We start from the raw sequence: 57,671 nt of genomic DNA, 5'->3' as shown, positions 1-57,671 counted from the left end.
TGATTGGTCCAGTCCGGCGCTGGGGGCAGCGCAACGACCACCCAGGCCATCATTGCCATGAAGATCGTCGCGCCAAACCCCGCCCAGATGACGCGGCGCGCACGGGCATAGCCATACACCTCGGTCAGAACATCGCCGATGACGTAGCTTACAGGAAAGAAGAGGATACCGGCACCGAACGGCCAATAACCGACGCCGGGCAGCCAGATCTGCGCCACTTTGCCCGCGCCAAGGACATTGGACAGCAGCAGCAAGGCGACAAAGGCCGCCATCACGAAATCGTAATAGCGTAGGTTCTTGCCGTGCAGCGCAGATGCCGTCACGCGATGCGGCGTTGCCTCGTCCATGGAAAGATCATGGCAACGGTTTCGCGTCCCGGCAATCCACGCTAACGCAGGCCGCGTGCGCGCCCGTAGCTCAGTTGGATAGAGCACGAGCCTTCTAAGCTTGGGGCCACTGGTTCGAATCCAGTCGGGCGCGCCATTGATTTCGCTGAGCGTTTCGTGGTTTCTGTCCTGAAACATGCGGGGACAAATCCGCTCTAGCAAGCACATAGCAATCACTTGTTGCGATCTGCGGGCGGGTCGGGCACTCTCATTATGCTCGCCGGCATGAAGGCCGCAGCCCCTCCCCCACATCGAAGCGCGGCCAAGCTCAGGTGACCCGGTATGGCTGACAGCTCCAACGTCTTCCCGCTCGTCTTGTCCGTTCGTGAGGACGGCTCGATCAATTCGGCGATGGCTGGCTTTGAGGACAGCATCCGGATCGGCGCCGTCCGCGCCGGCGGTCACCTCGACGCGTTCGGGCAGAAGTATCGACGCCTCCGCGACGACATGGCGAAGACAACCGCCGACCCACTCGGGATCTCGTCCCAGCTCCGTAGCCTGTCGAGCAGCCCGTTTCAGCTCGTGATCAATCAACAGCTCGCCGCATCGAACGCGCTGGCAGCTCAGCAGGCCCGTCTGGCGCAGTCGAATGGATTGGTGGCGACCAGTGCAGGCGCACAGCGCGCCGCCTACGTCCAGCTCGGCCAGCAGCTGCAGGACTCGATTATCCAGGCGCAGATGGGCACTTCCGCCTTCACGATCCTCGCGCAGCAGGGAAGCCAGGCGGCAGTCGGGTTTGTGAACTTCGGCGGGAAGGTCGGTGCTGCCGCTCAGATCCTAGCTGGTTGGCAGGGTGCAGTGCTCCTCGCGGGCATCGCACTGGCAGGCAATCTCGTTCCCGCCTTGCTGCGAAGCGGCGCCGCCTCTGACGAAGCAAAGAAGGCGCTCGAAAAGCACCGCCAAGCGATGCTCGACCTCGCGCAGGCTCAGGACGACGCGCTGCGCACGGCCGAACGCAAGCAGGCGGTCGATACCGCCAATCTGCAGAACGAGTACAATCAGGCGGTCGCGGTCCGGAACACCACCCAGACGTTGCTGGAGAAGGCGCAGGCTCTCGCCCGGCTCAATGCGGAGATGGCTCGGTCACCGCCTGGCAGTTCGGACGAGGCGATCGAGAAGGATCGTCAGCTCGGCAGCGCGGAAAGCAGGATCACCGAGCTCAACATGCTGCTCGCCAAGAATCAGTCTGAAGTTGATCGGCTGAAGCGCGGGTTTGAAAGCGGCTATTCCCGCCTCGTGACCATGAAGGTTGAGGCGCGCTCGACGCCGGCCGGCGCGGTCCAGTCCGACTTCGAACGGGAGCTCTCGAGAACGAGGCGCGACCCGGCCTATCGCGGCACAGCGAACTCCGACAAGCTGGCTGCAAAGGTCCAAGAGCTGATCGCCGCGCGTGACCGCGAGCTGAAGGCAGTGAATGACGCTGAGGCGGCGCAACGCAAGCTCACCAGCAAGGTCTCGACCACCGCCAGCGATCTGCCCACCGCCACCCAGATCAGCAACGCGCTGCGCGAGGCGTTCCCGGGCGTGCGCATCACCAGCACCACCCGAACCCGCGCCGAGAACGCTGCGGTGAAGGGCGCGAAGAACTCGCATCACCTCGCCGGTCTAGCCGTCGACTTCGTGCCGCCCGCCGGCGTGTCTAAGGCTGACGTCCGTAAGGCGCTGGAAACGCGTGGCCTGTCGATTTCCGAGCTGCTGGGGCCGGGCGACAAAGGTCATGCTGATCACTTCCACGTCGCAGTGACCAAGGGCGCAGCTGCACTGCAGGACTTCACGGTCGCACAGCGCGATGCCGCGCAGGCGCAGCGCGAACTCGACCAGACCTTGGAGAGCATCACGGCGCGGTTCGACCCGGCGCGCGCCGCCGCCACCGACTATGCCAATGCGCTGGACCAGATCGCCACCTTGCAGGCGAAAGGTCAGATTACGCCGGGCACCGGCTTTGATCTCCAGATGAAGGTGATCCGCGCACAGCAGGCCGATCAGGCGGCGGCGTTCGATCAGGCGTTCCGCACCACCTTCGGCGACGGCATCGGTGAGGCGATCAACGAGTGGCAGCAGGGCATCACCGCCGGCGCCGTCGCCGCGAGCGAGGAGCTGACTGGCGGTGTGCGCGGCGCGGTGAACGAGCTGCGGTTCGCAGCTAGTGGCATTGCAGACCTGCTCGGCATTCAGGTGAATGGGCCAGCCCGTCGCCTACTGCAGAATGGTGGCATCGAGGGACAGGCTGGTGACATCGCGGAAGCCGTGTCGAAGGCAATACGCACGACCGGCGTCAAGTTTGACGACAATGCTCAGGCGAAGCTAGCCAGCGTGATCGCCGGTGCCGGATACGGCCAGGTCGGCAGCCAGATCTACAGCGGCCTTTCCGGTCGTGCCGGCAATGGCACCCTAGGCGCCGTCAGCGGTATCCTCGGCAACGAAGGTGGCATGGCTCTCCGCAGCACCATCGCCACCGCCGTTGGCGGTACGCTTGGCAAGACGCTGGGAAGCGCCGCGGGCCCGCTTGGTGCGATCGCCGCGGGCATCCTCGGCAACGTGGTGGGTGGCCTGTTCCGCACCGTGAAGTACGGCACCGCCTCGGTGAGCCAGAACGGTGCATCGATCGCCGGCAATAGCTCAAGCGCGCGCGGCGCGGCCGGAAACCTTGGTGACTCCGTCGCGCAGGGCGTGCAGCGCATCGTCGATCAGTTCGGCGGCACGATGGGCAATTACAACGTCAGCATCGGGCAGTTCGACGGCAAGTATCGGGTCAGCACCACCGGGTTCAAGGGCTCTCTGGATAGCAAGAAGGCCAAGGGTCAGGGCCTCGTCGACTTCGGCACCGACGGCGCCGAGGCTGCTATTCGCTTCGCAATCGCCGACGCCATAAAGGATGGAGCGGTTCAGGGCTTGCGTGCCGGTACCCAGCGCCTGATCCAGCTCGGCAACGACGTTGAGGTGCAGTTGCAGAAGGCGCTTCAATTCGAAAGCGTGTTTACCCAGCTGCGCCAACTGAAGGACCCGATCGGAGCCGCCGCGGAGGCGATCGAGAAGGAATTCGCCAACCTGCGCAAGATCTTCGACGAGGCCGGCGCCACATCGGAGGAGCGCGCGCAGCTCGAGGAGCTGTACGCCATCAAGCGCACAGAGGCGATCAAGCAGGCACAGGAGAGCGCGATCAGTCAGCTCAAAGATCTGCTCGACGATCTCAAGCAGGGCGACAATGGCCTGTCGCTGCGCTCGCGCGAGACGAACATCCTTCAGACCTTCAGCCCGCTCATGGAAGCGATCCAGCGCGGTGAGAAGGTGAACCAAGAGGATTTCACTAGCGGCGCCCGCACGTACCTCGACGTGCAGCGTCAGCTTTATGGTTCGACCAACCCGTACTTCGAGGCCCTGGCCAAGATCACCGCGCTGACCAGCCAGGCAATCGCCAACAGCGGCGCTGGCGCAAATGTCGCATCGCTTCTCAATGGCAACACGCAGCAGGCGGCATTAGCGGCAGCTGGTGCGTCGGGTGGATCGATGCCTGCAAGCAGCGTGGACGTGACCGGGATGGTGACTGCCGTGCGGAGTCAAACGGATGTGCTGGTCGATGCACTGGCGGCCAACACCGCGGGAACCAACGCTCGTCTCGACCTGATCGCCAAGCAGCTTGCGCAGCAGGGTTCGCCGATGGTGCTCCAGCTCGCCGGCGGTGGTGGGCTCGCGCAGGTGAACGCGCTGCGGAATGCGTGAGCGGGATGCTGGCCCGCACCGCTGAAACTCATTTCCGTAACTCATGTTCGCACCCGCTTTTAGCGTTACGTCACATCGTTCGGTGCACCTGCAGATAGCGCCTGAACCCCGAGGTGTGTCATGCGCGATCACTATGCATCGGCAGCGGGCGTTAACACCGCTGGTAAACGAGCAGCCTGCGCGCAGCCTGTAGGCGAAGATCAACAGCAGCTTGGCCGCTGCCTCCTGCGCTTGATCATTCACGGCCAGGTCGCCGCTCCCGTGAGTAGATGTCGACCGCTGACCCCAGATCGGGGCTGCTATCAGCGATAAGCACGTGTAAGTTAGACGGCCATGGGAAAGAACCTTTTCGCCCAGTTGCTAGCTGTTCGTCGAGTCGACTGCATCTTGACGCTAGATCAGCATGAGGGGCCGCAGTATCGCGAGTGCCGTTGGGGGAGCGGTAAATGGGTGATTTAGGATTCGAAACCTTCAACGCGCGCGATCTGCGAGAGCGTCTCACCGGAGGCGTCCGAAAATCCGGCCGCGAAGTGGTGTTCCTAGTTGGCTCAGCGTTAACCGCACCGTCCGTCGCAGGCGCTCCGGGAGTGCCTGGAGTCGGCGGAGTTATAGATCTCATTAAACGCGAGTTCGATGAGGATCAGCAGGTAGAGCTGCGGGCAGAGTGCGCAGCGGCAGAGAATCCATACCAGGCAGCTTTCCAGTTCCTCCTGCGCCGTCGCGGCCAGCAGGAGGTCAATGGCGTGATCCGACAGGCGGTCGCGCATGCGCGCGTCATCCCAGCGGACGGCCCGGCCACGCCTTACGAGATCGGCGCTTCAACACCAGAGGAAGTCTGTCGCTTATTCGATGCGGACGTGACCGGATGGCATCTCGCACCCGGTGTCGATGCGCTTGGACATCTTGCCGCTGGCTGGCCCGATCGTTTCGGCCGAACTGTGCTGACCACCAACTTCGACCCTCTGGTGTCGGTGGCGGTGGCGCGGGCAGGCGGACGCACTTTCCGTACCATGCTGCACAGGGACGGCGACATCGGGCAGTCGACTGGCGAGGCGACGCAGGTCGTTCATCTGCACGGATACTGGCACGGCGCCGACACGCTTCACACGCCGCGGCAGCTCGGCCAAGCACGGCCGCAGCTAAAAGCATCGTTAGCTAAGCTCCTGCGTGACAAGACTGTTGTCGTCGTCGCCTATGGCGGCTGGGATGACGTTTTCACGAAGGCTCTAGTCGACGTCGTGGTGGAGGACAGCTCCTACCCCGAGGTCGTCTGGACAGTTCGTGACCAGGCTGCCACCCTTCGTCCTGCGCTGGTCGACCTCCTCGCGCCCGGGATCGATCGGGGTCGTGTTGGTTTCTACGGCGGCGTTGATTGCCATTCATTTCTGCCAGCACTCGCCGACGAGTGGCGTCTTTCCGGCACCGGATCTATCGCGATTCCCGCTGCTTTGGCTTCGATCAGCAAAGAACCGACTGCGGTGTCGGCGTCAGAGCAGGTACCGAAGCCAGCGTCTCCGCCGATTATTCCTGGCGATCTGGACCAGGAGACCGATGGCCTGCCGCCAAGCGAGAGCGCGCGCGCGTTGCCGTCCGCGACCGACGTTACGAGAGCTCGTTCACGTCGGCTCGCCGCCGCGTCTGGGCAGGAAGATCGACCGCCTGAAATCGACGTATATGTCGGAAGGACCGGCAACCTCGCGACGCTGACAAACGCCCGCTTCCGTGTCGCATATGTCACCGGCATTGGTGGACAGGGCAAGTCCGCTCTAGCTGGCGCCTTCTTCCGCAGCGCGGAGGTGGCCAAGCGTTTCGAGCACGCGCTTTGGCGAGACTGCAAGGAGCAGAGCTTCAGGTTCGAGGATCACATAGTTTCCATCCTCGAGGCGCTGGGCGGCGACGACGGCGTTCTCCCAGCCGACCTCGCGCGCCAGTCGCCGCAGGCGCTCGCGCGATTGTTTGCGAAGTTGACCGTTGACCTGCAATTGCTGATAGTCTTCGACAACGTCGATCACTACGTTGATCTAGAGCGTGGTCTGTTGCTCGGTGCAGCGGGTGACTTCGTGTCGACGTTGCTAGAAAATACTAGTTCCGCCGTCCTACTCTTCACGTGCCGCCCTAACATCGTGACCGATGACGCCCGCGTTCTCAGCCACCGGGTTGAAGGCCTTAAAGAGGACGAGGCGGTTGAGCTCTTCCAGCGCCGCGGGGCGGCTGCCAACCGCGACGACGTCCTGAGAGCCCGTGTGATGACCGGTGGTCACGCACTCTGGCTCGATCTAGTCGCCGCACAGATTGCGCGGCGACCGGGATCCGATCGCGTCCGCGAACTGCTCGACGATATCGCGTCAGATGGAGGACACATCCCTGAGGCGACTTTGAAATCAATTTGGTCCCAGCTCGTCGATCGCGAGCAGATCGTTTTGCAGGTGCTCGCTGAGACAGTGCGGCCTACAACTGCGATCCAGATCGCCGATTACCTCGGCGCCCGTCTTCGCTTCAACCGAGTTTCTAAAGCGGTTTCGCAACTTCGCTCGCTGAACCTGATAGTTGTAAAGCGGCAGGAGGAAACAGAAGCGTACGAGCTACACCCACTTATTCGAACGTTCGTAAGACGCACTCATAGAAAGGCGGAGCGTTTATGGTACATCGATGCCATCCTCGCGGTCTACAACGCGATGTTCGATCTGCAGCGGCCCACTCTGTCACCGCGTACGTCCGCCAAAACAGTCAGGCAGTGGCTGGAAGGCGCCGAGCTCCACGTCAACGCTGATCGGCCAGATGCAGCGCTCGAATCTTTAGCCGAGATCAACACCGCGGCAATGAACGAAGCGCCGGTGGAGTTCGCTCGGGTCGCCGGCTTGGTCTTTGATCGGGATGATTTAGCAAAGGTGGCCGCGCTGCCGCATTTCGACAGCGTATTCCCCGACTATGTGCGGACACTCGCGATCCTCAATGCAACCGACGAGGCGTTCGATGCGCTGGAACGGTATGAGAGGACGCTGTCGGGCAAGGAGGCGCGCTACATCAACCTGTGCGATATGCGCTGTCATCTTCACTGGTGGAATCGGAACTACGACGCAGCGATCAAGTGGGGCTCCGAGGGCGTTGCACTGAAGAAGGCCAGTGGCGTCGATACGGTTTTTGACTCCGCACACAACCTGGCGCTGGCTCAGAGGGACGCTGGGATGGTAGATCCGGCGCTGCGATACTTCCTAGCGGGTCGCTCGCTCGAGGACGTCACGGAACCAGGCACAATTGATGAAGATGGCTCCGAGTCCTTCTATGGCAACATCGGTCGTTGTCTGCACTTCATGGGTCAGGTTGATCCCGCATTGGCCTGCTACCGAAAGTCTGCATCACTCGCTCAGGAAAGCCGGAACGCTTACGGGGTGGAGAACCAAGCGTTCATACGCGAGTGGATTGGCGAGCTGCTGGAAGCGAAAGGCGAATTTGGCGACGCGTCCGCGTTCCTCATCGCAGCGACGGCCAAATGGTCGCGCATTTCGCCGGATCGTGCAGATATGGTGGCGGCGCATGCCGAACGCCTCGCGCTGACAAATACGGCGGGGCAGCACATCCCGGATGAGCAGACGGCCGAACAGCGGGTCGTGCGGTGGATAGCGGCGGATCTTAATCGATGACTTCTTCGGAAGGCGGCACCGATTAGCCGACAGGCCCATACAGTCGATTGCAGGGCCACTGGCCCGTCACGAAACCAAGGGTGTGCGTGAGCCTGGAACTACGAAGAGGCGCTGTGTCGATGCCAAGCGCCTACGCCCGGGTATACTTGTGACGGGTCCTAGGTGGCGGGATCGAGATGGTAAGCGGCCAGCAACCGCATTTTTTGCCTGTGGATGGCCCCAAAAGGTTAGCGTTAGTCACTCGATCACCAGATCCGCGGCAGAACCGGCCAGATTGGCTAGGAGCAGGCAAGAAATGCGAAAACGGCGGCAGCCATCGGCAGCAGAGACTGGAGCCGCGTCGCCGACGTCGCGCGGTGCGCTGGACGGGCATGCCAGTCCTGGTGCTGTCGGGCGCCGCTCTGATCGGGGCGGTGTTCGGCGTTGCGCCTGCCCTGCTGCCTTCTCGCGCTGCCGCGGCCGGCGGGTATGCCGAGCCGCTTCCCGGTTGCACCGTCACTGATGGTGACAAGATCAGATGCGGTGACGAGCGTATCAGGCTGCTCGCGATCGACGCACCGGAGATGCCGGGTCATTGCCGCCGCGATAGAATTTGCGCGCCCGGTGACCCATATGCGTCGACCGCCAGCCTCGGCGATGCGCTGCGCGGGCCGCTAACGATCGATCGCGTCGGCGAGGACCATTACGGGCGAACCCTGGCGCGCGTGGCTGGCGCGAAGGGTGATCTGAGCTGCTGGCAGCTCGAGCATGGCGAAGCGCTCTACAAGGCCAACTGGGAAAATGGGCTGCGGGTCGCTCGCACATGCCCAGGCTCGATGATTCGCTGAACCGACGCCTATAAATGGGCGGAGATTGTACTGCTGGACGCAATGAAGGTTAGGATCGAATACAGCTCGAAGCGGCGCTGGCGGTCTCAGGTGTGATCAACGAGAAGCTTAAGGATAATTCTATTTCATTAGAGATATGTCGTACCCGATTGGTTTTACGATGGCCTGTTAGTCGCGCGCCTGGAAGGCAATAGGATCGTACAATTGCTCCAGCCGTGTTCGGTTAAGAGAGGCAGGCATATACTTGAGAAGCCTGAACTGGTTTATTAGCTCCTCCAGATCAGCCGACCTTGGCGTGAAGGAATTATGGGCTAGTGCGAGGAGTTCGCTATTAGTTAGTTGAGATCGTAGAAGACGCGAATAATTCTCCTTTTCGCGATTGGAAATCACATTGTCGTGTCTTAGCCTGTTCAGAATGGTGTATACCATGCGAAAATACGGTGCGAAGGTCCGCTCTACATTTGTTGCCATCAGCTCATCAAAGATTGCCGCCAGCTGCGATCGGTTGACAACCTTTTTGCCTTGGGATGTCTCGGCTATATTCAAGTTCATCTCTCGCAAGAAACCCGACAAAGCGTCGAGGCCATGCTTCTCCTGGGACCTTTTAGCTTTAAGCTCAGGGTTCTTGGCTCGTCTGATATAAGCCTGGGAATGTGTGAACCTGAGTTCGCTTCTAAGTTCCCTTAGCAGCCTCAGGAGTTCAAAGAACGTCGCTTCGAATCTCTGTCTATGAGCGTCGTCTGCTTGGCTTCGAAGAGCCTTCTGCTGCTCAGCCAATGCAGACTGTTGAAGCATCAGCGTGCGAACTACGAATACCGCACCCGCCAACGAAACCAAACCATTGAAAGCGCCGAACGTGTCGCCCCAAGCGCCGGCGGATCCGACGCCGCCAATTTCATCTCCGACAAAGAAGCGAGCTATTTCGAGGCTGTAGTCTGCATACATACCCCAGCCGAAGAACATGACGACCAAAAGGACAGCCCAAAAGCGAGCATTCACCAGGATCCTCCCCACCCCGTTTGGAACAAGTCCCTGTTATATATGAAATAGAACCTGTCGAGAGTGCTTCATCATGGAGGAATAAGTCGCGCCCGGTGGTTTGGTTGATAACAGGCCAGCCAGAACGGTAAAACCGCGAACGCAGATGCGCGCGTCTGACTAGTACTCGTGCCTTCTAACCCTCGAAGTGAACGGCCGGCGCAGGCCTAAGCACGGCGCGCGGGTCGACCGGGCTGAGCGAGTCCTGCCAGGCTCTCGCGCAGCTCGATCGCAGCGCTGGTCGCAAGCATAATCCGCACGTCATCGCCATCGCCTGTCACGAAGGACAAGGAGACAACGTCGCCGCGCGCGTCGGCAGTGACGCCACGGAAGCGGCAGCGGTGAGTGCGTCGAAACATCATTGATCCTCGTAGGTTCGGGCCGCCGACGCCTGAAAGGACGTGCCGGCGGGCCCGGTCACCACGCGCTCTCGCCAGCGGCGGCCGAAGCCCCGCCGCCGGCGCGCGAGGCGCCCAATCCCGGTTATTGTGCGCGTTCGCGTGCGGCAGCTGCTCGCTCCGCTTCGGCCCTCTCTGCTGCTCGATCGGCGGCTGAGATCCGACCGGCGGCGGCGTTGATCAGCGCATAGTCGGGTACCGGCGCCTGGATACCAATCACCGTCGGCACGGCGACGTTCGCCAGCGCAAACAGCTCCCCGAACTCCTCGAGCGCTCCAGTGATCGCCGGCGGCGCCTCTACGGTGCCCAGCTGATGTCGCAGCGCCGATGCGGCCTCGTTAATGTGCTCAGGCGCGCGACGCTGCGCCAGCGCCTTTGCGGTGCGGAGCAGCGCGAACGATTGGCGGAACTCGTCGACCAGGCGCACCGCCACCTCGTTCGCCAGAACGTCGAGTGGCTTCATCGCAGCGGCGATGGCGGCCCGGGCGTCCTCACGCCCTTGCCGCTCCGCGCTGCCCAACGCTTCCCTCGCAGACGACGCGCCGCCGAGTGCGGTCATCAGCTTCCGGTATTCGCGCAGCAGCTCTGCACCAGTCGGACGCTTATCCAGCTCGCCGCGCAGCAGGGCATGGAACGCGCTCGACCCGCTTCGTTCATCGTATCGCTCGGCGCCGACGCGCTCGATCTCGTTCACCACCGGCCGAAGCTCGTCGCCCCGGGCGCGGGCGTCGGTCTCGGTCCGATCAATGTGCTGCCGTTGACGCTCGATATCCGCGGAGGCACGGCGGCATGCGTCGAGGTCGATTGCGGAGAGGTTTGCACGCACCTGGTCGAGCGCGGCGGTGAGTTCGTGTTCGATGATCATGGCTTCCTCAGCGGCTGGTGATCGGGGTGGTGAGAATGCGCGCCGAAGCGCGGAGCTGACCATCGCGCGCCACCGCGGTCAGCGCGTTGCGCCGGATCCTGGCGGCGTCAGCGCGACGGGCGAGCGCAGCAGCGTTGGCGTCACGCACCGGCGAGCCTTTCCGAGCGCGCAGTAAGCGACGCGATCGAGCCGTCGATCGGTTCACCAATCAGGAACCGCGCAAAGGCCCGCGTGACTGCGATCTGGTCCTCGCCTTCCGGATCAACGCCGGCGATCGTGGCGGCGAGCGTAAACCGCTTAAGCAGCGACGTTTCCGCCTCCATCTCGAACGCCAGGGCTGCCGCGAGCGCCAGCAACGGTGGCTCCCATGCCTCGATAATCTCGAGCATGCGATCGCGGGTGGTCTCATAGGCGCGTTGCCCAGCCTGTAGCGCGCGCACCACCCGCAGGTTCGGCTCGGCGGCGGTGACGTCGATCAGCACCGGACCACCGGAGGCTTGGTCGAAGCGTTTAACTGTCGCCTCAACCGAGTCCGCCAGCGCGTCGGTGACCGGACCAGCGGCGGCGATGCGGGCGAGCTGCCGGGTGGTGCTGGCGATCAGGTCGCGGTGCGCCTGAGCGGCGACCAGCTCAGCGTCGGTTACCGAGAAGATGATCGCGAGCGCAACGAGGTCGGGGCGGTCGGCGTCGATCACAGCGGCTTCCCACCAGCGCGCAGCAGTGCCGCCAGCATCGGGTTCGCTGCGTCTGCCCCGCTCTCTGCCGACATGCCGTTGTCGAGCGGCTGGGTGCCGAGGAGCTCTACGATCTCGCGGGCCGACATGCTGGCGTGGATCATCGCCGCCGCCTGGCGTTCACGCCCCCTGCTCGCCTCCGACGCGAATACCGCTTTGGTGCGAGCGTGCGCCCGTTGCGCGAGCCCGGCGGCGCTGACAGCCGGCTTTAGGGCCGCTGCGCGTGCGATTGCCGGCGACTTGCCGACGGCGGCTGCGGGCAGATCCCGGCCCAGCCTTAGATGGGCGAACCGCCGACCGATCGTCTTCGGACCTGCGCCGGTCTGGCTCGCCACGAATTCACCTGGTTCTATGCCAGTCTTGGCGAACAGGTGCTTGGTGATGCGGTGAAGTGAAGGGGCTGGCATGGTCAATGCTCCGTCGGCTGGGGCGAGAGGATGCTGGAGGTTGCGCCAACGGCCGCGAAATGGCGCTGAGCGGCGGCAATGCGGCTCGTCACCACCTTTCCCATCGCTTCGCCGAAGGCGCGGCGGGAGCGTGGCATTACGAGTTCGGCGGACGGGGCCATCAACGAGGCGATGACGTTGACGAGGGCGTCGACCGTTGCCGCGGTGTCGATGATGGCTCGCTGGCCTTCAGCATTGACGAGGGTGGCCGCATCAACAATCGCAGCGCCGACTGCTGCCTGGATCTGGTCACGGCGCGCGTCGTCGATCATGCCGCGTCTCCGTCAACGCTAGGCCTAGGCATGTCGTCTGCCCGCGAGGCGTGCGCGAGTTGCGCTATCGGGTTCTCGAAGAAATTGAGGCTCTGCGGCGTCGTCCGCGCATAGTGCAGCGCCTCGCTGATCGCCGCGAGAATGTCGTCGAGGCGGTGACCCTGCGACAGCCATCGCGCCACGATCGCCTCGTTCTTCCCCTGTTCGTGCCTGCTCTGGTTGCGGATTCCAGCCGTTTGGCAGATCTCAGCTGCCAAGTTTGCCAACGCCCGCCTCGCATGCGCGCCCGCGCGCGCGTCGTCCGCGTCAGCGTCGTCTATCTGTTCAGTTCCGTTATGTTTAGTTCTGTCTCTGTTATTAGGCATTACGGCCGTTACGGTCTGCGTTACGCGCGTAACGTTCGCAACGTTACGAACCGCGTCACGGTCTTGCTTGCTAATCGCGCCGCTCCAGTCCGGATCGTGCTCGCGCAGCAGTTCTGACAGGACCGCCTTGCTAGCCTTGGCCGGCGGCTTGATCCCGAGTTCACGCAGGCGCGCAGACATTCGCTGCTGCTCCTCACGCCATCTCGCCTGACGCTCAGCCGCTGCAGATCGCTCGGTTTCGGAAGCATTTCGGCTTGCCCAAGCTGTCAGCGCTAAGTCGGCGACGAAAGGATGATAGTACCGATCATCGCTGCAAAGCACGAAGCCGCGAAGCGCCCCGCGCCTGTGCTTCTTCCACGTTTTCAGATCGCGACCGAGCCCGATCAGGCGCATCAGCACCGCATCGTTGTTCGGCAGACTAGCCGCGGGGATTTGGTGCCAAGCCGCCGAGCACAGCAGCACATTGTACCAGCAAGCCTCTGGTTCTTCCTCAGCGGCCATGTCGCTGTCGCGCAGCTTAGCGACGTGGAGCGGCATGTATGGGAAGCTCTGGACGTTGCAGTCCGGCGTCGTCAGCGGCGCGGGCAGATCAGCGCTCATGCTCGGGCACCTGTGGATCTCGAAGAATGGTTCAGCGGCGCCAGATTGTGACGATCGAGAAGGATGCGAAGCCAGCGCTCCTGGCGATCGCTGAGCGGCTTGGTGTCAAAGGCGATCTGGCCGCAGAAGCTGCCCTCCTTCGCAGTGAGGTCGGCATAGATGATCAGGTCGAGCGCGGCCGATCGAACGGCAGCCGGGTCGTGATCCATCAGGAGCGCTCCTCTACGAGCAGGCCCTGCGCGGCGGCGATCGCGTCCGCGTGCGCCCTTGCCTCCCCGATCGTGTCGAATTCAGCGCAGTCCGAGGCGCGAGGCGCGATGACGTCGAACCTGCAGCCGAAGGCCTCTGGCTGGATCAGCACGCTGGTCACGCGCATGGTGCGCGGCGCCGGCCTGCTGGGCGGGTCGTGGCGGAGGCGTGCGGTCATGGGCGCGGCTCGCTTGTCGAACCCGCCTTGCGGCTCTCGAGCCAGGCGCGAACGTCAGCCGGATCGTAGAGGATCCGCTTGCCGATCTTGCAAAATCGCGGCCCACCGATGCCGGTGTATCTCCAATTCGCGAGCGTCTGTTCCGACAAGCCACCGAGCGTAGCCGCCAGCGCGCTTGGCGTTAGCAACGCCTCCAAGGACGGCTGTGGTGCTGGTGCCCTTCCCATAGTCCGGCTCAGGCCGCCGGCGACGCGAACGCGCGGTCCAGCTCGCTCTTTCTGAAATAGAGGCGGCGACCTTTCCGAACCACCGGCACCCGTCCCTTATCCGCCAGAGTGTAGATCTCCCGAACGGAAAGCCCGGTGTAGCGGGCGGCATCCTTAGCGCCGCTGATCATGTCATCCGCCAGGGTCATGCTAGCGCTCCTATGTAGTACGCTTCATACTTCTTCTCCCTAGACTCGGTTGTGACCGTGTGCAAGCGGGTATGAAGTCCGCAACATACGAGTCTGAAGCTTGCCCTTTCCGCTGATCCTTTCCCAGGTGGTCGATCTTTTCGCAGGCCTACTTTCGGTGCCGGCAGAGAAGCGAGGGACATTACTTGGGCGCTTTCAGCACCTTAGCCGCCTTGGCTTCCCGTCTGATGTGAACACGGGAAGAGGAAAGCGAGCCGAGTACGGGGCCTTCCAAGTCGTCGAGCTACTGCTCGCTTTTGAACTGATGCAGTTGGGGATCCCGTCTGAAAGGGCAGCCGAGTTGGTGCGAGGAGCACAGTTCATCGGCTTCCCTATGATTCGGGGAACAAGAGACGTTGATGATCCAGTAATGGCTATCGTCAGGCCGGATATACTGTCCCGTTCCTTCGGATCGGGATCGCACTTAACTCGATCAATCAGCTTCAGCGTCCGAAGCGCCGCATTCGCGTTGTTCAAAGATCTCAATGAAGAGGCAATACGGTTTGCATTCATCAACGTGACACGCTTGTTGGTCGACGCGGGCACGTTTTTCGATCGAAGCGGCGTGATGAGCGCGGAGGAGTTTCATGACGCTCTGATTGAGGCCGGCATGGCTCGTTCGGCGGTCTCCCACGATAGCGAACAGGATCTCTTAGAGGCGATCTGGCCCGGCGAAGACTGACTCCAGCGGCATCAAGCCCCGCCCGTATCAAACGAGCGGGGACCATCTCTCAAGCCGCGGCGCGCACCCTTTCTATCGTGGCATCGAATCGATCGGACAGATCGCTCAACGTATCAGCGATGCAGCCCAGCGCCGTCGCGACGTCCGGTGGCGCGTCGTTGTGGCTGGCAACGAGCTTGGCGATCGTCGCCAAGCCACTGAAGCGATAGCCGAGAGCGTCGAGCTCATCCTGGTCAGCGGCGCTCAGCATTGGCCGCCCTCCCAATTCAGCGGCGCGGGCACGATCGCGCCGCCCACCAGCTCCTGGTTGAAGTGCAGTTCGTCGTCGTCGTGCTCGCGGAAGGCGAGGTCACCGTCCATTGCCCAAGGTTGGTAAATTCGCTCGGGCCAGGTGAGCCGTTCCTCATCGGAGTTGTCGGCTTCGCGATCATGTCCGTCTTCGGCGTCCTCGTAGAACTGCCCTTCGACCATCGACATCGATAGCGGCGCGTATTCCGGCCAGGACTGGTCACCTTCCCCGGTGCCGTCCGGTTCGGCTGTGCCGTCATCCTCGAGATCAAGGTCGCCTTCGAGACGATCAAGGTGCGTCAGAAGCATATCGAGGTCGCGGTCCAGGCGCTCAATCTGGTCGATGAGGATCTGGACTGCTGCGCCAATCTCTTTGGGGTCGCCGCGCGCGAGCAGCAATGCGGGGAGCAGCAACGGCGCCGGGTGGCGCATCGTCATCATGTTCATGGTTTCGTTCTCACTGGATCGGCTTTCTACGGCCGTTCCGGGTGACGGACCCGGAGCCGGGGGGTAGAAACCTGCCAGTGAGACAGGCCGGCAGCTTTTACGCTTTCGCGCTGGACATGGCGTACCGCCCCCGGCCATAAGGCCTGAGTCGGAGCCATGCCGCCAAGCATGCTCGCAAGGGGAGCCTCGCCAAAGGTTCCCACTCAGCATCGCTCCCCCGCCAAGGGGATCGACGCCTATCACTGGTCCGGGTTTCTACGCCCACGGATCAAGATGCACCGAACACGAAATCAGCGCAAGCGCCCTCCGCCAAGAGGGTGGCTTCCGCGCGTGCGCAGATCGCACTTCCACCGCCGCCACCACCATGCCATCCTCGGCACAGGCGGAGGCGACCCGGCAATTGATAGGAGTGGCTGAGATGACGCACGTACTTAGCGCGCGCGAGCGGAAGCTCCTTCAGCACTTGGAGCTTGATGATGAGGTTTACCAGATCCGGGGCAAGCTCCCTGTTGGTACGGGCGAAATAACTCTCGATCGACTGACCAAGTTGGGGCTACTTGAAACCGGGCCCGGCCGCTTCGGTGAAATCGGCTGGCGACTGACAGAAGATGGCTGGCGGTGCATGTACGGCAAGCCGAAGAGCGAGTTAGGGGCGGAGGGTGCGCCTCATCATCCCCTGAAGGTTTGGAGCTGGCCGCCCACGTTGACCGCGCCGCGGGTGCCGGCTCGCTCCGGTCCTCGGCTAAAGACGGTCACTCCGCGTCTGTCCGAGTTGGCGCCTCGCCTGTCGCCACTTCGCAAGCGCTGACTGCTTGTCAGGCCGTGCCCTCCGCCAGGAGGGTGGCTGTCCCACGTGCCGGCGGCGGCATCGGCGTAGGTGCACGAGGGCTAGTCGCCCTGCCCTAAAGGATCATCGCCCCGCCGCCCGAGACTGGCGCGTCGGGACCGTGCACGCTCCAATGAACAATGGCCCGAACAGCGATCGAACTGCACCGTCATATCACCCGCGCGATCGAGAATGGTCGTGGGGTCCGGCTTGAGCGTCACGATCTCGACTTCCTAGTCGCATCAGGAGCGATCGAGCATCTCTCGAGGTATGTCGACGAGCGACTCCGCGAAACCGCAGCTGCGCGGGCAGCGGAACGTGTCGCCCTTGCTCAGACGCCCGCATTAATCGACGAGGTGGAAACTTCTCGCCAGAGAGCTCGTCGAGTCGTCTCGCGAGATGCTTCCGATCCGCAGGTGTTAGCGCGGCGAGCGCAACGCGTCTTCGGCACGCGGCAGGAAAAGTAAGCGGTCTTGAACTCCGGCCGTGCCAAGCATCCCGGAGGCTCGAAGTCATTCGGCGGCTGATACTGATGCGCTTGGCGTAGACCGCAAGTAGTCCTCCGCCGAGGGCACGCTTTCGCGCGTCTGACGCGTGTGCCATGAACGACAGGATTACCGAGCATGACGACACGCTGGCGCCGGCGAAACGCTGGTTTCAGGCGGTCGCACTTGGTGCGGCGGTGATGGCGTTCTGCCTTCAGCCCCTCTTACCGCTGGTCGATGGCCGCGAATTCTTTTCGAACGCTGTCCTGCTGGCGGCAGGGCTAACCCGCGCTGCGACTTGGATGGGCAACGAGCAAGCGTGGCGCGATCCTCTGGGCGCTTACAACGGGAATCACGATCTCGTGGGCCACTTACGGCATGTTCACGACGTTCAACGAGCCCGCGAAGCTGCGCGGATCAATGATGTCCGCTGCCTCGCCATTCAGCGCGACATGCTGAGCGCACACCCCCGCATTGCCGCCGGCCCGGACAAGTTCCAGGCGCTGGGCTGCCGGCCGCAGGGCACCGACACGCGCATCTTCGTGCCGCCAACCGATCGGGAGCGCGCCGCGGGCAAGGCGCTGCCGCAAGGTGGCTATCCACCGCCGCGGTGATACGAGCGCCGGATGACCGCTCTCGATCGCATCGAACGCCTGCCGGACTGGCCAGCGCGTATGACCGCGCCCGTCGCTGCCGCGTATATGGGCATTGGCCACGCTACCTTCCTTGTCCGGTTCAAGCACATGGGCGTCAAAGAGGAAACGAACATGCTGTGGGCGCGTGCGCAACTCGATCGGTTCATAGCTCATCATTTTGGTCTGCCAACGCTCAACGCGCCGGCGACTCCGTCATTTCAAGACGAATACGCGATCTGGAAGGCCGGACGGGCGGCTAAGAACAAGAGCTGACGCTTAGTGCGCCACGACGAGGCTCACTGATTGATCGCGAGCGCGCATCGGGCAAGGTGCCGCAGTTGAATGGTCATCCGCCGCCCGGATGATTATCGCGGCTAGTCATCTACGTGAGGCGATGCTCAAGTGCAGGCATGACCGACCAAGCGTAGCCGGCAAGCCTCTAGCAAAGAGCCGCTATATGCCGAGCGATAAATTAACCAGACGCTTCGTATCACCGCTTGACCTTGACCTTACAGGGTTGCGCGTCAATGAACTCAAGGGTGGCTAATCGCGGGGATTCGACCGCAGTGGTGAAGCGATGAGCAGAGCGGACCTTGTGATCCAGCTGGCAGAGGCCGGCGCACAGAACGACCATGCCAAGCTGGAGCGGACGGTGGCCGCGCTGGTTGCGGAAGCGCGCGCCAAGCAGCATCATACGCTTGCCGACCGACTCTCCAAGGCGCTCGGCGCCGTAGCGCCGCCGTCGCGCCAGGCCCCTCGAGCGGTCGGAGGTACGTTCCTGCCCGACAAAGTCCGCGATCTGGTAATCGAGCGCCCCGCCCGGCGGAGCATCGACGATCTCGTGTTGCCGCCCGAGGTCGAGGCGCAGGTGCGCGATTTGATTGAGGAGCAGCACGAGGCCGATCGCCTGCGTGCGAACTCGCTTGATCCGCGCCACCGCGTCATGCTGGCGGGCCCCCCGGGGAATGGCAAGACCACGCTGGCTGAGGCGATCGCTTTCGCGCTCGCAGTCCCGTTCCTGACGATCCGATATGATGCGGTGATCGACAGCTATCTCGGCGAGACGTCGGCGCGTCTCAAGCGGGTGTTCGAGTTCGCCCGCTCCACGCCCTGCGTTCTGTTTCTCGACGAGTTCGATGCGTTAGGCAAGGAGCGCGGCGACATTCACGAGACCGGCGAAATCAAGCGTGTCGTGTCCTCTCTTCTTCTCCAGATGGACGATCTGCCTTCTTATACGGTGATCGTCTGCGCCTCAAACCACCCCGAACTGCTTGATCGCGCCGTATGGCGTCGGTTCCAGCTGCGCCTTGAGTTGCCCATGCCGACGCGCGCCGACTTCCGGCGCTGGCTCAATCACGTCGGCGCCGACCGCAAGTCGCTCGGCATGGATCCCGCTGCGCTTGCACGCGATCTGGAAGGTGGAAGTTTCGCCGAGGCGGAGGAGTTCCTGCTGGACGTGAAGCGCAAGATCGTCCTGTCTAAGGGGCAGCCGAAAGCGATCGTCGTGCAGCAGATGAAGACTTGGAAGAAGAGATTCGGTCCAAAGACCGGAGTGGCGGAGGGGGATGGCGACCGAGATACTTCCGCTAAGTCGGAATAAGGGCAAGAAGCTAGATCGCATTCCTGGAACCCCGGACCGCCGTCGTCGTCGCGTCGTGCCGGTGGAGACGCAGGTGCGTCGCATCGGGCCAGCCATCGACCGCAGCCTGTCCAACATCCTTGATCGCGATGACATACGGCTTGCGGACGATCCTTCGGCCTTGGCGCCCGAGCGCGCGCTCGTGCTGAAGGTGATCGGGTCCCCAGCCGTGTTCGTCAACGCTGCCGCAAAGATCGGCCTGGAATGGCTGGCCGAGGATGTCACCACGCTACGTGGCGTCCGATCGTACTTCGAGCCGTTGGTAGACGAAGGCGACGACGAAGACGGCGAGGACGAGGATGCAGTCGGAGGCGCCGTCGGTGAGCTGAGCGAGTACGACTTCGACTTCCTGCTTGGCGAGGACGCCGTCCCAGACGACGAGACGGGCGGGGCGCTCTATCTCGGCATGCCGACCAAGGCGACCTTCGAAGCGCTTCGAGATCTCTGGGAAACGTACAAGGCGAACAAGCGGGCGCCGGACGGTCTGGGCGACTGGTGGAAGCTGTTCGGCCTGCTGCACGAACTCAGAGCATGGGGTCCGGAGGACCGGATCGGCGATGCGACGCTGCGCCGGCTGAGCGACGAGCGGGCGCGTCAGCAGAGCGACGACCTGCGGCTGGAATTCGATCTCTGGTACCGCGGCAATGCCACTGATCGTGATCGAGCGGTGATCGAGTTCCACGCTGCAGTGGAGGAGGTCGGGGGCGAGATCCTCGACGAACTGCGTCTCGACGATATCCGCTATCATGCAGCGCTGGTCCATCTGCCGGGTGCGGCTGTGGATTCAATCGTTGCTCGATCGGGGCCGCTCGCACTGGACGACGATATCATGTCGATCCGGCCGCAGAGCGGCTTCCGCTTCAGCATAGACGAACTCGTGTCCGGCGAGACGGAGGATGCTGGCGATGACGACGGTCCTCCTGGGCGAGCGGAGATCGGCGCACTGATCGATGGGTGGCCGGTCGAGAACCACGTGAAGCTGCGCAACAGGCTTGACGTGATCGAGCTCGACGTCGCGGACTCGATGGCGCCGGTAAACCGGCGCTTCCACGGGAGCGCCATGGCGTCGCTGATCCTGCGCGGCGACCTTCACGAGGAGAATGCACCGCTCGATCGCAGGCTGAAGGTGGTACCGGTGCTGATGCCCGACGGCCCGTACGAGACCCCGCCGAAGGACAAGTTGGCACTTGGGGTGATCCATCGCGCCGTGAAGGAACTGAAAGAGGGCACGGGCGGTCAGGATCCGAGTGGCCCCGACGTCGTCATCATCAATCACTCGATCTGCGACGAAGCCGCCGGTTTCGCCGGAACCATGAGCCCGTGGGCGCGGCTGCTGGACTATCTAGCCTGGAAGTATCGGGTTCTTTTCGTCGTCAGCGCGGGCAACATTCCCGAGCCGTTCGAGGTGCCGGGTTATCCGACGGGTGCCGCAATGCGGGCGGCGACGTCAGAGCATCGTCGGACCGAGCTGCTGCGCGCCATCGAGGCGGCGAAGTCGCAGAGGACAATCTTCGCGCCGGCTGAGTCCGTAAATGCGTTAACCGTGGCCGCCGCTCACTGCGACGGGTCGATCCTCACGCTGCCTGGCAGCGTCGCAGATCCCTATGGCGATCGCGCGGTGCCTATCCTCGGCTCCGGTCTGGGGCACGGCTTCAACCGCTCCGTGAAGCCGGACGTCATGCTTCCCGGCGGCCGCCAGATCGCACTAGCGACCGAGGGCTCGATGCTGCGCGTCCATGGCCGCGAGCATGCTGACCGGTATGGCCAGCTAGTCGCAACCCCCGATCCCGCAACGGGTCACCTCGACTTTACGCGGATGTCGTCCGGCACCAGCAACGCGGCGGCGCTTGCGACCCGCATGGGAATGATGATCGGCGATGTTTTGGATGACTCGCCGATCAATGCTGGGGTGCCGTGGTATCGACGCGATACAGCGCCGTGCGTCTTGAAGGCGCTCATTGCACACGGCGCGAGCTGGGGCGATCTCGGGCAAGAGATGACCGACATCCACATTCCGGCCGGCAGCGTGCCGCGTCGGAAGGAAGCGGTGTCGCGCGCGATGGGCTATGGTCCGGTCGACGGCCGTCTCGTCGAAGGCGGCGGGCATCGCGTCACGCTGCTCGCCGAGGACAGAATTCTTAAGGAAAAGCGGCACGAATGGCTTATTCCGCTTCCCGATGATCTGCGATCCAGTACCGAATTCCGCAAGATCGTCGTGACGCTGGCTTGGCTGACCCCCGTGTTACCTAACAGCTCACAGTATCGGGCCATCGGGCTAAACATGGTCGGGTCGAGCGGCAAAACTAATATCTGGGAAGGCGTGAAGCGACATGGCGCCCAGCCCGCGGTCGGTTTCGCCAAACGCGGAACGCTGATCCACGCCGTCTACGAGGGCAACAAAAAGGCCATTCCCTTCGGGCCTGAAGGAGACTTCGTGATCAACGTGCAGGCGACAGGCAAGGCCGCGGGACTGTCGAGGATCGAGGTGCCCTATGCGCTGGTCGTCTCGATCGAAGTGGCCGATTCGATCAACGCCGACATAGCTGCGTCGATCCGGGGACGTTTGGCGCAGCGGGCAAGGGCAGGACGATGATCGAGTTCGACGAACAGCTGAGCCTTGCCTATCGAAGCGACGCCGAACTCGCCGACTATCTTGAGGCGATCGGCGACGAGGAAGGAGCGCGAGAGCTGCGTGCGGCCGGCGCCCGCGGGCAGGGTCTCGCGCGGCTCCTAGGCAAGGTCTATACTCATTCGGCTCACGTCGTGGGTTACATTCCGGAGGGACGGCCGACAGGGGAGCTAGTCCCGATCAAGTCGGCCTTTGAGGCCGAACCGGACCACTCGCTCGTCGGTTCGCAGATCAAGGTGACGCTGGACGCGTTTCAGGTCGCCCAATACCCGGGCTTCGGACAGCATACGGTGCTGTTCGACTTTCAGGGTCGAGATCAGGCTGGCGACGAGGCGCAGGATCTCCAGTTCGCGACCGTGCTCACCATCAACGACAACGATCGAGCTGCCGTGAATGGCGTGCCGATCTTCACGGGGCTCACGGTCCCGCGAGACGGTCTCTCCTTCAAGGCCCGGACGATCCTGATCGCCAACAAGGGCGATCAGACGATCATTGACGTGCTGCAGAGCTCCGCGTTCAAGGATGGGCTTAAGCTCATGGGCCAGGTGCAGCCTGCGCTCCCGCAGCTGGTGAGCCTTGCCGGCGGTATCGCGCAGAATTTGCTCAGGCGCGAATGGAACGAGCAGGTACAGCTGTTCGATCTCGGGCTGGATTTCGGCGCAGGGCAGACCTCGGCCCGTCTTCGTCGCGGGTCTTATGTCGTCGTGCAGGTGCCAGGAGCAAGCATGTGGCGCTGGGGCTCATGGCGCTTCGATCCGCATACAATGAGCGTCGTCGATAGCGACGGTAAGGCAGCCCCGTACAACGTGATCGTATTTGGCATCACGGAGAGCGCTTCAGGCGAAGCCCGATCAGCGATGCGGGCGGAGGGGCAAACTGCACTGGATGCATCAAGGCACGCTTGAACTCATGTTTGGCCGTAGAAGCAGGGGTGTGTGCCTCCGCTCGAGATCTTTGCGGCCATCCTCACCGCGCCGCTAGATTGATCGGCACAACATTGCTGGCCGCTGCCGGCTCAAGCAGTTGCGCCACATGGCGCCCCCACGCCTCGAGCGCCGCCCTCTTCTCGTCCCGCCAGTCATGCCGCTGATACACACCCGCCACGCCCGACTTCGCACCGCTGACGTGATTGAGCACCGCCTCAGTCACCTCAAAGCGCACACCGAGCCTTTGCAGCCCAGTCGCCAACGTTCGCCGCAGATCGTGCACGCGCCACGCTGCGAACGGCGGGGGATCGCCCCCTGCCCCGGCCTCCTCTTTGAGGACGTCATCGATCGCCCTCTCAAGCCGAGCCTTAGCCTTCGAATAGCCCGACACCGACGTCTTCCCGTTCGTCGTGAAAACCAAGCCCTTACGCGGCCACTTCACCTTGCCAGCCGCGCGGGTCACACCCGGCATGCTGTCGAGGATCTCGACGACCGCATCGGTGAGATGGACTAAGTGCGCGACGTCGTTCTTCGCCCGCGCGGCGGGCAGCGTCCACAGAGCGGCATCTCGCTGCAGCTCGCTCCATTCCAGCCCAGCCACCTCTTCGCGCCGCTGGCCGGTGAGTAGCAGGATCTGGAAGTATGGTCCGAACGGATATCCCAACGTGCCAGCCGCCTTCCATATCGTCACCAGCTCGTCGTCGGTCAGAACGCGATCGCGGGATGCAGGCGCGCGCGGCGGCTCATAGCCCTCCATCGGCGAGCGTTCGATATCGCCGCGCGACACCGCCACCCGGAACAGACGCCGCAGTACAGTGAAGGTGTTGCGCCGCGTGCCGGCATTCGTCGCCGGCAACCGATCGAACAGCGCCGATATGTCCGCCTTCTTGATCTTGGGCAGCGGTGTGCTGCCGAGCGCTGGGATCGCATGGAGCCGGAGTGAGCGTTCGGCCAAGCCGTAGGATCGAGCCCACTCCGTTTTCGCGTATCCGGCGAGGAAGCGATCGCGCGCATATGCGTCAAACGCGAGATCGACAGCCTGGCGTCGGCGCTCCTTCTTGTCCGCGGAGGGATCACCCCCCTGCCCCACCAAACGCGCCAGCCGCTCGGCTTCCGCGCGCGCCCGGTCGGCAGTCCAAACGCCATGCTTCCCGATCGTGAACCGCGACGTCTTCGATCCACGGCCGCCGAGCCGATACTGGAACACGTAGATGCGAGAACCGCTCGGCGTGACCTTCACGCCGAAGCCTTTGATCGACCGGTCCCCGGCATCCCAGACGAACACGTCGGACTTACCCGGCTGGATGCTCTCGACTGCTGTTTTCGTGATCCGCGCGCTTGCCATAGCAATCACGCTAGCAAGCACCCAGCAATCACGGCAATGGGAAACAACAGGAACAATAAGGAAACAATGGGAAGGAAAGTGGCGGTTTTCCTCCGTGAACCGTTAACCCGCCTCGGCGCACCCTTTCGCTTCTAAGCTTGGGGCCGCAGGTTCGATTCCTGCCGGGCGCGCCATGTCCCGCGTGTGGCCGCTGGCCACATGATCGCGCCGTGTTTGCTCGAGGGTACAGTTCAACAGGTGCCCGGGACAGGATCCGCTGAAAGTTGAGCAGCGCCGTTTGCCTCCAGATACGAAAGCCAGGAAAATATTTCGCAGATCAGATCGCTGGTCACGCTAAGGTCTCGGCCCAGCTGAGCTATTCTGATCTTTAGGGTTATTTACGTAGTGCATCGATGGAGGGTGCGCGCCTAGATGGCGCCGCCGCCTCGGCAAAGGAGGGCAGCCAGCCGAGGCGGCAACCTGCACCGTCAATAGACGGTCAGGATCGGGAGCAATCGGATGGTGCCGGATTGGCGAACAGACGATGGTCACGGCCCGCGCCGAACGTAGCGTACGGCGCGCTCTGTTCAGCGCAGGTCGCGCACCGGCGCATCGCCGGGGCATCGCGCCAGATAGCGGCGCGCCAACTCCAGATGAGCGGTACGCGCCTCCGTACTGCGCGCCCGGCGTACCATCGCCAATTCGGCGCGCGCACGGAAGATGGCATATTCGACGTCGCTTGGCATCGGATCCTCTGAACTGAACCGATTCTGATCTTAAAGCCGCCCCCCGAAAAGGAATTACGTAGAGTCCCGATCGACGCTCAGCGACCCCGGTGAGACTTGGTCGCCAGCACCGAACGCGCCGGCCGCAGCGCTTCGAACAGACCGAAGATCATCTCCGGCGGCGCGATCTGGGTACCATCAGTCGATAGAGTCGCGGAGCCGGCAGCCACGCCGAACCGCGCAGCCTCCGCCACCGGGCATCCCTGCGACAGCGCCCATGTCACCGCGGCGACCATCGCGTCGCCGGCACCCACCGCGCTGCGCACCTCCACTGCCGGTGCGGCGATACGCTCGGCACCGCCCTCCGTCGCTAACAAGGCGCCGCGGGGGCCGAGCGACACGAGCACCGCATCGGCAAAGCCCGCCTCCACCAGTCCCACCGCCGCCGCGGCCTCTTCTTCCTCGCCGATCAGCTTGCGACCAACCAGCAGTTCCAGTTCGCGCAGATTGGGCTTGATCATATAGGCCCGTCGCGTGCCGCTGGTACGCAGATGCTCCCCCGGCAGGTCCAGGATCAGCCGCGCCGCCACCTTGTCGCACCAGTCGCTCAGCTGCTGGATCAGTTCGGGACCCACCCCGGGTGGCGGGCTGCCGCTGATCACCACAAACTCGGGCGGTGGGCGCACGGCCATGACCCGGTCGACACAGCTCTGCTGTTCTGTCGCGCTCAGCACCGGGCCGGGCATCACGAAGCGATATTCCGCGCCGCTGCGCGCCTCGGTGACGGTCAGGTTTGCGCGAGTGTCGCCCGCGATCGGGATGAACGCGAAAGGGGTCCCGGTGCGCAGCAGCAGATCCTCGAACCGCGCGCGAAACGGACCCCCTGCGGTCACCACCGCCAGCACGTTGCCGCCCAGCGCGTGGATCAGATTGGCGACATTGATCCCGCCACCGCCGGCATAATAAGCGGGTTCGGCACAACGCAGCTTGTCGGTCGGCCGCACCTCGGGCGTGGACGTGCTGACATCAAGCGCGGGGTTGAGCGTGAGCGTGACGACCTTCGCCATCATCGACCGGCAAAGGTCTCTTCCGCCTTTGCGACATGCCGAAGCGTCTTCACGAACGAATCCGGGTTCAGCGAAATCGAATCGATCTTCTCGCTGACTAGGAAGGCGGCGAATTCGGGATGGTCGCTCGGCGCCTGTCCGCAAATACCGACCTTTCGGCCGGCGACGTGCGCGCGCCGGATGAAGTCGCCGATCGTGCGCAGCACCGCGGGATCGCGCTCATCGAACAGCTCCGACAACAGATCCGAATCGCGATCGGCACCCAACATCAGTTGCGTCAGGTCGTTGCTGCCGATCGAGAACCCGTCGAAACGCTGGCTGAATTCCTCCGCCAGCACGACGTTCGATGGCACCTCGCACATCATGTAGATCTGCAGCCCGCGCTCGGATCGCTCCAGCCCATGGCGCGACATTTCCGCCAGCACCGCCTCTGCCTCCGCGATCGTGCGGCAGAACGGCACCATGACGATGATGTTGGTCATCCCCATCACCTCACGCGCCCGGCGCAGCGCGCGGCATTCCAGCGCAAAGCCGTCGCGGTAGCGCGGATGGGCGTAGCGCGAGGCGCCGCGGAAACCGAGCATCGGGTTGGCCTCGACCGGTTCGAACGCCGCGCCGCCCAGCAGGTGGCGATATTCATTGGTCTTGAAATCGCTAAGCCGCACGATCACCGGGCGGGGCATCTGTCCCGCTGCAATCTTGGCTATCCCGCTCGCCAGCGTCTCGACGAAGAAGTCGGCGCCGCTGACATGGCCCGCGATCAACTGATCGATCGCACGCCGCTCCTCGGGATCGCTTACCTGCTCGGGATGCACCAGGGCCATCGGGTGCACCTTGATCAGCGTGGAAACGATGAACTCCATTCGCGCCAGGCCCACGCCCTTGATCGGCAACCGCCACCAGCGGAACGCCTGCGCCGGATCGCCTGAGTTGATCATCAACTCAGTGCGCACAGGGGGCAAGTCGGCGACGGCAATCTCATCGGTGGTGAACGCCAGCGCCCCGGCATAGACCCTTCCCGTGTCGCCTTCGCCGCACGACAGCGTGATCTCGGCTCCATCCTCGATCACCGCAGTGGCATTGCCTGTACCCACCACGGCAGGAACGCCCAGTTCGCGGCTGACGATGGCGGCATGGCTCGTAGTGCCACCGTGATTGGTGATGATGCCGGCCGCTCGCCGCATGATCGGCACCCAGTCGGGATCGGTGTTCTCCGCGATCAGTATCGACCCGTCCCTGAAAGCGCCAATGTCTGTGGGCGAGCGGATGATGCAGGCCTGGCCCGAACAGATCATGTCGCCGACGGCCGCGCCAGTGGTCAGCACCGGGCCGCGCTCCTGCAGGTGCCATGTCCGCATGACCTGACCATGCCGCGCCGACTGCACCGTTTCCGGGCGCGCCTGCACGATAAACAGCTCCTCAGTCTCGCCGTCCTTCGCCCATTCGATGTCCATTGGGCGGCCGTAATGCTCCTCGATCAGCACGGCCCAGCGGGTCAGCTGAAGTACCTCGGCATCCGACAGCACGAAACGGGCGCGTTCGAAGTGCGAGGTTTCCACCGTCTTGGTGCGCGCGCTGCCTCCCTGGTGGAAGATCATCTTCTGCGCCTTGGCGCCCAGCTTGCGCTCGACGATGGGCACCAGATGGGCATCATTGGCCAGCGGCTTGAACACCGTGAAGATGTCGGGGTCGACGCTGCCCTGCACCACCGTTTCGCCCAGTCCCCAGGCCGCGCTGACCACCGCCACCTTGGGGAAGCCGGTTTCGGGATCTAGCGTGAACATCACGCCCGATCCGGCAAGGTCGGACCGCACCATCAACTGGACACCGATCGACAAAGCGATCGACTGGTGATCGAACCCCTTCGCCTCGCGATAACTGATCGCGCGATTGGTGAACAAAGAGGCGTAGCACCGACGGCACGCATCCAGCAGCCCGCGCTCGCCGCGCACGTTCAGGAATGTCTCCTGCTGCCCGGCGAAGCTCGCGTCGGGCAAGTCCTCTGCGGTGGCGCTTGACCGGACGGCGACCGACGGACGGTCGATGCCATGGCGGCGGCCAAGGTCGCGATAAGCGGTCACGATCCCCTCGGCGAGATCCGCTGGCAGCTCGGCCTCAAGGAACTGGAGACGGATCGCCTCCCCCGTCTCCACCAGCGTTGCACGGCCTGCGCGCATCGCCGCGATCGATTCCGCGATCTGGTCACCGATACGGGCAGCCGACAGCACGTGGCGATAGGCGTTAGCGGTGGTGGCGAAACCCTCAGGCACCCGGATGCCACGCCCCTTCAGCGCGTGCAGCATCTCGCCCAGCGAGGCATTCTTGCCGCCGACCAACGGCACGTCGCCGGCGCGCAATTCATCCAGTGAGACGATCAGGCTGGCCTGGCGGCCATCCTGGTCACGGGCTCCGCCCTCGATCATGTCGGTCATGGTCGTACGCTGCCTGACACCGCCGGCGTCCAACATCCGCAATTGTACGTGGCAGATCAGCGCATTTGCGCGAGCAAGTCTGCAACCTTCATCGCGACTACCGTGGCATAGGTATCCGCCACGCCATGCGGCAGGATCAGCCAGCCATCATGGACGATTGCCCCGCAGCTATAGATGACGTTGGGAACATAGCCGTCCCGATTGTCGTCCATCGGCACCAGGATCGGCCGCTCGGTTCGCGCCAGCAGCTTGCTGGGATCATCCTTGTCGAGCAGGCACGCGCCCAGGCTGTAGCTGCGAATCGTACCGACGCCGTGAGTGATGAGCAGCCACCCTTGGTCGAGCTCAATAGGCGGGCCGCACACGCCGATCTGGATGAACTCCCATGGCCAGCGCGGCTTGATGATCACTTGCCCGCTGTTCCAGCGGTACAGATCGTTGGACATGAGCAGCCAGATATTCTCATGATCCTGCCGTCCCAACATCGCGTAATAGCCGCCCACTCGCCGGGGAAACAGCGCCATGCCCTTGGTGCGGGCGTAGCGCCCTTCCAGCGGGACGAGATCGAAGGTGCGGAAATCGGTGGTGCGGAGCAATTCCTGCCGGATCGCGTCCTGCCCCACGCCCGTATAGGTTCCATAATAGGTCACGCTGCCGTCGTCTTCGACGAACCGCGTCAGGCGCAGGTCCTCCAACCCGCGGCGGTGCCCGGGCGCCACGGGAAACAGCACGAACCGCGACAGATCGGGGTCCGGCCCGCATTCAAAACGGATGGCGGGATCATCCTTGGACCCGCCGGGAATGCGGCTCGCATGGGCAGACACCAGCTGCGGCGCCGGGGAATAAAAGGATACCTTCCCGCCCGGTCCGACGATGCCGACCCGGAATACGATCGACGATACATGGCCCTCTCCGACGGCGCGGAGTGTCAGCAGCACGCGGATCGAGCCCGCTGGCAGATCAGTCTGATCGGGGTGGGTGGTGATGCTGGGGTTGAACAGCGCGGCCGCCTCGACGGCATATTCCTCGAGCAGGTAGCCGCCGATCAGCTCGACCTGCTCCTCGCTAAGCTCCGGCGCGGCGCCTGATGGCGAGATGGCTGCGTAGAAGCGGCGCGACAGCAACATGTCGACGTGGCTGTGCCGCTTGCTCAGTTGTCCCTTCAGTGTCTCCAACTCACGCGTGACCAATGCGGGATCGAGCGCGCTCACCCGCTTCACCACCATCATTGTCCGCTGTTGCGGCAGATCGTGGGTCGGGAAGGGGTTGTCCGCGGGTGTGAACGGCCGCAGCACGACGTGCGATGGGTTCGGGCGGAATACCACCTCTGACATGATCCGTCCCCTTCATCGCTCGTCCGGATCGGTGCGCCCTGCCCCTTCCAGCCCGAGATGGTTGAAGAACGTCAGGGCGTCTTGCGACTGACCACCAGCGCGGTCCCGTTCGGATCCACGGTCACCAGGTGATAATTGCCGTCGGTGCATTGCGCGCGCCACTGCGGCCGATTGGGATCGGTGCCGATCAACTCAGCGCTGGTGACCCCCTGGCATGGCAGCCCAGCATCCTGGATCGCGCGGAACAGCACGATGCGCAAATCGCCCTGCGGAAGCGCCAGCACTTCCTTCGCGTAATTGCCGACGTTGATCTGTTCCGCCTCCTCAGTGACGGTGGTTCCCTGGCAGGCGGGTACTACCAGCAGCAGCAGGGGAGCGAGGAACAAGCTTGGCTTCATCGGTCGGTCTTCCTTTGCCAGTTGAATGATCCGGAATGGTGATCAGTGATCGTCACCCTTCCAGTTCACTTCAGATCGCCTGCTTCTTCAACCCATCGCGTCCGCGCCGGTTGCCTCTCCCCGGCTCAGGGGATCAGCGCCATCCGTCCTTCAATCTTGCCCTGCCGTAATCGGTCCAGCACGTCGTTCACCTGATCCAGCGGCGCGCTGGCCACCGTGGGGCGCACCTTGCCTTCGGTGGCAAAGGCCAACGCCTCCGAAAGATCGCGGCGCGTACCCACGATCGAACCGCGCAGTGTGATCCGCTTCAGCACGACATCGAAAATAGGGGTCGGGAAATCGCCAGGTGGCAGGCCGACGAGCGCGACGGTCCCGTGACGGCGCGTACAGGCGATCGCCTGAGCAAAGGCCGGCGGCGATACGGCGGTGACCAGCACGCCATGAGCGCCGCCGCCGGTCGCCGACATCACTTGCTCGATGGCGTCACCCTGTCTGCAATCCACCACCACATCGGCCCCCAGCGCTCGGGCGAGCGCCAGTTTGTCGGCATCCACATCCAGCGCCACGACGTGGAGGCCCATCGCCTTGGCATATTGCACGGCGACATGACCAAGCCCGCCGATGCCTGAAATGGCGACCCACTCACCTGCCCTCGCCTCAGTTTCCTTCAGCCCCTTGTAGGTCGTCACCCCGGCGCACAGGATCGGGGCGATTGACGCGAAGTCCGGCGACGGCGGCAAATGCCCCACGAACTTCGCGTCCGCCAGGCAGTATTCGGCATAGGTTCCGTTCACGCTATACCCGCTGTTGCGCTGCTGCTCGCACAGCGTTTCCCAGCCAGTCTGGCAATATTCGCAGCGACCGCACGCGTCGTACAGCCATGGCACGCCCACTGCATCGCCTTCCTTCACGTCGGGCACATCGGCGCCCACTGCGGACACATAGCCCACGCCCTCATGCCCTGGGATCAGCGGCATGATTGGTTTGACGGGCCAGTCGCCGCCGATCGCGTGAAGATCGGTATGGCAAACGCCCGTCGCCTCGATCTTGACGACAATCTCTCCGCGCCCTGGCGTTGGCACCGGCCGCTCCTCGATCACCAGCGGTGCGCTGAACTGCCGCGCAACCGCCGCCCTCATCGTCGTGGCCATTCACCATCTCCCAGGTGTTACGAAGCTCGCTCGGACGCGTCGGCCGAAAGGCGCCGGTACCGGACAAATTACGGCCGATGATCACCCGCAAGCGGCCAAACGCTCCCGGCATGCGTCGCGCGCCGGCCGACGCCGGTCACCGCTAAGCGGCCGCCTCGCTGCTCGTTCCCTGATCGTTGGAAACCTTCATCAGCGCCTCTTGCAGCCGCTTTTCCTGGTCGGGCGACAGCGACGAGCGAAGCACATGACCCTGAACCTGCGACAGTTCGCTCAGCACCTTCTCCGCCTGAACCTTGCGCACCAGCACGAAGATGGCCGAGCTATCGGGCTTCAACGTATCGGAAAGTTCGCGGATGAAATTGTCGTTGATGCCATAGTCCATCAGTGAGCCCGACAGGGCACCGGCCCCTGCCCCAACCGCTGCGCCGACAGCCATGCCGGCAACCGGGTTCAGGAACAGCAGGCCTACCAGCGTACCCCATAGCGCGCCCGACAATCCGACCGACGCCGCTCCAGTTCCCACCATGTTGTAGCTCTGCTTCAGCCGCACTTTTCCGTCCGGCTGACGAATGGCGACAACGGCGTCCTCCAGATCGATGAGATACTCGCGCTGCATTCGCTGCAACTGGGCTAATACGCGGTCAGCCTCGTGCGGATCGTCAAAGCCGACGACAATCAGATCAGCCACATGAACTCTCCTAGGTGAACGATGGGGGGCAACGAGCGGCAGAAGCCCGCACAGACTCAGCTTCCTGACGAGATCGGGATGCGGCGTTTCTGCTCGCCCGCTTTCGCGTCTTTCGGCAGGGTGATGACGAGTACGCCCTTATCGACACGAGCGGTCACTGCATTGGCGTCTACGTCCTTCGGCAGGTCGATCTTGCGAACGAAGGAGCCATAGCGGCGCTCACTGAGGATGTAGTCGCCGTCCTTGCGCTCCTCCTCATCCCGCTTCTCTCCCGAGATGGTCAGACGCCCATCGGCAACGCTGATGTCGATCTGGTCCTCGGTCATGCCGGGGATCTCCGCGGAGAGCCGGTATTCCTTGTCCTTCTCGGTCATCTCCAAGGCGGGCAGGCTGACCATGCTCTCGAACCCGCCTAGGCTACCCAGGCGAGAGCTGATCGCGCTACGCGTCGGCGCAGAGAAATTCTCAAACAGCCGGTCGATCTCTGTTCGCAGCCAACCCAGGGGCGCCTCGCCGCTCGATCGGGTCTTCGCCGGCAAATCCGCTTGCGTGCTCATCGTTCCGAACTCCAGGCATCGGGATGCGTCCAAGGCGGTGCGGAACAGGTGATCCGTGCGCCCTAAAAAATCACCTGCCCGTGCACCGGTGGCGATGCAGACGCTGCGCCGGCGGCCGGGGGGAGCCGCTTTCACGCACGGGCAGGTGGGCGGCAATGCAACTAGGTCCCGGAAGCAACGACTTCACGTGCAAGGAGGTGATCCGTATCCTGACGTGCCGCGATGATGCTCCGCCGACTTCAGTCTTAATTGCTGCCGTCCGACAGTTAAGGATCAGCGGTTTTCCAGGGTATTGGGAAGAGTACCTAAGCTGCGGCAAGTGCACTCACAAAATGCTTGCTGGAGGGCTGGTTGCAGAGGCGCAGCGGCAGAACGCCTGCGAGCGTCTGACCACCGTGAATCGGCCATTCCGCAGGTGCAGCCCTCCACGACGCGAGTAGCACCACTCAGTTAGCCGTCCTGCAATCTTCGGCTAACTCACCACAGCACTGTGGGTGGATCAGCTACGCGGACCGCCCAGCCCGGCCGCGAAGGCGATACGTAGGGCGTCCGAAAGACTGCGCGCCTTCAACTTGGTCATCACGTTCGCGCGGTGAACCTCGACGGTCCTGACCGATATGCCCAGATCATAGGCGATGGTCTTATTCGGAAAGCCCTCGGCAAGTTCCGCCAGAACCTCTCGCTCGCGCGGCGACAGCGCACCCAGCGCCAGGTCGGCGTTCGCCGCACGCGACAGCGCATCCGCTGACTTCTCCAGCCGTTCGAACGCATGTTCGAGCGCCGCCAACAGAACGTCGCTATCGAACGGTTTTTCGATGAAATCGACCGCCCCGGATTTCATTGCCTTGACGGCTATCGTGATGTCGCCGTGGCCGGTCAGCACGATTACGGGCATGGCGACCCCGCGCTGGATCAGTTGTTGCTGCACGGCCAACCCATCAATGTCCGGCATTCGCACGTCGAGGAGGATGCAGCCATTCTCTGCGTGACGCACTTCCTTCAGGAAGGCGGTCCCGCTCTCCCAGGTGCGCGTTGCGAAGCCGAGGGTCTTGAGCATGAAGCTGGCGGACCGTCGGACCGCTGCTTCATCATCGATGATGTGCACCAAGCGTTTCTCAGTCATTCTGCCAACTCCTGATCGGCCTGAACCATCGTGAAGTGAAATGCCGTGCCCCCGCCGGAGCGCGGCTCCGCCCAGATCTTGCCGCCGCTCGCCTCGACGATGGTACGGCAGATCGACAGACCAAGACCCATTCCGCCCGACTTGGTGCTGTTGAAGGCACGGAAGAGCTTCGCGGCGGCCTCGGGCGCAATGCCTGATCCCGTGTCTGCCACCGTCGCTCGCACGCATCCCTCCTCCTCGACCCGGGTTGAGACGGACAGATGCCGCACCGGCGACTCCGCCATCGCCTCAATCGCGTTGCGGATCAGGTTGATCAAAACCTGTTGGATTTGAATACGGTCAACCAGCACCGGAGTGGCGCTGGGATCGATATCGAACGTCACCCAGACGCCGCGCTCACGCGCACCAATCAGCGCTAGCTGCGACGCCTCCTCAATCAACTGGGGAAGAGCCTCGACGGTAAACTCCATCTCGCCGCGGCTTTCGAAGTCATGCAGGTGGCGCAAAATTTCGCCCGCACGGAGCCCCTCCCGCATCGCATCGGCAAGTGCGTCGTCGATCATGTCGCGATCTTCTTCATTCCCCTCGCGCAGCAAATTGCGTATCCCGCGCATGTAATTGACCACCGCGGTAATCGGCTGGTTCAGCTCGTGCCCCAAGGTGGACGCCATCGTCCCCATCGCACTGCCGCGTGCGGCATGAACCAGGCTGGTGCGCAGTTCCTCCAGCCGTTCCTCGGTACGTCGTTGCTCGGTCAGATCACGGAAGAATGCGGTGAAGATCGGCTTCCCCTCGGTGATCGCCTGGCCGACCGACAGGCGCAGCGGGAACGTGGACCCGTCGCCCCGGCGGCCGAGCAGCGTGCAGCCGACGCCGTCGCTGCTGCTGCGCGTAACGGTGAGATAATGATCGACGCTCGCCGCCCGCCCCTGTGGGCCAGACGAGGCGATCAGACGGTCGAAGCTCGTGCCGACAACCTCACTCTCTGATAGGCCAAACAGACGCTCCGCCGCCGCGCTGAAAGACAGGATGTTTCCCGCCCGGTTCGTGACCACCATGGCATCCGGCACGGTGGCGAGAATGGAACGATAGTGGTTTTCGCTCGCCGCGGCGCGAAACCGTTCGGCACGTTGCTGCGTAATGTCGCGGATCAACTTTCCATAGCCGCGCAGCGTTCCGGAATTGTCGTAGAACGCCTTGATGGTGAAACGGGCGAGGAAGCGCGAGCCGTCCTTGCGGACATGCCAGTCTTCGCCGTTCAACGAACCCTTCGTGGCCGCAGTGCGCAGATGGTGCTCGGGCAGACCCTCGGCTACCGCCATCTGCGTGTAGAAAATCGAACAATGCTTTGCGACTACCTCGGCGCTGCTCCATCCCATTAACCGGCGCGCACCCTCGTTCCACACGGAAACGCGGCCCGCCGCATCATACATGTAGATTGCGTAACCGGTCGCGCCCTCGATCAGCAGGTTGAGTTCACGCGCTGCCTCACGCTCGCGATCGGCGCGGGCCGAATGAAGATACGACAAGGCGACGACCCCGCCGGATGCCACGCCGAACTCAAGCAAGGGCAACAAGCCTTGCGAGCTCGGCAACCATCCCAGCCATGAGGTCAGTCCAGCCGACAGCGCCGCGCAGACGCCCGCCCAAACGGCGCCCGCAAGCATTCCGGTGACGGAGATGGCGAAGAAGAACAGGACGAATGGGGCAACACTCGGCGCGCCTTTGGTAAGCGCATGTTGCGTAACAGCAGCCAGCCCTACCGTCCCTGCGGCAATACCGCAGCCGGCCAGACCGGTACGCAACGAAGCCCCACGTATGGAGTGCATCGGCCCTCCCAGTGCCGCACGGTTTCCCCGCCGTCCGGCAACTACTTAATTAACATAAGTTTTAGCAGAAAAGAACACAATCTCGATTAATGGTTAATAGTGATGATCTACTTGGATCCAAAAACCACTTCCTTCCTCAATACAGCGGCGAATGCCCCCCAACACGGTGGAGGCCGGGGGACGCTCGCGATATAAGCAAAACTCCGGATTGGCGGATTCCATGGGGTCGGTGACACCTTTCACACGAGCACGCCGGGTTGTGCGCGCATGACCCGGCTCAAAGCATCGGCATGCCGACCGTGAAGACCGATGTCGCTGGCAAGTGCGAGCGGGCTGGTGGCGTGTCGAACTGAAGGATGGCCAACCAAGTGCTGAAGGAATGATGATCAGGGGCTCGACCCGCCCGATAGTGTCGCGGTCGCGCTCCGTGCCGATCACGCTCATTTCCCTCGTGTTGGCGAGTTGCTCCTTCGCTCCGGATCACGTTACCCCTGCCCCGCCCGTCGCGCCGCGTTTTCCGGGCGCTAATCCGGATGGCGCGACCATCGCAACGATCGGTTGGCAGGAATTCTTTCGCGATCCCGAACTCCAGCGGCTGATCGGCCTCACGCTGACGAACAATCGGGACATCCGTGTCGCGGCAGCCCGGGTGCTTGAAGCACGTGGAGCCTGGCAGATCCAGGGTGCATCGCTGTATCCGCAGATTGACGGCAACGTGTCAGCATCACGGGGCCGGACGCTGTTCAACCTTCCCGGGAACTCGGCGACACCGATCGACGTGCGTTCGATCGGGGTTCAGGCCAGCGCGGCGTGGGAGATCGATTTCTGGGGCAGGCTGCGCAACCTGCGCGATGCGGCACGCTGGCAGTATCTCGCCTCGGAAGAAGCGCGACGCGGCGTTGCCACCCAACTGATCGCTCAGGTGGCCAACGGATACCTTCTTGAGCGCGAATATGAGGAGCGTGCCGCGCTCGCGCGCGGGACGATCGCGACGCGGGAGGAATCGCTACGGATCGTCCGGCGACGGTATGAAGTGGGCTCGGGCACCAAGCTCGACATGACCCAGGCGCAGGCATTGCTTGGCCAGGCGCGCGCGGCCTTGCAGGCGCTGCAACAGGATCAGGAGGTCAACCGAAACGCGCTGACACTTCTCGTCGGCCAGCCAATAACGCTCAGCCCTGCCGAGCGACGCTTTGCGCAGATCACCACCTACCTTCAGCTCCCCCCCGGCCTTCCCTCGGACCTGCTGATAAACCGGCCAGACATCCTCGCCGCCGAACGGCAGTTGCGCGCAGCGAATGCCAATATTGGAGCGGCGCGCGCCGCGTTCTTCCCGAACATTGCGCTCACGGCAGGCGCGGGGATCGCGAGCACCGACCTGGGGGATCTGTTCAGCGGGCCAACAACGGTCTGGAGCTTTACGCCATCGCTGACGCTGCCGATCTTCAATGCCGGCCGGCTCGCAGCCAATCTTGACGTCGCTGAGGCCAGAAAGGTCCTTGCGGTGGCCGAGTATGAGCGCGCCATTCAGATCGCCTTTCGCGATGTCTCCGATGCGCTCGCCCGGCGACGCCAACTGTCGTTGCAGATAGAAACGACACGCGGCGTGCTCGACGCACTGACTGAGCGCGCACGGCTCGCGACCCTGCGGTTCGACAATGGCCGATCCACGTACCTGGAGGTGCTGGATGCGCAGCGCGACCTCTTCGAAACACAGCAGTTGCTGGTGCAGCTTCGCCGCGCTGAGGTGGCGAGTGGCGTCGCGCTCTATGCCGCCGTCGGGGGCGGGTTTGCGCCGCAGCCCGTGTTCGATTCCACCGCCCCCTCGAACGGGAGGACGCCTGGGCCATGACTGATGTGCACAAAAACCGGTGGCTGTCGCGTGGGTTGATCGCGCTGGGGGTCGTCGGAATCGCGGTCCTCGTGTGGCTGACCCTTCGGCCCTCCGGCATGCCTGCGGGGATCGTCAGCGGGAACGGGCGAATTGAAGCGGTCGAGATCGACATTGCCGCCAAGATGCCCGGACGGATCGCCGACATCACCGTCAACGAAGGTCAGTTCGTCCGCCAGGGGCAGGTCGTCGCGACCATGGATACCGACGCGTTGCAGGCACAATTGGCACAAGCGCGCGCGCAACTGGCCCAGGCCAGCAACGCGATCCAGATCAGCGAGGCACAGGTGCTGCAACGCCAGAGCGACAAGGCCTTCGCTCAAGCAACTGTCCGCCAGCGCGAGGCCGAACTTAACGTGGCGCGCAAGCGGCTGGCGCGATCGTCGACGCTGTCGAAAGAGGGCGCCACCCCGATGCAGGAACGAGATAATGACCAGGCGGCGGTCGAGGGCGCCTCGGCCGCCGTGGCGGCGGCGGAAGCTCAGGTCGCGGCGGTGGATTCCGCAATACGCGCCGCGCGCAGCCAGGTCGTGGGGGCGGGCACCAATGTCGACGCGACGCGCGCCACGATCGACCGGATCATGGCCGACATCAACGACAGCGTCCTTCGCGCGCCCCGCGCAGGCCGCATCCAATATCGCATCGCGCAGCCCGGCGAAGTGGTAGCGGCAGGCGGACGGGTGCTGACGCTGATCGACCCGTCAGATGTGACGATGGTGTTCTTCCTGCCGGAAGCGGTCGCAGGCCGGGTCGCACTTGGCGACGAGGCGCGCATCGTTCTGGACGCCCTGCCCGATCGCTACGTTCCGGCGCGGATCAGCTTTGTCGCAGACGTTGCGCAGTTCACACCTAAATCAGTCGAGACGTCCAGCGAGCGTGAAAAGCTGATGTTCCGGGTGAAGGCGCGGATCGATCCCGATCTGCTCCGGCGGCACCTAACCCTTGTAAAGACGGGCGTCCCGGGCGTCGCTTATGTGCGGATCGATCCCAATGTGCCCTGGCCCGCGAAACTGTCCAATGTTGTGAAGGATTAGGGGTGCTGGCGCCCGGCGCCTCTCCGGCCCCGTCAGCGGCTCTGGAGAAGCACGTTGCGCGCATGTCTGGCGTGACGCTGCGCTATGGCCGCACGATCGCGCTCGACAACCTAAATCTCGCGCTTCCCGCCGGTCAGATGGTGGGCATCATCGGCCCCGACGGGGTGGGAAAGTCCAGCCTGTTTTCCCTCATGGCCGGCGCCCGCGTCATCCAGGAAGGAATTGTCGAGGTGCTCGGCGGCGACATGCGGGATCGCAGTCACCGCGACATTGTGTGTCCGCGGATCGCCTACATGCCGCAAGGGCTGGGCAAGAACCTGTACCCCACGCTTTCGGTTGAGGAGAACCTTCAGTTCTTCGCTCGCCTGTTCGGCCAGGCACCTGACGAAAGGCTGCGGCGGATCCACGATCTGACGCGAGCCACCGGGCTGGAGAACTTCCTGTCGCGTCCCGCGGGAAAGCTCTCGGGCGGGATGAAGCAGAAGCTGGGCCTATGCTGCGCCCTGATCCATGAACCGCGCCTGTTGATCCTGGATGAACCGACGACGGGCGTCGACCCGCTTGCTCGGGCCAAGTTCTGGATCCTGGTCGGTCAGATCCGTGAACAGAATCCCGGCATGAGCGTCGTGGTCGCCACCGCATACATGGATGAGGCGGAACGGTTCGACTGGTTGATCGCGATGGACGACGGCCGCGTGCTCGCAACCGGCACGCCCCAGGAGTTGATGACGCAGACGGCGTCGCCCCGGCTGGACGAAGCGTTCATCGCGCTTCTTCCAGAGGACAAGAAGCGCGATCACACCCCGGTCGTCAAACCGCCGTTGGCCATCGACGAGAAGGATGTCGCGATCGAGGCTCGCGGGCTGACCATGCGTTTCGGCGATTTCGTCGCCGTAGACCATGTCAGCTTCCGCATCGTACGCGGTGAGATCTTCGGCTTTCTCGGCTCCAACGGCTGCGGCAAATCGACCACGATGAAGATGCTCACGGGGCTTCTTCCACCCAGCGAAGGAGAAGCGCAGCTTTTCGGGAAACCGATCGATCCCCGAGACATCAACGTGCGTCGCCGCGTGGGGTACATGAGCCAGGCCTTTTCGCTCTACAGCGAACTGACGGTTCGCCAGAATCTAGAACTCCACGCCCACCTGTTTAACGTGGCGGCAGAGGAGATCCCCGGCCGCGTCGCCGAGATGATGCAGCGTTTCGGGTTGGAGGAAGCGGCACAGGACCTGCCGCCCGCCATGCCGCTGGGTGCGCGGCAGCGATTGTCGTTAGCCGTCGCGATGGTTCATCGGCCCGAGATACTGATCCTCGACGAGCCGACCTCGGGCGTTGATCCGGTGGCGCGCGACACGTTCTGGCGGTTGCTGATCGAGCTATCACGTCGCGACCAGGTCACGATCTTCGTCTCGACCCACTTCATGAATGAAGCCGAGCGCTGCGACCGCATATCGATGATGGACGCGGGCAAGGTGCTGGACAGCGACACCCCCGCGCGATTGATGGAGAAGCGGGGCGCAGCAACGCTGGAAGAAGCCTTCATCTCCTATCTGGTTGAAGCGAGTAGCGACGCCGCGGCGGAAGCACCGATGGAAGCGCTCGCGTCGCCTGATCAGGATGAACGGACGTCGAGGCGGCGAAGCCGGTTTAGCCCGCGGCGAATGTACAGCTATCTGTGGCGCGAAACGCTGGAGCTTCAGCGCGATCCGGTACGCGGCGCGCTCGCGCTGGCCGGGTCGATGATCCTGCTGCTGGTGATCGGGTTCGGAATCAGCCTTGATGTCGACGACATACGCTATGCCGTCCTTGATCGTGACCAGAGCGCGATCAGCCGGGAATACTCGGAGGGCATCGCCAGTTCGAAATACTTCGTCCAACGCGCCCCGATCACGAGCTACGACGACATGGATCGTCGTATGCGTGCCGGGGACATCGCGCTTGCGGTAGAGATCCCGCCTGGGTTTGGCCGCGACCTCCGTCGCGGGCGCCCGCAACCCATCGCTGCCTGGTACGATGGGGCGATGCCACTGCGCGCAGAGACGATCCGCGGCTACGTCCAGGGCCTGCATCAACGCTGGCTGGCGACGGAGATGCGGGAGGCAGGGCTGACTGGGGGGACGCGTGCAGGCGCCAACACGTCCGTCGCGGTGCAGAACCGCTACCGTTACAATCCCGACATACGAAGCCTGCCCGCAATGGTGCCGAGCGTCATCCCGCTCCTGCTGTTGATGCTGCCCGCGATGCTCGCCGCGATGGCGGTAGTGCGGGAGAAGGAAACGGGATCGATCATCAATTTCTATGTGACGCCGGTGACCCGAAGCGAGTTCCTGCTGGGCAAACAGCTTCCTTACGTCGCGCTCGCCATGATCAACTTCACCATCATGGTGCTGATGGCGCGATGGATCTTCGGCGTCCCGATCACCGGCAACATCGCGGCGCTGACGGTCGGCGCCCTCCTGTTTTCCTTTGTCTCGACCGGCATGGGGCTGCTCGCGTCGTCGGTCACCCGCAGTCAGATCGCCGCATTGTTCCTGGCGATGATCGGCACATTGATCCCGACTCTCACCTATGGCGGCATGATCGATCCGGTGACTTCCCTGGAAGGCGGCGGGCGGATCTTTGGCGAAATCTACCCCTCGTCGCACATGATCACGATCACGCGCGGCGTGTTCAACAAGGGTCTGGGCTTCCACGATCTCTGGGCGTCACTGTGGCCGCTGCTGATTACCTGGCCGGTGATCACGATCACATCGATCCTGTTGCTTCACAAGCAGGAGCGCTGACCCAATGCGTGCATTGTCCAGCATCTACCGGCTCGGCATGAAGGAGCTCTGGAGCCTCTGGCGCGATCCGGTGATGCTGGTGCTGATAGTCTTCACCTTCACTGGCGTGGTCTACACCTCAGCGAAGGCAATGCCAGAATCTCTGCATATAGCATCGATAGCGATCGTCGACGAGGATCGCTCACCATTGTCGCAGCGGATCGTCGACGCCTTTTATCCACCTCAGTTCGCGCCGCCGGTGCTGATCGATAGCACCCAGATCGATCCTGGGCTGGACGCGGGTCGCTACACGTTCGTGTTGCGCATACCGGCCAATTTTCAGCGTGATGTCGTGCGGGGACGCGGGCCGGAGCTGCAACTGAACACTGATGCCACGCGGATGACGCAGGCATTCACCGGCAGCAACTACATTCAGCAGATCGCCCTTGGCGAAGTGAACAGCTTCGTCGCACGTCAACAAGGCCAGACATCACTTCCAGTCGATATCGAACTGCGTGCCCGCTATAACCCCACGCTCAATGCGACGTGGTTTGGCGCCTTGGTGCAAGTGATCGATCAGATCACGCTGCTCGCGATCCTCCTGACCGGCGCAGCACTGATCCGCGAGCGCGAACACGGCACGATCGAACACCTGCTCGTCATGCCGGTGACCCCCTTTGAAATCATGGCGAGCAAGGTCTGGTCGATGAGCCTTGTCGTTCTGATCGGATCGTTCCTGTCGATCCAGTTGGTGGTGCGCGGGCTCCTTCATGTTCCGATCACCGGCTCGCTTCCGCTGTTTTTCGCGGGCGCGATCCTGGCCATGTTTGCCACCACATCGATCGGCATCTTCATGGCGACGGTCGCACGCAACATGCCGCAATTCGGCATGCTGGCTGTCCTGGTGCTGATCCCGCTCCAAATGCTGTCCGGCGGGATTACCCCGCGCGAAAGCATGCCGCAAATTGTTCAGAACGTGATGCTGGCAGCGCCGACCACCCACTTCATCAGCCTGGGTCAGGCAATATTGTTCCGCGGCGCCGGGCTTGAGGTGGTTTGGCCACAAATGATTGCGCTCGTCGTTATCGGCGCTTTCTTTTTTGTGGTTGCGCTGCGGCGTTTCCGCGCAGTGATCACTCAAATGGCGTGATATTCTGCCGCCCAAAGACTTCGTATAGAACACCCTACGCATCGTTACGTATACCGTTTCGTTGCGGGAAGGGCCAGTTTCTTCATCCAGGCACTCATAGATGCGCGGGGAAGAGGATGCGGTCGATCCTGCTTTATGCGAACGAGGATAGTGGCACGATCGATCGGGTCGAAGCTGCACTCAATATCGCCGGCGCCTTCAACGCCCACCTTCATTGCTTGCAGATGATCACGCCGGACACGTTCGTTGCGATGGACCCGTTCGGCGGTGTCTATCCGATGTTCGACCTTCTCGAAGACATGCGCGAGCGCGAGGCAAAGAACCGGCAGGAGATCGATGCGCGGCTGCAACGCGCCGACGCGCCGCGCACGTGGATCACAGGCACCCGCTATCCACGGAGTTCGGCGCTGGAGCGAATGGCGCTGGTCGATCTGACCATCGTCAGCATTCCGCAAAAGATCGAACTGGGTGATCGCCCGCCGGCACCAGCGCGGCTGGCTACGCAAAGCAACACGCCGGTGCTGGCGGTCGCGCCCGGCGGCTCCCGTTTCGACTCATATGCCAATGCCATGGTCGCCTGGAACGGCTCAGCCGAAGCAGCCCGGGCGCTTCGCGCTGCGACCCCCCTCCTGGCGCGAGCGCAGGGCGTGACGATCGTCACGCTGCAGGAGGGGAAGGAGCAAGGGCTCGCGCCCACGGACGCGGCCGAATACCTGGGCTATTACGAGATCAAGTCCGAGATCCGCGAGCTTCCTCAGTCCGACCGGATCCCGAGCGAGGTACTAAGCGAGACGGCAGCCGAGCTGAGCGCATCGTACATCGTGATGGGCGCTTACGGCCATGCTCGGCTGCAGGAGCGGATCTTCGGCGGCGTGACCCAGGCGCTTTCCACCAACAGCAATGTCAGCCTGTTCATGGCCCATTGAGGAGCACGTTCATGGCCTCACCATAGCGGCCCACCGCGATTTCATCCGAAAACATAAGAAAGGAGACGTGTCAGTGACCAACACCTTCAGAAAGACCACCGTCGCGGCCGCTCTGGCGATCTCCGTTGGGACGCTCGCAGGATGCGCCACAACGCCCACGCCCTACCAGCCGATGGGCTCTGGCAAGGTGAGCGGCGGCTATTCCGACACGCGGCTTGCTCCTGATCGCTACCGTGTGACGTTCGTCGGCAACGACTATACCTCGCGCAAGACGGTCGACGATTATCTGCTGTACCGCGCGGCGCAACTCACCGTGCAGAACGGGTTCCAGAGCTTCAAGATCCTCACCAACGTGAGCGAAAGCGACGTCGAGACGCAGCTGACGCCGGACCCGCTCTTCACCGGCCCTTATGGCTGGTGGCGTCCCGCCTGGCGCTACTACGGCGGGTTTGGATGGCGCAGCTGGGATCCATGGACGGGTGACCCGTTCTGGGCCGATACGGTCGATGTCAGCACCGTGACCAAATACGAGGCCCAAGCGGATATCCAGATGCAGCGTGGTCCCGCGACCGGCAAGGGCAGCTTCGACGCCAATCAGGTTATCGCGACCCTCGGACCAAGTATCCAGCTTCCCAAGTCGTAGAAGGACAAACGACCCGCGGTCGCGCTATCGGTTTGCTCCTCGACGAGGAACACACTGTGCGGCCGCGGGTCCGCCTTATTGCCGGGCCCGCCTGACCTGGGATGATACCTCCTCCCATCCGGCGCTTTCACCAGCGATCCCCGCCTCCCCGTACGCTCCGCTACGGGCAAGCACTGCGGCGTGGCTGCTGTCCCAGCATCGTGTCAGCCGATCCAGCGCACCCTTTTGCAAAGCATGTGCGCTCTTACCCCCACCCTGTGCACGTTCAGCCAACGTTCCAAAAGTCGCAGCCAACCGGGCGATACGACAGTTGGAGAGTTGTGGATGACTGATGTTACCCGGCGTGCATTGCTGATTGGGGCGGGCATCGCCGTTCCGGGACTGTTTCTCTCAGGGTGCGCCACTACCGCAATGCCCGGCGACATGACCGAGGCGTTGCGGCGCCTGCTCGCGATCTCGAGCGAACGCGCGATGACGCGCCTCGTCGCCGACAATGGTTTCTTCAACGACCCGCAAACTCGGCTGACGATCCCTGGTACGGCAGCAGGCGACCGGTCAGGCGCAATTCTCGGCGCGCTGCTTGGATCAGTACCCGTGCGACGCGAATTGACGCTCGCGATCAACCGCGCAGCCGCAGCAGCGGCGGATCGCGCAGCCCCTTTGATCTTCGACTCCATTCGTTCGCTCACCTTCTCCGATGCGTTGGGAATCGTTCAGGGCGGTCCGACCGCCGCCACGACCTACCTGGAGCGTGCAATTGGCGACCGGATCATCGATGCCATGCTGCCGGAAGTCGGCGGCGCTTTGCGGCAGTTCGATAACCAGTCAGTTCTGGGACCAGTGTTAGGCGCCGCCACGGGGATCAACGTTGCCGCTATCGAACGGACGATCACGACCCAGGCAGCCCAGGCCGTTTGGCGGGCCATCGGCCAGGAAGAAGCAGCTATTCGCCGGAATCCCGGCCGTGCGGGCGATCCGCTCGTGGCGGCCCTGCTGGCAATCGGTTGAGGGACATGGGCGGAGGCGGCTTTGAGCGGTGAGATGTTGGGCGATGTCTCACTGCCGCGCCCGGAGAAAGGCGATCAACCTCCCGGCAGCAGCGGGTGGCGAAGAGCGCCGAGGTGGCGCGACCTAGCACGGTCTACGCCAGCCTTGCCTTTTGCCTACGTTTCTCCGATAGTCTCACATCGGCTTCAAGCATCGACTGCTGAACGCGCCGCTAGTGAGCGCCGCATCGATACGAACTCCCTCGCAGATGCGGCGCTCATGTAGATCGAATCGTTGAATGATCCGCTTGCGTCATGATCCATCCTCAGCAAAAGCAGGAAAACGGACCGGCAAACGCCGGATCCGAGGTTCGCAGCCGGGCGCCTCGTCCCACAATACCTTTGTCCGTCAGGGGCGAGGCGCTTGAGAACGGCAATTATGGCCACCGCGCTTGGCGGGCGGCTCAAAATCGTCCTTCATCACATCGGCGCTTGCGCAGACGAGAAGGTCAGGGCAGGTTCCCCGAATAATAATAACCGGCGTGTCCGGAATAATGGGGACAGGATGATGGAATACGCGAACGTGGTTCTGCTTGGTGTTGCAGGCGTAGGCGCCATCACTGTCATGAGCGGCATGCTGCTACTGGCTCGTCGCCCTCGCTGACTTAGCAGGCATTTCTTTGATGTAGTTATGATCGGGCGTTCGCCCTCACAAGTTGGCCCGCTGGGCGCTGTGAGTGCAAGGTGTTCTATCAGCGCGGCCAGAGTGTGAGCGTTCGTCCGGCAGCAAAGGCCGCGAGCTCCGCTATCCAATGGCTTCAAATCACGGCATCATCCTCCCGTTCCGGTTCCCAAGGATCCGTCCGGCTCCCCAGCAGCGGCATAGGCAAACCCCGCCTGGGCCAGGGTAGCGGCCTCGTCGGCGCTTATCGGTCGCGCAAATAGATACCCTTGGAGATGACTGGCCCCTGCCGCGCGCAGCATGGCGACCTGTCCATCCGTCTCCACACCTTCTGCGATAACGCCCAGCCCCAAGGCGCGGCCAAGATGGATGATGGCGTGGACAATTGCGGCCGACTCCCGTTCGCGTGCCATCCCTTCGATGAAGCTTCGGTCGATCTTCAGGCTGTCGAGCGCGAACTTCCGGATATTGTAGAGGCTGGAGTAGCCAGTGCCAAAGTCGTCCAGCGCGATGCGAAAGCCCATCTGCCGAAGGCGATACATTGTTTCCGCCGCGCGCTCGGCATCGTCGAAGATTGCTGTTTCGGTGATCTCAATCTGAAGCCGGGCCGGGGCGACCCCGGCACGCTGCACCTGTTCCACGACATAGCCGACGAAGTTGTGCCGACGGAACTGACGCGGCGAAAAGTTGACCGACACATACTGGCTTGGCCAGTCGTTCAACACCTCGAGCGATTTCGCGAGCACCCAATCCCCCAACTCGTGGATCAGGTTCGATTCCTCGGCGATCGGGACGAAGGTTGACGGGCTGATCGGGCCGAACTCGGTCGCATGCCACCGTAGCAACGCTTCAAACCCGACGATCTCGAAAGCCTCCGTGGTGACGATCGGCTGGAACAACATGCCCAACTCGCCGCGCGCGATCGCCTGGCTCAGATTGCCTTCGATCCGACGACGCAGGCGAATTCCTTCTTCAAAGCTTTTGTCGAACAGCCGGGCGACGTTACGGCCGCTTCGCTTGGCCTCGTTGAGCGCCAGGTTCGCGCGGCGCATCAAATCCACCGGATCGCGCGAGCCACTATCGCCTGCGGCGACAACGCCCGCGGAGACGGACCCATGCACAGTATCCCCCAGCACGCGAAACGAGACATCGCACGCCGCGACGAGCCGCTCACATGCCATCAGCGCCGCTTCCTCGCCAACGGTCTCGAATAGCAAACCGAATTCGTCGCCCCCTAACCGCGCGACTAGACCGCCGCCTGGCATAGTGGCCTTGAGGATCGCACATACCTCGCGGATCATCTCGTCCCCAGCGAGGTGGCCAAGGGTGTCGTTGATCAACTTGAACCGATCAAGGTCAACCATCGCCACCGCAAACGGGCCAGGCCGTCGCGCGCGTTCCGTCAGGGCATTCTGAAACGCCAGCCGGTTGGGCGCGTCCGTCAGCGCATCATGGCTGGCAACATGAATAGCGCGGCGCTCGTTCGCCTCGAGCTCAGCGGCCTGTTGCTCGAGCAGCGCGACCTGCTGCGCCAGTGTCGCTCGTGCAGCCGCCAGCTCACGATCAACTTCCCACCTTTTGCCCAGTGCAATTGCTGTCTGAACCACCTCGGCGGGCTCGAACGGCTTGGCGAGATAAAACAATTTTTCGGCAGGACCCGCGACTTCGATGATCTCAGCCGGGGACACATCGGAATAGCCGGTGACGATGACGAAATTGATGTCAGGATCAAGCAAGCGAACGAGCCGCGCCGTCTCTTTCCCATTGATACCCGGCGGCATGCGAATGTCGATGAACGCGACTTGATAGGGCCGGTTCTCGTCCAACGCCCGCCTGATCTCCGAAACGGCGTCGACGCCTTGATCAAGAAATGTGCAGTCGAACGTAGGGAGTGAGGCAGATCGAAGCCGCTCCGCATCATGACTAATCGAGAGCGGCGTTGTCCGGGTTTCAATGGAGCGGGTCTCCGCACGTCCTTCTGGATGAAAGCTGAAGCGGTAAGCCTCCTGCACGCCAGGATCATCGTCGACGATCAGGAGGCGTACCCGCGTTGACCCAAGCATGACGCGACCGACCTCCCCACCGCAATTGCGTGACCGCGCGGATTAACGAGCTGTAATCCCATCGTCTTCCCCTCAAACGATCCGTTCTGGAGAAGAAGCTGTAGACGTCGCTCCTGCGACCACTCCGGACAGTCACGCATGTTCGGCACGTCAGCGCAATTCGCAATGTTACGGCCCATCCCGCGACCTGCGCCACGGCTCATCCGCTAGCCAGCGCCTGCTGGCCCAGAACGATGGCGCCCAGCGGGCCAGCATTGTTGCCAAGCGCAGGAGGAACCACGAACCTGTCGACGTCCTCGACATCCGGTAGCGCGACATAGCCCCCGAGTGACTGATGCAGGGCGGCGCGGATTTGCGGAAAGAGGAACTGATTGCCGATCATCACGCCGCCGCCGAGCACGATCCGGCGAGGAACGCCGGTGAGCGTGATCGTGTGCAGCAATTGCGCGAGCGCGTGAGCGACCCCGGTCCACACCGGGTGGTCAGCTGGAACGTCCGCGCCCTTCAAACCTGTTCGTGCCGCAATCGCTGGCCCCGAAACCAACCCCTCCACGCAGGCGCCGTGATAGGGACAGCTGCCCGTCCAATCATCGCCCCCCAACCGTACCGGACGGATATGCCCGAGCTCGCCATGCGTCAGGCCATCCACCGGACGTCCATGCGCCACTAGGCCAACCCCGACGCCGGTGCCAACGGTGACATAGGCAAGGTCTTGGAGTCCCGCAGCCGCGCCCCAGCGGGCCTCACCAAGGGCAGCGCCAACGACGTCCGTATCGAACCCCGTAGGCACGTTGTAACGACGAGCAAGCCGCCGGGCGACGTCTGTGCCCTGCCATCCAGGCTTAGGGGTCGAGGTGATGTGCCCATAATCACCTGCACGTCGATTGATCGAAATGGGGCCAAAGCTGGCGATGCCCAGCGCCGCGAAGCCGCTCCAGCCGTCGATCACCTCTTCGATCGCCGCGAGCGTCTCGTCCGGCTTCCTGGTCGGCAGCTCAACGCGCACAAGGATGTCCTCGGGGCCGGTCGCCAGGATGAGCACGCACTTCGTGCCGCCCAGTTCCACCCCGGCAATCAGCGCCCCATCATCCACGTCAGGTCTCCAGCGCTGCCATGTCGATCCGGCGCAGCATCGCGACGAAGCGGTCCAGTTCGGCGCGTGAGAACCGAGCGAATATCTTGCTTTCGAGTTCCAGCGCCTTGGGCGCGACGTTGCGATAAAGATCCCGCCCGGCATCGGTCAGCGACAGATGATGCGATCGCTTGTCGCCGGGATTGGGCGCGCGTGCCAGCAGCCCCCGCTCGACCAACGCGATCGCGGCGCGGCTGACCGTTACCTTGTCCATGCGTGTTCGTTCACCGATATCCGCCTGGGTAATGGCCTCCACTTCGGCGATCACGGCTACCAGTCGCCACTCGGGAATGGTCAGGCCAAATAGCGACTCATAGGCCTTGGCGATCCGGTCACTCACCAGGTTGGAAGTGATCGAAAGCCGATACGGCAGGAACCGGTCAAGCACGAGCTGGTTGGTCATGCACGACCGGTAGCATTTGACACGGATCGCTCAAGCCGCGATCATAGTCTCAAATGTTACCAAATGAGGATGCTGCCAATGTCTGCCGATAACCCGCTCGGCCTCAACGGCTTCGAATTCGTCGAATTTACCTCGCCCGATCCCGAAGCGATGGCGAAGCAGTTCGAGCAACTCGGCTTCGTGCCGACGCACCGCCACCCGACGAAGAACATCACCCGCTACAAGCAGGGTCGCATCAACCTGATGCTGAACCGCGACGAGGCGGGCCGGGCGAAGCAGTTCCGCAACGAACATGGCGCCTCGGCCAGCGCGATGGCGTTCCGCGTCGCCGATCCGAAGAAGGCGCTGGAATGGGCGCTCGCCAACGGCGGCAAGCCGACCGAGGAAGACGATACCGTTATCATGGGTATCGGCGGCTCGTACCTCTATTTCATCCAGGACGGTATCGACCTGTATGAAAACTGGGCCGAGTTCGACGGCTGGCGCGAGGCGGAGGCGAAGAACAACGTCGGCCTCGATCTGCTCGATCACCTCACCCACAATGTCCGCCGCGGCCAGATGCAGGTGTGGAGCCAGTTCTACCGCACGCTCTTCAACTTCGAGGAGCAGAAGTATTTCGACATCAAGGGCAAGGCGACCGGCCTGTTCAGCCAGGCGATGATCGCGCCGGACAAGGCGATCCGCATCCCGCTGAACGAAAGCCAGGACGACAATTCGCAGATCGAAGAATTCATCCGCGAATATCAGGGCGAAGGCATCCAGCACCTCGCACTGACCACCGACGACATCTACGACACGGTCGAGCGCCTGCGCGCCCGCGGCGTGAAGCTGCAGGACACGATCGAGACCTATTACGAACTGGTCGACAAGCGCGTTCCCGGCCATGGCGAGGATCTCGAGCGGCTCCGCAAGAACCGCATCCTGATCGACGGCTCGGTCGAGAATGATGAAGGCATCCTGCTGCAGATCTTCACCGAGAACATGTTCGGCCCGATCTTCTTCGAGATCATCCAGCGCAAGGGCAACGAAGGCTTCGGCAACGGCAACTTCCAGGCGCTGTTCGAAAGCATCGAGCTCGACCAGATCCGTCGGGGCGTCATTAAGGTCGATGCGTAAGCATCGACCGGATGCGAGCGCGAAGGCGCTCGCCCCCGACCGGCCAGCGCGGCAAAGCCGGCGCACAAGGCGCGGCTTTGCCGCGTCTGACGCGCCGGCGGGCAGAACGCGCTACACAGCCCAGCCGCACCCCGTCACTCCGGCCCTGTGCCAGAGTCCGGCCCTCCGCGAACTCCACAAAAGCAGGACACGCGGCACGCTGGATGCCGGGAAAAGCCCGGCATGACGAAGCGATAAACGGAGAGGCACGAATGCCGACCGAAAACCACTACACTCCAGGCTTCGGCAACCATGTCGCGACCGAAGCAGTGCCGGGCGCCCTCCCTATCGGCCGCAACTCGCCGCAGAAGCCGCCCTTCGGCCTCTATGCCGAGCAGCTCTCCGGCACCGCCTTCACTGCGCCGCGCCACGAGAACCGCCGCTCCTGGCTGTATCGCCTGCGCCCCTCAGCCGAGCATCCGCCGTTCACCCGCTACGAAGGCGCGGCGCGCTTCGCGCCCGGCACCGTCAGGGAACCGCTCGCGCCCAATCGCCTGCGCTGGGATCCGGTCACCGGTGGCACTGGCGTCGACCTCGTCGAGGGCATGACGACGATGCTCGCCAATCGCGATCCCGCCGATCTCGAAGGCGTCGCGATCCACGTCTACGCCGCGGATCGCGACATGGAGAACCGCGTCTTCGTCGATGCCGATGGCGAATTGCTGTTCGTGCCGCAGGAGGGCCGCCTGGCGCTCCTCACCGAGCTCGGCCGAATCGACATTGCCCCCGGCCAGATCGCGCTGGTGCCGCGCGGCGTCCGCTTCCGGGCACTGCTGCCGGATGGGTCTGCACGGGGCTATGCGCTGGAAAATCACGGCGCCATGTTCCGCCTGCCCGATCTCGGCCCGATCGGCGCCAACGGCCTTGCCAACCCGCGCGACTTCGAAACGCCCAATGCGTGGTTCGAGGATCGCGGCGAACCCTGCGAGGTGATCCAGAAATACCTCGGCAGCCTGTGGCGGACCGAGCTCCATCACTCGCCGCTCGATGTGGTCGCGTGGCACGGCAATCTCGCACCGTGGCGCTATGATCTGGCGCACTTCAACACCATCAACACCGTCAGCTTCGATCATCCCGATCCGTCGATCTTCACCGTGCTGACCTCGCCGTCGGACGTGCCGGGCCGCGCCAATGCCGATTTCGTGATCTTCCCACCGCGCTGGATGGTCGCGGAAGACACGTTCCGCCCGCCCTGGTTCCACCGCAACATCATGTCCGAGGCGATGGGCCTGATCACCGGCGCCTATGACGCCAAGGCCGAGGGCTTCCGCCCCGGCGGCCTCTCGCTGCACAATCTGCTGAGCGGCCACGGGCCGGACAAGGCAACGTGGGACGCGGCCTCGAACGCCGATCTGAAGCCGCACAAGATCGGCGGCACGATGGCGTTCATGCTGGAAAGCTGCTGGCCCTATCGCCCCACCAGCTTCGCGCTGCAGCACGCCCAGCCGGATTACGACGCCTGCTGGGCCGATTTCCCGAAGGCGGTTCTTCCATGATCCTTCGCTTGGGCGAAGCGATCGCGGCGGCGGTGGACGCCTTGCTTCCGTTCGTCCCGAGCGCAGTCGAGGGACGTGTCGCAAACGGTGGAGGGGCGAGTTCCGCCTCGTGGAAGCTGGCGGTAACGTGGAACGCCTGAGCGCCACCCCCGCCGGCATCGCGCTCGGCCCGCTCGATCAGATCGCGGACGGCGCCGCGCGCAGCTTCGTCATCGAAATGCGCGCCGGCCGCTTCCACGGTTTCGCGGTTCGGCGCGGCGATCAGGTGTTCGGCTACGTCGATCGCTGCCCGCACATGAGCTTGCCGCTCGCGCAGAAGCTCGACGATTATGTCGCCGCGGATCGCATCGCGTGCAGTTGGCACGGCGCGCTGTTCGATATCGAAAGCGGTGCGTGCCTTGGCGGCCCCTGCCCCGGCACTGCCTTGACGCCATGGCCGCTTCGGGTGGAGGCTGGCGCGATCATCACCGCCTGAAGGAGAGGCCATGGCAACGCGAACTCTACGGCTGGATATCGTCTCCGATATCGTCTGCCCCTGGTGCGTCATCGGCCTCGCCAATCTCGAAACTGCGCTCGCTGCTACTGGCGAGGACGTGCCGGTGGAGATCACCTTCCACCCGTTGCAGCTCAATCCCGGCTTGCCGCCGGAAGGCGAGGCCACCGCCGACAACATGGCGCGCAAGTACGGGATCACGCCAGAACAGGCGCGTAGCCGCGGCGGGGGCGTGAAGGCGGCGGCACAAGAGGCCGGCGTCGTGATGGCAGGCCGCCCGCAGCGGCTTTACGACACGTTCGATGCGCACCGCCTGCTTCATTGGTCGCGCGTTCAGGGGCGCCAGCGCGCCCTGAAACACGCCCTCTTCGGGGCCTATTTCGAACAGGGTCACAATGTGTCCGATCGAGAGGTGCTAGCCGACGCCGCCAAGGCCGCTGGGCTTGATCGGCAGCAGGCCGTGACGATCCTGGCGCGCGGCGACTATTCCGCAGAGGTGCACGATGACGAGATCGAATGGCGATCCGAAGGGATCACGTCAGTCCCGACCATCGTCGTCGATCGTGAGTTTGTCATTAGTGGCGCTCAGCCGCCCGAACGGATCGAACGGGCACTGCGCAAGCTGAGCGCCCGCTAGACGTTAAGCCTCCACCTTTTGCGCTGCCTTCGCGCGGGCAAAGCCGTCGCGCGATTTCAGGCGTTGCCAATAGGCAGCAACTGCGGGCGGGAAGCCGGAGTCGATCTTCAGACTCTTCGCCAGCAAGAGTGCATATCCCACTGAAATGTCGGCCATGGTAAACCGGCCTGCGACAAGATGGTCGCGGTCGACAAGCGCGCGCTCGACATGCCGCAGCCGTGAATGAAACCATTGTGCATAGTCATCCGCCGCTTGCGGCAGGCGGCGTTCGGGCGGCTCCAACATGCGATAGCGCAGCACCAAGGTCTGCGGGAACGTGAGCGTTGCCTCACCGAAATGCAGCCAATTCAACCAGGCGCCGTACTCGGGGGCGTCAGGATCCACGGCGAGGTCCGTCGGACCGTGACGAACCGAGAGATACTGCGCGATGGCGGCTGATTCCGTCATCCGTGTATCGCCATCGATCAGCAAAGGGATGGTGCCAAGCGGATTGGCCTCGAGATACTCTGGCTGTCGGGCACGCGGCGGGAAGGGCATGACGTGCAACTGGTAAGGGAGTTGCATCTCCTCCAGCGCCCACAAGGCACGAAAAGAGCGCGCGTCGGCGCAATGGTACAATTCGATCACTGAGAATCCTCACCTTCTTCCGTCGGTCACCATGTATCGATGTAGCGGCCGGAACGCTTGGCGGGCGCACACGCCAAGCCTCGCAGCAACCACGCGCGGGTGTCCGCCGGGTCGATCACCGCGTCGATCTCCAGATATTGCGCGACGGACACCGCTTTGCCTCGTTCATAGGAGTTGGCGACAAGCTGCTGATATCGCTCGTCTCGTGCTGCTGGATCGGCGATGGCCTCAAGCTCCTTCCGATAACCCAGCCGCACTGCCCCCTCCAGGCCCATTCCGCCGAACTCACCGGTCGGCCAAGCAATCGTGAATGGCCCGGCGTGCAGCGAGCCACCGGCCATACCCTGCGCGCCAAGGCCATAGGCCTTCCGCACGACTACGGTGAATATCGGCACGGACAACGCCGCTCCGACGATGAACATGCGCGACGCGCGCCGGATCGGCGCGGTCTTCTCCGCCTCGGGCCCCACCATGAAGCCCGGCGTGTCGCACAGCGAGACGATCGGCACGCCAAAGGCATCGCACAACTGGAAGAAACGCGCTGCCTTGTCCGCGCCCTCTGCGTCGATGGCACCCGACAGGTAACGGCAATCGTTGGCGATCAACCCCACTGCCCGACCGTCGATCCGGGCCAGTCCGGTGATCATCCCCTTGGCATAACCGCCCCGCAATTCGATGAAGCTGTCGACATCGAACAGCCCGTGGATGACGCGACGGATGTCGAACACGCGCAGGCGGTTCTCCGGCACCACATGCCGGAGCAGCCGTTGATCGGGCGCCTCGCCGCCGGTGATGCGGCCTTGGAAATACGACAGCAGGCGCCGTGCATAATCGGTCGCCTCCGCCTCATCCTCTGCCAGCACGTCGATCGCACCGCTGTTCCAATGAACCCCGACGGGGCCGACTTCCTTGGGCGAAAAGACGCCCAGACCGCCGCCTTCGATCATCGCCGGTCCGCCCACGCCGATGTGGGCGTCCTGCGTCGCAATGGTGATGTCGCAGCTGCCGAACAGCACCGCATTGCCCGCGAAGGCATAGCCCGACGTGATACCGATCCGCGGCGCAACACCGGATAAAGCCGCGAAGCTGCGGAACGTCGGCACGTCCAGACCGGTCGCCCCGACAGAATCGACGTCTCCCGGCCGACCGCCGCCGCCCTCGGTATAGAAGACGATCGGCAGCTTCATATCCGACGCGATGCCAAGCAGCCGGTCGGTCTTGCGATGGTTGTTGTGCCCCTGCGTGCCGGCAAGGACGGTATAGTCATAGGCGAGGCCCATGCACTTGGCCGCTTCTTCGCCATGCTGCGCCGCGTTGACGGTACCAATGCCGCCGATCATCCCGTCGGCCGGCGTGTTGCGCATCAGGTCGTCCAGCGGGCGGCGCCGGCGCTGCGCGGCAATAGTCAGCGCGCCATATTCGATGAAGGTGCCCTGATCGAACAAGTCGGCTATATTCTCGCGCGCTGTCCGCTGCCCGGTCTTGCGCCGACGAGCGACTGACTCGGGCCGGTTCTCATCCAGACCGGGCGCATGTCGCTCCCGCACCTCGGCCAGATCCGGCCGAATCATGTCCGGATCGACGAAGGTGGCCGCATCCGCGCCTTCGTCGCCTCCTTCGACGGCATCCATCGTCAGAAAACCGGCGCCTTCTTCGATCACGCTGTTCAGCGACGCCGCGATGTTCCTGACGACGCCACCGCGAACAGCAACAACGGCGTGCTGCATCTTCAGCGCTTCGATCGTCCCAACCTCTGCGCCTGCGCGGACGGCGTCTCCCACCGCGACGTTGATCGCGACAACGACGCCAGAGAGCGGCGCCGCAATCGCTGTGGAGCCGCCGGTATCCGGGGCACTATCCTCAGCGACCGCAGATTGCGCCGGCATCAGCCCCGCGGCGTTCCGATCTAACCAGCCGGTGTCTATCGCATGACCGGCGACTTCGTCTCGCTCCAACAGGTGGGCGAGCAGCGCAAGGTTGGTTCGGACGCCGTCGACCCGGATCTCCGAAACCGCACGCCTGGCGCGCGCCAGCAGCATCGGCCAGTCCGCTGCGTGAACGATGACCTTGCCGATCATGGGGTCAAAGCGCGGATTGGCGACCATCCCCACCCTCGCCGCACTGTCCACCCGCACCCCTGGCCCACCGGGCAAGGTCAAGGCAGTGATCGTCCCACCAGACGGCCGCGGCGATCCATCAGAACCGAACGTTTCGGCGTTGATCCGCAACTGGATCGCGACACCGCGCGGCTCTGCGGGGCGTGTCGGAAGCGGCTCACCGCCGGCAAGGCTCAGTTGCAGCGCGACGAGATCAAGCCCCAGCACCTCTTCCGTGATCGTATGCTCCACCTGGAGCCTTGGATTGACCTCAAGGAAGGCAAACACGTCAGGATGATCGGACGGCAGCGTGCGATCGACGAGGAACTCGGCGGTGGCCAGGCCGACATAGCCCGTTCCTTGAAGCAGTTTGATGGCCGCGTCCGTGATCCGCGCTTCCACCGCCGGATCGAGTTCCTGTGCTGGCGCGATCTCGATGATCTTCTGATGCCGGCGTTGCAGCGAGCAATCCCGTGTGCCCAATGCGAGCACTCGCCCGGCCTGGTCTCCGGCTAGCTGAACCTCGATATGCCGCGCATCGGGGATATATCGCTCCACGATGACCTCGGCAGAGCCGAAGGCAGCGAGCCCTTCGGCGCGCGCTGCAGTTATTTGCGCGTCCAGGCTCGCGCGGTCGTGAACGATGCGGATCCCGCGCCCGCCGCCGCCAGCTACCGCCTTCACGATCACCGGGCCGTCAGTCGCAACACCCTCGGCAAGCACCGGCACGCCAGTTGCCGCCGCATGCCGCTTCGCCGCAGCCTTGTCGCCGAAAAGTGCCAGCAATTCAGGTGTCGGGCCGACGAACTGCAGCGATGCACCGGCACATGCCGCGGCGAAGTCGGCGTTCTCGCTGAGGAACCCGTAGCCGGGATGAACCGCATCACAGCCGCTCGCCTGCGCGGCGGCGATCAAGGCCGCTCCGTCCAGATAGGCGGCGGGACCCTCCGCGGAGAGTGCAATAGCTACGTCGGCGGCCGCGACATGGGCGGCGTCGGCATCATCGGCGGAGTAGACGGCTACCGTCCTGATCCCCAGCGACGCGGCGGTTCTTGCAACACGAATCGCGATCTCGCCGCGATTGGCAATCAACAGGCTTTTTATCGCGCCTCTCCCTTCAGTCTTCTTTCACGCCGTTACGGCGGTGCATCAACCTCTTTTCACCTCTTCTACGCGGGTGTGTAAGGAGCGCTGCACCGGTCGAACCCCGTGGGTTCGTCGTTAGAACAGGTTGAAGGCATGAACCCGCGGCTGAAATCAATCATCGGTGGATCGACGGGCAATCTCGTCGAATGGTATGATTGGTACGCCTATGCGGCTTTCTCGCTGTATTTCGCGCCGCACTTCTTCCCGGCGGAGGATCGCACAGCGCAACTGTTGAGCGCGGCGGCGGTGTTTGCCGTTGGCTTCGTGATGCGACCGATCGGCGCCTGGATCATGGGTGTCTATGCCGATCGTCGAGGGCGCAAAGCCGGCCTGACGCTGTCAGTGACGTTGATGTGCGCAGGGTCCCTCCTGATCGCGGTCACTCCGGGATACGCTACCATCGGCGTCTTCGCCCCGGCCCTGCTGGTGCTCGCCCGCCTCATGCAGGGGCTGTCGGTCGGCGGCGAATATGGCGCCAGCGCAACTTACCTGTCGGAGATGGCCGGCCGCGAGCGGCGCGGTTTTTACTCCAGTTTTCAGTACGTCACGTTGATTGCTGGACAGCTGACCGCATTGCTCGTGCTCCTGGTACTGCAGCTCGTGATGGATGAAGCCACGCTCGATGCCTGGGGCTGGCGGGTGCCCTTCGCAATCGGCGGCGTGCTGGCGATCGTGGTGTTCCGCATTCGCCGCGGGCTTGCAGAAACCGAGAGCTTCAAGAAGAGCACCGGGCCGAAATCGGGCTTCTGGACGCTGGTGACGCATCATCCGCGCGAGACCGCGACCGTCATGCTGCTGACCGCGGGAGGCACGCTCGCCTTCTACGCTTACTCGATCTACATGCAGAAATTCCTTGTAAATACCAGTGGGTTCGATCGGGAGGTTGCCAGCCGAATCAATGCGGTGACGCTGTTCTTCTTCATGTGTCTGCAACCGATCGCCGGGGGTCTGAGCGATCGTATCGGACGAAAACCGCTGATGGTCACGTTCG

At 63.4% G+C, this 57,671-nt stretch carries 53 protein-coding genes and 1 tRNA gene (2 of these 54 only partly in view); 23 read left to right on the top strand and 31 right to left on the bottom strand.

The window, feature by feature from the left end; all coding sequences use genetic code 11:
• Window positions 1–347, bottom strand: the 5' end (the start) of a protein-coding gene (locus K0S66_RS01115) for a queuosine precursor transporter (RefSeq protein ID WP_301073229.1). Its footprint begins 394 nt before the window's first position; the window shows 347 of its 741 coding nt (coding positions 1–347); its start codon is at window positions 345–347; the stop codon falls past the left edge of the window.
• Window positions 348–406: 59 nt separating this feature from the next.
• On the opposite strand from K0S66_RS01115, the gene K0S66_RS01110 reads away from it, so the two are divergent.
• From K0S66_RS01110 to K0S66_RS01095, 4 genes are all read left to right on the top strand, one after another.
• Window positions 407–483, top strand: a tRNA-Arg gene (locus tag K0S66_RS01110).
• Window positions 484–668: 185 nt separating this feature from the next.
• Window positions 669–4,106 carry a D-Ala-D-Ala carboxypeptidase family metallohydrolase gene (locus K0S66_RS01105; RefSeq protein ID WP_301073228.1) on the top strand — a complete coding sequence of 1,146 codons (3,438 nt, stop codon included), beginning with the start codon at window positions 669–671 and terminating at the stop codon, window positions 4,104–4,106.
• Between the two features lie 446 nt (window positions 4,107–4,552).
• The gene (locus tag K0S66_RS01100) at window positions 4,553–7,747 is read left to right on the top strand and encodes an SIR2 family protein (RefSeq protein WP_301073227.1); all 3,195 of its coding nucleotides are present in this window, start codon (window positions 4,553–4,555) and stop codon (window positions 7,745–7,747) included.
• A gap of 371 nt (window positions 7,748–8,118) precedes the next feature.
• A complete protein-coding gene (locus K0S66_RS01095; RefSeq protein WP_366520760.1) occupies window positions 8,119–8,574 on the top strand; it encodes a thermonuclease family protein in 456 nt (151 codons plus the stop codon).
• Between the two features lie 168 nt (window positions 8,575–8,742).
• Here the strand turns inward: K0S66_RS01095 and K0S66_RS01090 are convergent, their stop codons facing one another.
• The 11 genes from K0S66_RS01090 to K0S66_RS01040 all read right to left on the bottom strand — a co-directional run bounded on the left by K0S66_RS01090 (window position 8,743) and on the right by K0S66_RS01040 (window position 14,134).
• Window positions 8,743–9,573, bottom strand: a complete 831-nt coding sequence (locus tag K0S66_RS01090; protein WP_301073226.1) for a putative phage abortive infection protein — start codon at window positions 9,571–9,573, stop codon at window positions 8,743–8,745.
• Window positions 9,574–10,095: 522 nt separating this feature from the next.
• The gene (locus tag K0S66_RS01085) at window positions 10,096–10,875 is read right to left on the bottom strand and encodes a hypothetical protein (protein ID WP_301073225.1); all 780 of its coding nucleotides are present in this window, start codon (window positions 10,873–10,875) and stop codon (window positions 10,096–10,098) included.
• Window positions 10,876–10,882: 7 nt separating this feature from the next.
• A complete protein-coding gene (locus K0S66_RS01080; RefSeq protein ID WP_301073224.1) occupies window positions 10,883–11,023 on the bottom strand; it encodes a hypothetical protein in 141 nt (46 codons plus the stop codon).
• A complete protein-coding gene (locus K0S66_RS01075; protein WP_301073223.1) occupies window positions 11,016–11,570 on the bottom strand; it encodes a hypothetical protein in 555 nt (184 codons plus the stop codon). Before K0S66_RS01075 ends, K0S66_RS01080 begins: the two co-directional genes overlap by 8 nt.
• Entirely contained in the window at window positions 11,567–12,016 is a 450-nt protein-coding gene (locus K0S66_RS01070; protein ID WP_301073222.1) for a hypothetical protein, read from the bottom strand. The genes K0S66_RS01075 and K0S66_RS01070 overlap by 4 nt, the downstream gene beginning before the upstream one ends.
• Before the next feature lie 2 nt (window positions 12,017–12,018).
• Complete coding sequence (locus tag K0S66_RS01065; protein WP_301073221.1) at window positions 12,019–12,327, bottom strand: hypothetical protein; 309 nt, start codon at window positions 12,325–12,327, stop codon at window positions 12,019–12,021.
• On the bottom strand, window positions 12,324–13,292 hold the full coding sequence (locus K0S66_RS01060; protein WP_301073220.1) for a DUF1376 domain-containing protein: 969 nt from the start codon (window positions 13,290–13,292) through the stop codon (window positions 12,324–12,326). Before K0S66_RS01060 ends, K0S66_RS01065 begins: the two co-directional genes overlap by 4 nt.
• Window positions 13,289–13,501: a hypothetical protein gene (locus tag K0S66_RS01055; RefSeq protein WP_301073219.1), complete on the bottom strand. Its 213-nt coding sequence runs from the start codon at window positions 13,499–13,501 to the stop codon at window positions 13,289–13,291. Before K0S66_RS01055 ends, K0S66_RS01060 begins: the two co-directional genes overlap by 4 nt.
• Window positions 13,501–13,719, bottom strand: coding sequence for a hypothetical protein (locus K0S66_RS01050; protein WP_301073218.1), 219 nt, complete (start codon window positions 13,717–13,719; stop codon window positions 13,501–13,503). The genes K0S66_RS01055 and K0S66_RS01050 overlap by 1 nt, the downstream gene beginning before the upstream one ends.
• Entirely contained in the window at window positions 13,716–13,946 is a 231-nt protein-coding gene (locus K0S66_RS01045) for a helix-turn-helix domain-containing protein (RefSeq protein WP_301073217.1), read from the bottom strand. The genes K0S66_RS01050 and K0S66_RS01045 overlap by 4 nt, the downstream gene beginning before the upstream one ends.
• 8 nt (window positions 13,947–13,954) lie before the next feature.
• A complete protein-coding gene (locus tag K0S66_RS01040; RefSeq protein ID WP_301073216.1) occupies window positions 13,955–14,134 on the bottom strand; it encodes a helix-turn-helix domain-containing protein in 180 nt (59 codons plus the stop codon).
• 100 nt (window positions 14,135–14,234) lie between these two features.
• Here K0S66_RS01040 and K0S66_RS01035 point away from each other — a divergent pair, with 100 nt between their 5' ends.
• A complete protein-coding gene (locus K0S66_RS01035) occupies window positions 14,235–14,855 on the top strand; it encodes a hypothetical protein (RefSeq protein ID WP_301073215.1) in 621 nt (206 codons plus the stop codon).
• Between the two features lie 49 nt (window positions 14,856–14,904).
• Here the strand turns inward: K0S66_RS01035 and K0S66_RS01030 are convergent, their stop codons facing one another.
• Together K0S66_RS01030 and K0S66_RS01025 are read right to left on the bottom strand one after the other, a co-directional pair.
• Window positions 14,905–15,048 (bottom strand): hypothetical protein, encoded by a 144-nt coding sequence (locus K0S66_RS01030; protein WP_301073214.1) that lies wholly within the window; start codon window positions 15,046–15,048, stop codon window positions 14,905–14,907.
• Between the two features lie 50 nt (window positions 15,049–15,098).
• Window positions 15,099–15,590, bottom strand: coding sequence for a hypothetical protein (locus K0S66_RS01025; protein ID WP_301073213.1), 492 nt, complete (start codon window positions 15,588–15,590; stop codon window positions 15,099–15,101).
• Window positions 15,591–17,017: 1,427 nt separating this feature from the next.
• On the opposite strand from K0S66_RS01025, the gene K0S66_RS01020 reads away from it, so the two are divergent.
• Together K0S66_RS01020 and K0S66_RS01015 are read left to right on the top strand one after the other, a co-directional pair.
• The gene (locus K0S66_RS01020; protein ID WP_301073212.1) at window positions 17,018–17,515 is read left to right on the top strand and encodes a hypothetical protein; all 498 of its coding nucleotides are present in this window, start codon (window positions 17,018–17,020) and stop codon (window positions 17,513–17,515) included.
• A gap of 12 nt (window positions 17,516–17,527) precedes the next feature.
• Window positions 17,528–17,809 carry a hypothetical protein gene (locus tag K0S66_RS01015; protein ID WP_301073211.1) on the top strand — a complete coding sequence of 94 codons (282 nt, stop codon included), beginning with the start codon at window positions 17,528–17,530 and terminating at the stop codon, window positions 17,807–17,809.
• Between the two features lie 217 nt (window positions 17,810–18,026).
• On the opposite strand, the gene K0S66_RS01010 is transcribed toward K0S66_RS01015, so the two are convergent.
• Window positions 18,027–18,473, bottom strand: coding sequence for a hypothetical protein (locus tag K0S66_RS01010; RefSeq protein WP_301073354.1), 447 nt, complete (start codon window positions 18,471–18,473; stop codon window positions 18,027–18,029).
• A gap of 6 nt (window positions 18,474–18,479) precedes the next feature.
• On the opposite strand from K0S66_RS01010, the gene K0S66_RS01005 reads away from it, so the two are divergent.
• Genes K0S66_RS01005 through K0S66_RS00995 form a run of 3 tightly spaced genes read left to right on the top strand, consistent with a single transcriptional unit; the run spans window position 18,480 to window position 22,709 of the window.
• Window positions 18,480–19,136 carry an ATP-binding protein gene (locus K0S66_RS01005; protein ID WP_366520764.1) on the top strand — a complete coding sequence of 219 codons (657 nt, stop codon included), beginning with the start codon at window positions 18,480–18,482 and terminating at the stop codon, window positions 19,134–19,136.
• Window positions 19,102–21,768: a S8 family peptidase gene (locus K0S66_RS01000; RefSeq protein WP_301073210.1), complete on the top strand. Its 2,667-nt coding sequence runs from the start codon at window positions 19,102–19,104 to the stop codon at window positions 21,766–21,768. Before K0S66_RS01005 ends, K0S66_RS01000 begins: the two co-directional genes overlap by 35 nt.
• On the top strand, window positions 21,765–22,709 hold the full coding sequence (locus tag K0S66_RS00995; protein ID WP_301073209.1) for a hypothetical protein: 945 nt from the start codon (window positions 21,765–21,767) through the stop codon (window positions 22,707–22,709). The genes K0S66_RS01000 and K0S66_RS00995 overlap by 4 nt, the downstream gene beginning before the upstream one ends.
• A 61-nt stretch (window positions 22,710–22,770) precedes the next feature.
• On the opposite strand, the gene K0S66_RS00990 is transcribed toward K0S66_RS00995, so the two are convergent.
• From K0S66_RS00990 to K0S66_RS00940, 11 genes are all read right to left on the bottom strand, one after another.
• Window positions 22,771–24,075 carry a site-specific integrase gene (locus K0S66_RS00990; RefSeq protein ID WP_301073208.1) on the bottom strand — a complete coding sequence of 435 codons (1,305 nt, stop codon included), beginning with the start codon at window positions 24,073–24,075 and terminating at the stop codon, window positions 22,771–22,773.
• A 566-nt stretch (window positions 24,076–24,641) separates the two neighbouring features.
• Entirely contained in the window at window positions 24,642–24,800 is a 159-nt protein-coding gene (locus K0S66_RS00985) for a hypothetical protein (protein WP_301073207.1), read from the bottom strand.
• A gap of 77 nt (window positions 24,801–24,877) precedes the next feature.
• Window positions 24,878–25,846: a 1-phosphofructokinase family hexose kinase gene (locus K0S66_RS00980; RefSeq protein ID WP_301073206.1), complete on the bottom strand. Its 969-nt coding sequence runs from the start codon at window positions 25,844–25,846 to the stop codon at window positions 24,878–24,880.
• On the bottom strand, window positions 25,846–28,278 hold the full coding sequence (gene ppsA, locus K0S66_RS00975) for a phosphoenolpyruvate synthase (RefSeq protein WP_301073205.1): 2,433 nt from the start codon (window positions 28,276–28,278) through the stop codon (window positions 25,846–25,848). Before ppsA ends, K0S66_RS00980 begins: the two co-directional genes overlap by 1 nt.
• 56 nt (window positions 28,279–28,334) lie before the next feature.
• The gene (locus K0S66_RS00970) at window positions 28,335–29,612 is read right to left on the bottom strand and encodes a glycoside hydrolase family 130 protein (RefSeq protein WP_301073204.1); all 1,278 of its coding nucleotides are present in this window, start codon (window positions 29,610–29,612) and stop codon (window positions 28,335–28,337) included.
• 71 nt (window positions 29,613–29,683) lie between these two features.
• On the bottom strand, window positions 29,684–30,010 hold the full coding sequence (locus tag K0S66_RS00965) for a hypothetical protein (RefSeq protein ID WP_301073203.1): 327 nt from the start codon (window positions 30,008–30,010) through the stop codon (window positions 29,684–29,686).
• Window positions 30,011–30,135: 125 nt separating this feature from the next.
• A complete protein-coding gene (gene adhP / locus K0S66_RS00960; RefSeq protein WP_301073202.1) occupies window positions 30,136–31,161 on the bottom strand; it encodes an alcohol dehydrogenase AdhP in 1,026 nt (341 codons plus the stop codon).
• Window positions 31,162–31,303: 142 nt separating this feature from the next.
• Window positions 31,304–31,849 carry a DUF1269 domain-containing protein gene (locus K0S66_RS00955; RefSeq protein ID WP_301073201.1) on the bottom strand — a complete coding sequence of 182 codons (546 nt, stop codon included), beginning with the start codon at window positions 31,847–31,849 and terminating at the stop codon, window positions 31,304–31,306.
• 56 nt (window positions 31,850–31,905) lie between these two features.
• Window positions 31,906–32,541, bottom strand: coding sequence for an Hsp20/alpha crystallin family protein (locus tag K0S66_RS00950; RefSeq protein WP_301073200.1), 636 nt, complete (start codon window positions 32,539–32,541; stop codon window positions 31,906–31,908).
• Window positions 32,542–32,905: 364 nt separating this feature from the next.
• Complete coding sequence (locus K0S66_RS00945; protein ID WP_301073199.1) at window positions 32,906–33,529, bottom strand: response regulator; 624 nt, start codon at window positions 33,527–33,529, stop codon at window positions 32,906–32,908.
• Entirely contained in the window at window positions 33,526–35,106 is a 1,581-nt protein-coding gene (locus K0S66_RS00940; RefSeq protein WP_301073198.1) for a PAS domain S-box protein, read from the bottom strand. The genes K0S66_RS00945 and K0S66_RS00940 overlap by 4 nt, the downstream gene beginning before the upstream one ends.
• A 679-nt stretch (window positions 35,107–35,785) precedes the next feature.
• Between K0S66_RS00940 and K0S66_RS00935 the strand changes: the two genes are divergently transcribed.
• The 7 genes from K0S66_RS00935 to K0S66_RS00905 all read left to right on the top strand — a co-directional run bounded on the left by K0S66_RS00935 (window position 35,786) and on the right by K0S66_RS00905 (window position 44,772).
• Window positions 35,786–37,210 carry an efflux transporter outer membrane subunit gene (locus K0S66_RS00935; protein WP_301073197.1) on the top strand — a complete coding sequence of 475 codons (1,425 nt, stop codon included), beginning with the start codon at window positions 35,786–35,788 and terminating at the stop codon, window positions 37,208–37,210.
• Window positions 37,207–38,283, top strand: coding sequence for an HlyD family efflux transporter periplasmic adaptor subunit (locus K0S66_RS00930; protein WP_301073196.1), 1,077 nt, complete (start codon window positions 37,207–37,209; stop codon window positions 38,281–38,283). Before K0S66_RS00935 ends, K0S66_RS00930 begins: the two co-directional genes overlap by 4 nt.
• 62 nt (window positions 38,284–38,345) lie before the next feature.
• The gene (gene rbbA / locus K0S66_RS00925) at window positions 38,346–41,066 is read left to right on the top strand and encodes a ribosome-associated ATPase/putative transporter RbbA (RefSeq protein WP_301073195.1); all 2,721 of its coding nucleotides are present in this window, start codon (window positions 38,346–38,348) and stop codon (window positions 41,064–41,066) included.
• Between the two features lie 4 nt (window positions 41,067–41,070).
• Complete coding sequence (locus tag K0S66_RS00920) at window positions 41,071–42,195, top strand: ABC transporter permease (RefSeq protein WP_301073194.1); 1,125 nt, start codon at window positions 41,071–41,073, stop codon at window positions 42,193–42,195.
• A 116-nt stretch (window positions 42,196–42,311) separates the two neighbouring features.
• Window positions 42,312–43,121: a universal stress protein gene (locus K0S66_RS00915; RefSeq protein ID WP_301073193.1), complete on the top strand. Its 810-nt coding sequence runs from the start codon at window positions 42,312–42,314 to the stop codon at window positions 43,119–43,121.
• 73 nt (window positions 43,122–43,194) lie between these two features.
• Window positions 43,195–43,764: a hypothetical protein gene (locus tag K0S66_RS00910; RefSeq protein WP_301073192.1), complete on the top strand. Its 570-nt coding sequence runs from the start codon at window positions 43,195–43,197 to the stop codon at window positions 43,762–43,764.
• Between the two features lie 324 nt (window positions 43,765–44,088).
• Entirely contained in the window at window positions 44,089–44,772 is a 684-nt protein-coding gene (locus K0S66_RS00905; RefSeq protein WP_301073191.1) for a DUF4197 domain-containing protein, read from the top strand.
• An 809-nt stretch (window positions 44,773–45,581) separates the two neighbouring features.
• Here the strand turns inward: K0S66_RS00905 and K0S66_RS00900 are convergent.
• The 3 genes from K0S66_RS00900 to K0S66_RS00890 form a co-directional block, all read right to left on the bottom strand.
• On the bottom strand, window positions 45,582–47,495 hold the full coding sequence (locus K0S66_RS00900) for an EAL domain-containing protein (RefSeq protein ID WP_301073190.1): 1,914 nt from the start codon (window positions 47,493–47,495) through the stop codon (window positions 45,582–45,584).
• 199 nt (window positions 47,496–47,694) lie between these two features.
• Window positions 47,695–48,588, bottom strand: a complete 894-nt coding sequence (locus tag K0S66_RS00895) for an ROK family protein (RefSeq protein ID WP_301073189.1) — start codon at window positions 48,586–48,588, stop codon at window positions 47,695–47,697.
• Window position 48,589: 1 nt separating this feature from the next.
• A complete protein-coding gene (locus tag K0S66_RS00890; protein WP_301073188.1) occupies window positions 48,590–49,030 on the bottom strand; it encodes a MarR family transcriptional regulator in 441 nt (146 codons plus the stop codon).
• Between the two features lie 78 nt (window positions 49,031–49,108).
• Here K0S66_RS00890 and hppD point away from each other — a divergent pair, with 78 nt between their 5' ends.
• From hppD to K0S66_RS00865, 5 genes are all read left to right on the top strand, one after another.
• Window positions 49,109–50,146, top strand: a complete 1,038-nt coding sequence (gene hppD, locus K0S66_RS00885; protein ID WP_301073187.1) for a 4-hydroxyphenylpyruvate dioxygenase — start codon at window positions 49,109–49,111, stop codon at window positions 50,144–50,146.
• Window positions 50,147–50,397: 251 nt separating this feature from the next.
• Window positions 50,398–51,681: a homogentisate 1,2-dioxygenase gene (gene hmgA / locus K0S66_RS00880; RefSeq protein ID WP_301073186.1), complete on the top strand. Its 1,284-nt coding sequence runs from the start codon at window positions 50,398–50,400 to the stop codon at window positions 51,679–51,681.
• Complete coding sequence (locus K0S66_RS00875; protein ID WP_301073185.1) at window positions 51,678–51,821, top strand: hypothetical protein; 144 nt, start codon at window positions 51,678–51,680, stop codon at window positions 51,819–51,821. The genes hmgA and K0S66_RS00875 overlap by 4 nt, the downstream gene beginning before the upstream one ends.
• A complete protein-coding gene (locus tag K0S66_RS00870; RefSeq protein ID WP_301073184.1) occupies window positions 51,809–52,156 on the top strand; it encodes a Rieske (2Fe-2S) protein in 348 nt (115 codons plus the stop codon). The genes K0S66_RS00875 and K0S66_RS00870 overlap by 13 nt, the downstream gene beginning before the upstream one ends.
• A 10-nt stretch (window positions 52,157–52,166) precedes the next feature.
• Window positions 52,167–52,811: a DsbA family oxidoreductase gene (locus tag K0S66_RS00865; RefSeq protein WP_301073183.1), complete on the top strand. Its 645-nt coding sequence runs from the start codon at window positions 52,167–52,169 to the stop codon at window positions 52,809–52,811.
• A gap of 3 nt (window positions 52,812–52,814) precedes the next feature.
• Here the strand turns inward: K0S66_RS00865 and K0S66_RS00860 are convergent, their stop codons facing one another.
• Both K0S66_RS00860 and K0S66_RS00855 read right to left on the bottom strand, forming a co-directional pair.
• Window positions 52,815–53,438 (bottom strand): glutathione S-transferase family protein, encoded by a 624-nt coding sequence (locus K0S66_RS00860; RefSeq protein ID WP_301073182.1) that lies wholly within the window; start codon window positions 53,436–53,438, stop codon window positions 52,815–52,817.
• Window positions 53,439–53,464: 26 nt separating this feature from the next.
• Window positions 53,465–56,626: a carboxyl transferase domain-containing protein gene (locus K0S66_RS00855; RefSeq protein ID WP_301073181.1), complete on the bottom strand. Its 3,162-nt coding sequence runs from the start codon at window positions 56,624–56,626 to the stop codon at window positions 53,465–53,467.
• Between the two features lie 147 nt (window positions 56,627–56,773).
• Here K0S66_RS00855 and K0S66_RS00850 point away from each other — a divergent pair, with 147 nt between their 5' ends.
• Window positions 56,774–57,671: the 5' portion of an MFS transporter gene (locus tag K0S66_RS00850; RefSeq protein WP_301073180.1), read on the top strand. It continues 362 nt past the right edge of the window; only the first 898 of its 1,260 coding nucleotides appear in the window; its start codon is at window positions 56,774–56,776; the stop codon falls past the right edge of the window.

Source organism: Sphingomonas sp., assembly GCF_029239295.1.
Taxonomy (GTDB): Bacteria; Pseudomonadota; Alphaproteobacteria; order Sphingomonadales; family Sphingomonadaceae; genus Sphingomonas.
Note: the sequence above shows the minus strand (reverse complement) of the source record. Positions and strands in the feature narration are given on the sequence as shown.

What these genes read in the sequence shown, in the direction of transcription:
- K0S66_RS01105 (WP_301073228.1), top strand. Translation starts at nt 669, where the DNA reads ATGGCTGACAGCTCCAACGTCTTCCCGCTCGTCTTGTCCGTTCGTGAG.
- K0S66_RS01100 (WP_301073227.1), top strand. Translation starts at nt 4,553, where the DNA reads ATGGGTGATTTAGGATTCGAAACCTTCAACGCGCGCGATCTGCGAGAG.
- K0S66_RS01095 (WP_366520760.1), top strand. Translation starts at nt 8,119, where the DNA reads ATGCCAGTCCTGGTGCTGTCGGGCGCCGCTCTGATCGGGGCGGTGTTC.
- K0S66_RS01085 (WP_301073225.1), bottom strand. Translation starts at nt 10,875, where the DNA reads ATGATCATCGAACACGAACTCACCGCCGCGCTCGACCAGGTGCGTGCA.
- K0S66_RS01070 (WP_301073222.1), bottom strand. Translation starts at nt 12,016, where the DNA reads ATGCCAGCCCCTTCACTTCACCGCATCACCAAGCACCTGTTCGCCAAG.
- K0S66_RS01065 (WP_301073221.1), bottom strand. Translation starts at nt 12,327, where the DNA reads ATGATCGACGACGCGCGCCGTGACCAGATCCAGGCAGCAGTCGGCGCT.
- K0S66_RS01060 (WP_301073220.1), bottom strand. Translation starts at nt 13,292, where the DNA reads ATGAGCGCTGATCTGCCCGCGCCGCTGACGACGCCGGACTGCAACGTC.
- K0S66_RS01055 (WP_301073219.1), bottom strand. Translation starts at nt 13,501, where the DNA reads ATGGATCACGACCCGGCTGCCGTTCGATCGGCCGCGCTCGACCTGATC.
- K0S66_RS01050 (WP_301073218.1), bottom strand. Translation starts at nt 13,719, where the DNA reads ATGACCGCACGCCTCCGCCACGACCCGCCCAGCAGGCCGGCGCCGCGC.
- K0S66_RS01045 (WP_301073217.1), bottom strand. Translation starts at nt 13,946, where the DNA reads ATGGGAAGGGCACCAGCACCACAGCCGTCCTTGGAGGCGTTGCTAACG.
- K0S66_RS01040 (WP_301073216.1), bottom strand. Translation starts at nt 14,134, where the DNA reads ATGACCCTGGCGGATGACATGATCAGCGGCGCTAAGGATGCCGCCCGC.
- K0S66_RS01025 (WP_301073213.1), bottom strand. Translation starts at nt 15,590, where the DNA reads ATGAACATGATGACGATGCGCCACCCGGCGCCGTTGCTGCTCCCCGCA.
- K0S66_RS01020 (WP_301073212.1), top strand. Translation starts at nt 17,018, where the DNA reads ATGAACGACAGGATTACCGAGCATGACGACACGCTGGCGCCGGCGAAA.
- K0S66_RS01015 (WP_301073211.1), top strand. Translation starts at nt 17,528, where the DNA reads ATGACCGCTCTCGATCGCATCGAACGCCTGCCGGACTGGCCAGCGCGT.
- K0S66_RS01005 (WP_366520764.1), top strand. Translation starts at nt 18,480, where the DNA reads ATGCTGGCGGGCCCCCCGGGGAATGGCAAGACCACGCTGGCTGAGGCG.
- K0S66_RS01000 (WP_301073210.1), top strand. Translation starts at nt 19,102, where the DNA reads ATGGCGACCGAGATACTTCCGCTAAGTCGGAATAAGGGCAAGAAGCTA.
- K0S66_RS00995 (WP_301073209.1), top strand. Translation starts at nt 21,765, where the DNA reads ATGATCGAGTTCGACGAACAGCTGAGCCTTGCCTATCGAAGCGACGCC.
- K0S66_RS00990 (WP_301073208.1), bottom strand. Translation starts at nt 24,075, where the DNA reads ATGGCAAGCGCGCGGATCACGAAAACAGCAGTCGAGAGCATCCAGCCG.
- K0S66_RS00985 (WP_301073207.1), bottom strand. Translation starts at nt 24,800, where the DNA reads ATGCCAAGCGACGTCGAATATGCCATCTTCCGTGCGCGCGCCGAATTG.
- K0S66_RS00980 (WP_301073206.1), bottom strand. Translation starts at nt 25,846, where the DNA reads ATGGCGAAGGTCGTCACGCTCACGCTCAACCCCGCGCTTGATGTCAGC.
- ppsA (WP_301073205.1), bottom strand. Translation starts at nt 28,278, where the DNA reads ATGACCGACATGATCGAGGGCGGAGCCCGTGACCAGGATGGCCGCCAG.
- K0S66_RS00970 (WP_301073204.1), bottom strand. Translation starts at nt 29,612, where the DNA reads ATGTCAGAGGTGGTATTCCGCCCGAACCCATCGCACGTCGTGCTGCGG.
- K0S66_RS00965 (WP_301073203.1), bottom strand. Translation starts at nt 30,010, where the DNA reads ATGAAGCCAAGCTTGTTCCTCGCTCCCCTGCTGCTGCTGGTAGTACCC.
- adhP (WP_301073202.1), bottom strand. Translation starts at nt 31,161, where the DNA reads ATGGCCACGACGATGAGGGCGGCGGTTGCGCGGCAGTTCAGCGCACCG.
- K0S66_RS00945 (WP_301073199.1), bottom strand. Translation starts at nt 33,529, where the DNA reads ATGACTGAGAAACGCTTGGTGCACATCATCGATGATGAAGCAGCGGTC.
- K0S66_RS00930 (WP_301073196.1), top strand. Translation starts at nt 37,207, where the DNA reads ATGACTGATGTGCACAAAAACCGGTGGCTGTCGCGTGGGTTGATCGCG.
- rbbA (WP_301073195.1), top strand. Translation starts at nt 38,346, where the DNA reads ATGTCTGGCGTGACGCTGCGCTATGGCCGCACGATCGCGCTCGACAAC.
- K0S66_RS00920 (WP_301073194.1), top strand. Translation starts at nt 41,071, where the DNA reads ATGCGTGCATTGTCCAGCATCTACCGGCTCGGCATGAAGGAGCTCTGG.
- K0S66_RS00915 (WP_301073193.1), top strand. Translation starts at nt 42,312, where the DNA reads ATGCGGTCGATCCTGCTTTATGCGAACGAGGATAGTGGCACGATCGAT.
- K0S66_RS00905 (WP_301073191.1), top strand. Translation starts at nt 44,089, where the DNA reads ATGACTGATGTTACCCGGCGTGCATTGCTGATTGGGGCGGGCATCGCC.
- K0S66_RS00900 (WP_301073190.1), bottom strand. Translation starts at nt 47,495, where the DNA reads ATGCTTGGGTCAACGCGGGTACGCCTCCTGATCGTCGACGATGATCCT.
- K0S66_RS00890 (WP_301073188.1), bottom strand. Translation starts at nt 49,030, where the DNA reads ATGACCAACCAGCTCGTGCTTGACCGGTTCCTGCCGTATCGGCTTTCG.
- hppD (WP_301073187.1), top strand. Translation starts at nt 49,109, where the DNA reads ATGTCTGCCGATAACCCGCTCGGCCTCAACGGCTTCGAATTCGTCGAA.
- hmgA (WP_301073186.1), top strand. Translation starts at nt 50,398, where the DNA reads ATGCCGACCGAAAACCACTACACTCCAGGCTTCGGCAACCATGTCGCG.
- K0S66_RS00875 (WP_301073185.1), top strand. Translation starts at nt 51,678, where the DNA reads ATGATCCTTCGCTTGGGCGAAGCGATCGCGGCGGCGGTGGACGCCTTG.
- K0S66_RS00865 (WP_301073183.1), top strand. Translation starts at nt 52,167, where the DNA reads ATGGCAACGCGAACTCTACGGCTGGATATCGTCTCCGATATCGTCTGC.